Origin of the sequence: Nonomuraea sp. NPDC005692, from assembly GCF_040631115.1 — a bacterium.
In the GTDB taxonomy this organism is placed as follows: Bacteria; Actinomycetota; Actinomycetes; order Streptosporangiales; family Streptosporangiaceae; genus Nonomuraea.
This window is the reverse complement of record NZ_JBEXYU010000016.1, coordinates 114,667-170,155: the sequence shown is the minus strand read 5'-3', so window position 1 is coordinate 170,155 and position 55,489 is coordinate 114,667. Positions and strand designations below refer to the sequence as shown.

54 protein-coding genes and 1 pseudogene (2 of these 55 running past the window's edge) are annotated in these 55,489 nt (G+C 73.6%); 29 read left to right on the top strand and 26 right to left on the bottom strand.

The window, feature by feature from the left end; translation table 11 throughout:
- The 4 genes and pseudogenes from ABZ459_RS29650 to ABZ459_RS29635 all read right to left on the bottom strand — a co-directional run.
- On the bottom strand, positions 1-804 hold the 5' portion of the coding sequence (locus tag ABZ459_RS29650; RefSeq protein ID WP_357977013.1) for a carbohydrate kinase. 129 nt of this gene lie to the left of the window's left edge; only the first 804 of its 933 coding nucleotides appear in the window; it begins with the start codon at positions 802-804; the stop codon falls past the left edge of the window.
- A 134-nt stretch (positions 805-938) separates the two neighbouring features.
- Complete coding sequence (locus tag ABZ459_RS29645) at positions 939-1,280, bottom strand: SRPBCC domain-containing protein (protein ID WP_357977110.1); 342 nt, start codon at positions 1,278-1,280, stop codon at positions 939-941.
- Positions 1,281-1,290: 10 nt separating this feature from the next.
- Positions 1,291-1,515 (bottom strand): annotated as a pseudogene (locus tag ABZ459_RS29640) (SRPBCC domain-containing protein); the annotation flags it as partial.
- Positions 1,512-1,826, bottom strand: coding sequence for a metalloregulator ArsR/SmtB family transcription factor (locus tag ABZ459_RS29635; RefSeq protein WP_357977010.1), 315 nt, complete (start codon positions 1,824-1,826; stop codon positions 1,512-1,514). The gene ABZ459_RS29635 and the pseudogene ABZ459_RS29640, both read right to left, overlap by 4 nt.
- A 310-nt stretch (positions 1,827-2,136) precedes the next feature.
- Between ABZ459_RS29635 and ABZ459_RS29630 the strand changes: the two genes are divergently transcribed.
- From ABZ459_RS29630 to ABZ459_RS29620, 3 genes are all read left to right on the top strand, one after another.
- Positions 2,137-2,814: a hypothetical protein gene (locus tag ABZ459_RS29630; protein ID WP_357977007.1), complete on the top strand. Its 678-nt coding sequence runs from the start codon at positions 2,137-2,139 to the stop codon at positions 2,812-2,814.
- A gap of 127 nt (positions 2,815-2,941) precedes the next feature.
- A complete protein-coding gene (locus ABZ459_RS29625) occupies positions 2,942-3,706 on the top strand; it encodes a GNAT family N-acetyltransferase (RefSeq protein ID WP_357977004.1) in 765 nt (254 codons plus the stop codon).
- A gap of 54 nt (positions 3,707-3,760) precedes the next feature.
- Entirely contained in the window at positions 3,761-3,964 is a 204-nt protein-coding gene (locus ABZ459_RS29620; protein WP_357977107.1) for an agmatine deiminase family protein, read from the top strand.
- Positions 3,965-4,037: 73 nt separating this feature from the next.
- Here the strand turns inward: ABZ459_RS29620 and ABZ459_RS29615 are convergent, their stop codons facing one another.
- Both ABZ459_RS29615 and ABZ459_RS29610 read right to left on the bottom strand, forming a co-directional pair.
- Complete coding sequence (locus ABZ459_RS29615) at positions 4,038-4,862, bottom strand: PIG-L family deacetylase (protein ID WP_357977001.1); 825 nt, start codon at positions 4,860-4,862, stop codon at positions 4,038-4,040.
- Between the two features lie 126 nt (positions 4,863-4,988).
- Complete coding sequence (locus tag ABZ459_RS29610) at positions 4,989-6,380, bottom strand: tetratricopeptide repeat protein (protein ID WP_357976998.1); 1,392 nt, start codon at positions 6,378-6,380, stop codon at positions 4,989-4,991.
- A 165-nt stretch (positions 6,381-6,545) separates the two neighbouring features.
- Here ABZ459_RS29610 and ABZ459_RS29605 point away from each other — a divergent pair, with 165 nt between their 5' ends.
- Positions 6,546-7,775, top strand: coding sequence for a cytochrome P450 (locus ABZ459_RS29605; protein WP_357976995.1), 1,230 nt, complete (start codon positions 6,546-6,548; stop codon positions 7,773-7,775).
- Here the strand turns inward: ABZ459_RS29605 and ABZ459_RS29600 are convergent.
- From ABZ459_RS29600 to ABZ459_RS29575, 6 genes are read right to left on the bottom strand one after another with little or no spacing between them, the layout of a single operon-like run.
- Complete coding sequence (locus tag ABZ459_RS29600) at positions 7,750-8,247, bottom strand: MarR family winged helix-turn-helix transcriptional regulator (protein WP_357976992.1); 498 nt, start codon at positions 8,245-8,247, stop codon at positions 7,750-7,752. The genes ABZ459_RS29605 and ABZ459_RS29600 overlap by 26 nt on opposite strands.
- Positions 8,248-8,292: 45 nt before the next feature.
- Complete coding sequence (locus ABZ459_RS29595; RefSeq protein ID WP_357976989.1) at positions 8,293-9,873, bottom strand: amidohydrolase family protein; 1,581 nt, start codon at positions 9,871-9,873, stop codon at positions 8,293-8,295.
- Entirely contained in the window at positions 9,870-10,580 is a 711-nt protein-coding gene (locus ABZ459_RS29590; protein WP_357976986.1) for an ABC transporter ATP-binding protein, read from the bottom strand. Before ABZ459_RS29590 ends, ABZ459_RS29595 begins: the two co-directional genes overlap by 4 nt.
- Positions 10,577-12,334: an ATP-binding cassette domain-containing protein gene (locus ABZ459_RS29585; RefSeq protein WP_357976983.1), complete on the bottom strand. Its 1,758-nt coding sequence runs from the start codon at positions 12,332-12,334 to the stop codon at positions 10,577-10,579. Before ABZ459_RS29585 ends, ABZ459_RS29590 begins: the two co-directional genes overlap by 4 nt.
- Positions 12,321-13,178 (bottom strand): branched-chain amino acid ABC transporter permease, encoded by an 858-nt coding sequence (locus ABZ459_RS29580; RefSeq protein WP_357976980.1) that lies wholly within the window; start codon positions 13,176-13,178, stop codon positions 12,321-12,323. Before ABZ459_RS29580 ends, ABZ459_RS29585 begins: the two co-directional genes overlap by 14 nt.
- A complete protein-coding gene (locus ABZ459_RS29575) occupies positions 13,178-14,371 on the bottom strand; it encodes an ABC transporter substrate-binding protein (RefSeq protein ID WP_357976977.1) in 1,194 nt (397 codons plus the stop codon). The genes ABZ459_RS29580 and ABZ459_RS29575 overlap by 1 nt, the downstream gene beginning before the upstream one ends.
- Before the next feature lie 96 nt (positions 14,372-14,467).
- Here ABZ459_RS29575 and ABZ459_RS29570 point away from each other — a divergent pair, with 96 nt between their 5' ends.
- Entirely contained in the window at positions 14,468-15,403 is a 936-nt protein-coding gene (locus ABZ459_RS29570; protein WP_357976974.1) for a TIGR03619 family F420-dependent LLM class oxidoreductase, read from the top strand.
- A gap of 41 nt (positions 15,404-15,444) precedes the next feature.
- On the opposite strand, the gene ABZ459_RS29565 is transcribed toward ABZ459_RS29570, so the two are convergent.
- Positions 15,445-15,837 (bottom strand): nuclear transport factor 2 family protein, encoded by a 393-nt coding sequence (locus ABZ459_RS29565; RefSeq protein ID WP_357976971.1) that lies wholly within the window; start codon positions 15,835-15,837, stop codon positions 15,445-15,447.
- A 12-nt stretch (positions 15,838-15,849) separates the two neighbouring features.
- Positions 15,850-16,620, bottom strand: a complete 771-nt coding sequence (locus ABZ459_RS29560; RefSeq protein ID WP_357976968.1) for a MoaF C-terminal domain-containing protein — start codon at positions 16,618-16,620, stop codon at positions 15,850-15,852.
- 66 nt (positions 16,621-16,686) lie between these two features.
- Here ABZ459_RS29560 and ABZ459_RS29555 point away from each other — a divergent pair, with 66 nt between their 5' ends.
- Together ABZ459_RS29555 and ABZ459_RS29550 are read left to right on the top strand one after the other, a co-directional pair.
- Positions 16,687-17,475, top strand: coding sequence for an SDR family NAD(P)-dependent oxidoreductase (locus tag ABZ459_RS29555; RefSeq protein WP_357976965.1), 789 nt, complete (start codon positions 16,687-16,689; stop codon positions 17,473-17,475).
- A gap of 67 nt (positions 17,476-17,542) precedes the next feature.
- Entirely contained in the window at positions 17,543-18,382 is an 840-nt protein-coding gene (locus ABZ459_RS29550; protein ID WP_357976962.1) for a DUF1206 domain-containing protein, read from the top strand.
- A gap of 103 nt (positions 18,383-18,485) precedes the next feature.
- Here the strand turns inward: ABZ459_RS29550 and ABZ459_RS29545 are convergent, their stop codons facing one another.
- Positions 18,486-19,580, bottom strand: coding sequence for a glycerophosphodiester phosphodiesterase (locus ABZ459_RS29545; protein WP_357976959.1), 1,095 nt, complete (start codon positions 19,578-19,580; stop codon positions 18,486-18,488).
- A 74-nt stretch (positions 19,581-19,654) separates the two neighbouring features.
- Entirely contained in the window at positions 19,655-21,121 is a 1,467-nt protein-coding gene (gene hpaE, locus ABZ459_RS29540) for a 5-carboxymethyl-2-hydroxymuconate semialdehyde dehydrogenase (RefSeq protein ID WP_357976956.1), read from the bottom strand.
- A gap of 275 nt (positions 21,122-21,396) precedes the next feature.
- On the opposite strand from hpaE, the gene ABZ459_RS29535 reads away from it, so the two are divergent.
- From ABZ459_RS29535 to ABZ459_RS29500, 8 genes are all read left to right on the top strand, one after another.
- Complete coding sequence (locus tag ABZ459_RS29535; protein WP_357976953.1) at positions 21,397-22,656, top strand: ABC transporter substrate-binding protein; 1,260 nt, start codon at positions 21,397-21,399, stop codon at positions 22,654-22,656.
- A complete protein-coding gene (locus ABZ459_RS29530; protein WP_357976950.1) occupies positions 22,656-24,542 on the top strand; it encodes an ABC transporter permease in 1,887 nt (628 codons plus the stop codon). Before ABZ459_RS29535 ends, ABZ459_RS29530 begins: the two co-directional genes overlap by 1 nt.
- Complete coding sequence (locus ABZ459_RS29525) at positions 24,539-25,228, top strand: ATP-binding cassette domain-containing protein (RefSeq protein ID WP_357976946.1); 690 nt, start codon at positions 24,539-24,541, stop codon at positions 25,226-25,228. Before ABZ459_RS29530 ends, ABZ459_RS29525 begins: the two co-directional genes overlap by 4 nt.
- Entirely contained in the window at positions 25,225-25,911 is a 687-nt protein-coding gene (locus ABZ459_RS29520) for an ATP-binding cassette domain-containing protein (RefSeq protein ID WP_357976943.1), read from the top strand. The genes ABZ459_RS29525 and ABZ459_RS29520 overlap by 4 nt, the downstream gene beginning before the upstream one ends.
- On the top strand, positions 25,898-27,385 hold the full coding sequence (locus ABZ459_RS29515; RefSeq protein WP_357976940.1) for a GMC family oxidoreductase N-terminal domain-containing protein: 1,488 nt from the start codon (positions 25,898-25,900) through the stop codon (positions 27,383-27,385). Before ABZ459_RS29520 ends, ABZ459_RS29515 begins: the two co-directional genes overlap by 14 nt.
- Positions 27,382-28,818, top strand: a complete 1,437-nt coding sequence (locus ABZ459_RS29510) for an aldehyde dehydrogenase family protein (protein WP_357976937.1) — start codon at positions 27,382-27,384, stop codon at positions 28,816-28,818. Before ABZ459_RS29515 ends, ABZ459_RS29510 begins: the two co-directional genes overlap by 4 nt.
- A complete protein-coding gene (gene hpaD, locus ABZ459_RS29505; RefSeq protein ID WP_357976934.1) occupies positions 28,818-29,678 on the top strand; it encodes a 3,4-dihydroxyphenylacetate 2,3-dioxygenase in 861 nt (286 codons plus the stop codon). Before ABZ459_RS29510 ends, hpaD begins: the two co-directional genes overlap by 1 nt.
- Before the next feature lie 283 nt (positions 29,679-29,961).
- Positions 29,962-30,654: a GntR family transcriptional regulator gene (locus ABZ459_RS29500; RefSeq protein ID WP_357976931.1), complete on the top strand. Its 693-nt coding sequence runs from the start codon at positions 29,962-29,964 to the stop codon at positions 30,652-30,654.
- Positions 30,655-30,721: 67 nt separating this feature from the next.
- On the opposite strand, the gene ABZ459_RS29495 is transcribed toward ABZ459_RS29500, so the two are convergent.
- The gene (locus ABZ459_RS29495) at positions 30,722-31,888 is read right to left on the bottom strand and encodes an acyl-CoA dehydrogenase family protein (protein ID WP_357976928.1); all 1,167 of its coding nucleotides are present in this window, start codon (positions 31,886-31,888) and stop codon (positions 30,722-30,724) included.
- A gap of 153 nt (positions 31,889-32,041) precedes the next feature.
- On the opposite strand from ABZ459_RS29495, the gene argG reads away from it, so the two are divergent.
- Together argG and ABZ459_RS29485 are read left to right on the top strand one after the other, a co-directional pair.
- Entirely contained in the window at positions 32,042-33,490 is a 1,449-nt protein-coding gene (gene argG / locus ABZ459_RS29490) for an argininosuccinate synthase (RefSeq protein WP_357976925.1), read from the top strand.
- Between the two features lie 88 nt (positions 33,491-33,578).
- Positions 33,579-34,694, top strand: coding sequence for a cupin domain-containing protein (locus tag ABZ459_RS29485; RefSeq protein WP_357976922.1), 1,116 nt, complete (start codon positions 33,579-33,581; stop codon positions 34,692-34,694).
- Between the two features lie 16 nt (positions 34,695-34,710).
- Here the strand turns inward: ABZ459_RS29485 and ABZ459_RS29480 are convergent, their stop codons facing one another.
- From ABZ459_RS29480 to ABZ459_RS29470, 3 genes are all read right to left on the bottom strand, one after another.
- Positions 34,711-35,184: a class I SAM-dependent methyltransferase gene (locus ABZ459_RS29480; RefSeq protein WP_357976919.1), complete on the bottom strand. Its 474-nt coding sequence runs from the start codon at positions 35,182-35,184 to the stop codon at positions 34,711-34,713.
- A 7-nt stretch (positions 35,185-35,191) separates the two neighbouring features.
- Positions 35,192-35,608, bottom strand: coding sequence for a hypothetical protein (locus ABZ459_RS29475; RefSeq protein ID WP_357976917.1), 417 nt, complete (start codon positions 35,606-35,608; stop codon positions 35,192-35,194).
- Between the two features lie 100 nt (positions 35,609-35,708).
- Positions 35,709-35,885, bottom strand: coding sequence for a hypothetical protein (locus ABZ459_RS29470; RefSeq protein WP_357976914.1), 177 nt, complete (start codon positions 35,883-35,885; stop codon positions 35,709-35,711).
- A 174-nt stretch (positions 35,886-36,059) separates the two neighbouring features.
- Here ABZ459_RS29470 and ABZ459_RS29465 point away from each other — a divergent pair, with 174 nt between their 5' ends.
- From ABZ459_RS29465 to ABZ459_RS29450, 4 genes are read left to right on the top strand one after another with little or no spacing between them, the layout of a single operon-like run.
- Entirely contained in the window at positions 36,060-36,974 is a 915-nt protein-coding gene (locus ABZ459_RS29465) for an ATP-binding cassette domain-containing protein (RefSeq protein WP_357976911.1), read from the top strand.
- On the top strand, positions 36,971-37,765 hold the full coding sequence (locus tag ABZ459_RS29460; RefSeq protein ID WP_357976908.1) for an ABC transporter permease subunit: 795 nt from the start codon (positions 36,971-36,973) through the stop codon (positions 37,763-37,765). The genes ABZ459_RS29465 and ABZ459_RS29460 overlap by 4 nt, the downstream gene beginning before the upstream one ends.
- Before the next feature lie 11 nt (positions 37,766-37,776).
- Positions 37,777-38,958 (top strand): histidine kinase, encoded by a 1,182-nt coding sequence (locus tag ABZ459_RS29455; RefSeq protein ID WP_357976905.1) that lies wholly within the window; start codon positions 37,777-37,779, stop codon positions 38,956-38,958.
- Positions 38,949-39,593, top strand: coding sequence for a response regulator transcription factor (locus ABZ459_RS29450; protein WP_357976902.1), 645 nt, complete (start codon positions 38,949-38,951; stop codon positions 39,591-39,593). Before ABZ459_RS29455 ends, ABZ459_RS29450 begins: the two co-directional genes overlap by 10 nt.
- 20 nt (positions 39,594-39,613) lie before the next feature.
- Here the strand turns inward: ABZ459_RS29450 and ABZ459_RS29445 are convergent, their stop codons facing one another.
- The gene (locus ABZ459_RS29445; RefSeq protein WP_357977104.1) at positions 39,614-40,441 is read right to left on the bottom strand and encodes a metallophosphoesterase; all 828 of its coding nucleotides are present in this window, start codon (positions 40,439-40,441) and stop codon (positions 39,614-39,616) included.
- A gap of 127 nt (positions 40,442-40,568) precedes the next feature.
- On the opposite strand from ABZ459_RS29445, the gene ABZ459_RS29440 reads away from it, so the two are divergent.
- Positions 40,569-41,405 (top strand): aldo/keto reductase, encoded by an 837-nt coding sequence (locus ABZ459_RS29440; protein ID WP_357976899.1) that lies wholly within the window; start codon positions 40,569-40,571, stop codon positions 41,403-41,405.
- A 20-nt stretch (positions 41,406-41,425) separates the two neighbouring features.
- On the opposite strand, the gene ABZ459_RS29435 is transcribed toward ABZ459_RS29440, so the two are convergent.
- Entirely contained in the window at positions 41,426-42,775 is a 1,350-nt protein-coding gene (locus tag ABZ459_RS29435) for an amidohydrolase family protein (RefSeq protein WP_357976896.1), read from the bottom strand.
- A 185-nt stretch (positions 42,776-42,960) separates the two neighbouring features.
- Here ABZ459_RS29435 and ABZ459_RS29430 point away from each other — a divergent pair, with 185 nt between their 5' ends.
- From ABZ459_RS29430 to ABZ459_RS29410, 5 genes are read left to right on the top strand one after another with little or no spacing between them, the layout of a single operon-like run.
- Positions 42,961-43,710 (top strand): ABC transporter ATP-binding protein, encoded by a 750-nt coding sequence (locus ABZ459_RS29430; protein ID WP_357976893.1) that lies wholly within the window; start codon positions 42,961-42,963, stop codon positions 43,708-43,710.
- On the top strand, positions 43,710-45,428 hold the full coding sequence (locus ABZ459_RS29425; RefSeq protein ID WP_357976890.1) for an ATP-binding cassette domain-containing protein: 1,719 nt from the start codon (positions 43,710-43,712) through the stop codon (positions 45,426-45,428). The genes ABZ459_RS29430 and ABZ459_RS29425 overlap by 1 nt, the downstream gene beginning before the upstream one ends.
- Positions 45,425-46,576, top strand: coding sequence for an ABC transporter substrate-binding protein (locus tag ABZ459_RS29420; RefSeq protein ID WP_357976886.1), 1,152 nt, complete (start codon positions 45,425-45,427; stop codon positions 46,574-46,576). The genes ABZ459_RS29425 and ABZ459_RS29420 overlap by 4 nt, the downstream gene beginning before the upstream one ends.
- A complete protein-coding gene (locus ABZ459_RS29415; RefSeq protein ID WP_357707625.1) occupies positions 46,576-47,448 on the top strand; it encodes a branched-chain amino acid ABC transporter permease in 873 nt (290 codons plus the stop codon). The genes ABZ459_RS29420 and ABZ459_RS29415 overlap by 1 nt, the downstream gene beginning before the upstream one ends.
- Positions 47,445-48,404, top strand: a complete 960-nt coding sequence (locus tag ABZ459_RS29410) for an aldo/keto reductase (RefSeq protein WP_357976883.1) — start codon at positions 47,445-47,447, stop codon at positions 48,402-48,404. The genes ABZ459_RS29415 and ABZ459_RS29410 overlap by 4 nt, the downstream gene beginning before the upstream one ends.
- Before the next feature lie 38 nt (positions 48,405-48,442).
- Here ABZ459_RS29410 and ABZ459_RS29405 read toward each other — a convergent pair whose 3' ends face one another.
- The gene (locus tag ABZ459_RS29405) at positions 48,443-49,636 is read right to left on the bottom strand and encodes a S8 family serine peptidase (RefSeq protein ID WP_357976881.1); all 1,194 of its coding nucleotides are present in this window, start codon (positions 49,634-49,636) and stop codon (positions 48,443-48,445) included.
- Positions 49,637-49,673: 37 nt separating this feature from the next.
- Positions 49,674-50,870 carry an MFS transporter gene (locus tag ABZ459_RS29400; protein ID WP_357976879.1) on the bottom strand — a complete coding sequence of 399 codons (1,197 nt, stop codon included), beginning with the start codon at positions 50,868-50,870 and terminating at the stop codon, positions 49,674-49,676.
- Positions 50,871-50,937: 67 nt separating this feature from the next.
- Here ABZ459_RS29400 and ABZ459_RS29395 point away from each other — a divergent pair, with 67 nt between their 5' ends.
- Complete coding sequence (locus ABZ459_RS29395) at positions 50,938-51,894, top strand: LysR substrate-binding domain-containing protein (RefSeq protein WP_357976876.1); 957 nt, start codon at positions 50,938-50,940, stop codon at positions 51,892-51,894.
- A gap of 66 nt (positions 51,895-51,960) precedes the next feature.
- Entirely contained in the window at positions 51,961-53,577 is a 1,617-nt protein-coding gene (locus ABZ459_RS29390) for a benzoate-CoA ligase family protein (protein WP_357976873.1), read from the top strand.
- Between the two features lie 13 nt (positions 53,578-53,590).
- Here the strand turns inward: ABZ459_RS29390 and ABZ459_RS29385 are convergent, their stop codons facing one another.
- Both ABZ459_RS29385 and ABZ459_RS29380 read right to left on the bottom strand, forming a co-directional pair.
- Entirely contained in the window at positions 53,591-55,102 is a 1,512-nt protein-coding gene (locus ABZ459_RS29385; RefSeq protein ID WP_357976870.1) for an acyl-CoA synthetase, read from the bottom strand.
- A gap of 87 nt (positions 55,103-55,189) precedes the next feature.
- Positions 55,190-55,489 carry the 3' portion of a choice-of-anchor J domain-containing protein gene (locus ABZ459_RS29380; RefSeq protein ID WP_357976867.1) on the bottom strand. 1,857 nt of this gene lie beyond the right edge of the window, so 300 of the gene's 2,157 nt are visible here — the last part of the coding sequence; its start codon lies beyond the right edge, outside the window; the stop codon is at positions 55,190-55,192.

Genomic DNA, 55,489 nt, shown 5'->3' with positions numbered 1-55,489 from the left:
GCCGAGCAGGCCGCGCGCGCCCAGGTCGTGCAGGAGCCCGGCGGTGAAGGAGTCGCCGGCGCCGACCGTGTCGACGACGTCGACCTCCGGCGCCCGCACCTCCGCCCGTTCGCCGTCGAGGGACACCAGCGCGCCCGCCGCCCCGCGGGTCACCACGACGAGCCGGGCCCCGGCGGCGTGCCAGGTGTCGCAGGCCCGTTCCGCCGACGCGCCGGGCATCAGGAAGCGCAGGTCGTCCTCGCTGAGCTTGAGCAGGTCGGCCCACCGGCACCAGCGCTCGACCCGGTAGTCCTCGCGGGCGGCGAGGGTGGGGCGCACGTTGGGGTCGACCGAGACCGTGGCCCGCGCGGCGGCCTCGCGCGCGAACTCCTCGACCGCCGCCCGGCCCGGCTCCCTGACCAGCGCCAGCGACCCGGTGTGCAGGCAGGCGGCCGGTCCGAGCCGGGCCGGGGCCAGCTCGTCCGGGCGCCACTGCCAGTCGGCGGTGCCACCCGCGTAGAAGGTGTAGGCGGCCTGACCGCCGCCGTCGAGCGCGGCGACCGAGAGCGTGCTCGGCTCCGCGGCCTCGACGGCCGCCGACAGGTCCACGCCCGAGGACGCCAGGCGTTCACGGAACAGCGCCCCGAACACGTCGCCGGAGATGCGGCCGAGGAAACGGGCCGGTGTGCCGAGCCTGGCCAGCGCCACCGCCGTGTTGGCCGGCCCGCCGCCCGGCAGCACCCGCAACCCGAGCTCGCCCTGCCCCGCGCCACCTGCCGCGGTGGTGAAGCCGTCGGCGACGCACTCGCCCAGAACAGCGATCATCGAGCCTGCCTTCCTGGCGCGCGCCGCCGATGCCGTACGCCCCGGGCGGCATCGACGTCTCCGGATGGGAGCTCATCATCGCAGCCCCTCCGCCTTCCCTGCCCATATCGGCGCCGGGTGTGGTGCGCGGCTCGTCAGGAGGTCCGGTTCCCGTCCTTCAGGTGGCCGGGCAGGCCGGTGTTCGGGACGTCGAGTTCCCGGGCGTACCGGTCGTTCAGCTCCGGCCAGCCGAAGTCGACCGCCGCCGCACCCCGGATCGGCGGGATCGGCCGCCCTTCGAGCAGCCGCTCGGCCACGTCGAGGCAGATGTGCCAGCCGGCCGCCGCCTGCGGCAGCAGGTCGCGGTCCAGGACGGTGTGCCGCAGCGTCAGACGGGTGCCGCCACCGGTCGCCGCCAGCTCCCACCGCAGCAGGTCGGTGCCGAACGTGTGCTCCAGCAGCTCCGGCGGCCGGACGCGGACGACCTCGGCCGCCAGGTCCTGAGGATTCTCGTCGTCGATCTATCGTGAGGGGCGCGCCACCGGCCGCGGAAAGGTCACGGTCGGCGGTGTACGGCGCCCACGCCGCGAGCTGTCCGGGCTCGGTCAGCGCCCGCCACACCTTCTCCGGCGGATGCCGCAGGTCACGGACGAAGACGAGGGTCCAGCGGCCTTCCGTCACCTCGCTGCCGACCTGGGCCGGCGGGCTCGGGCGGTACGCGTCTGAGGTCATGACTGCTCCAGGTTGTCGAGATGGCGCTCAAGGGCGTCGAGATGCGTGTCCCACAGGGCCCGGTACGGCTGGAGCCAGTCGTCCAGCGCCTGGAAGGGGCCGGCGTGGAGGCGGTAGATCCGCCGCTGCGCCTCGGTGCGGCAGGTGACGAACCCGGCCTCCCTGAGCACCTTCAGCTGCTTGGACACCGTGGGCTGGCTGACATCGAGCGCCTCGACCAGCTCGTTCACACTGCTCTCGGCCATCCGGAGCCGATCGAGGATCCGACGCCGGGTCGGCTCGGAGAGCACGGAGAATGCGTCGACGGACATGCCTTCATATTCCGTGTCGGGTATATGCCTGTCAAGGAATACACCCCGCACTCCCTTCCGGCGGCCCCCTCGGTGAGCCGCCCTGGACGGGGGCTGGCGGCGGGGCGGGCCGTTCAGGGTGGCCCTGCCTCGGGGATTGCGGGGGCCGGGATTCCGGTCGGGCGTGTGGTTTTTTCGTGTCCGTCCGAGGGCTCGCTAATGTTACCTCTTCGTGATGTGCGGCGCTGGGGAACGATTTGTCCCGAGAGGGGGCATGTGGAGGAGATTGGTTGCCCGATATTTCGTCTTTATTGGGAAAATTGGGGCGGCGGTGTCCGAACTTTCTTGTGGTTACGATTCCTTCGTCCAGTCGTTCTGCGGAGCGGAGGGGAAGAAGGGCGCCATCGATTCCCACGATTTGGCCGAACTCGAAAAGCGCCGAAACGACCCCGCCTTCGCCGTGGCGTTCGCCGCCGTGATGCCGCCGCGCCAGCTCAAGAGCCTTCTGGCTGGTCTGCGCCGCGCGCATGCCATCCAGTCCACCAGCCTCGACAGGCTGGCCAGGGCGCTGAGCACGCTGCTCGGCACCGCTTCGCGCGCGCCCGGCGCCGCCAGGATCTCGACCCCTTACGTCCACCGCCTGCTCGAGAACCTCGACGACCCGGAAACCGGTTTCGCGCTCGGGCAATTGTTGCGATATGGCTGTTTCGCCGACGTGTTTCTGCGCGACCTCGCCTTCAAGGTCTACGACTACGAACGCAGCCAGCCTCCCGCGTCCCCGTACTGGCGCAACCTCCGCCCGGACTCGCGGCCGATGTGCGCCATTCCCCTGGACGAACGGGACCCCATGGCGGCCGTCATGGCCGCCCTGTCCAACCATCCCCGTGCCGCCCGGGAATTCCTGACGGACGAGCGGCGGGACCCGCTGGAGTATCTCCTCTACGAGCGCTTCTGGCCCGGAGGCACCGAGATGTACCTCGACCGGGCGATGGACATCGCGGGCCTTTAGCCCCCGGCCCGTACGTCGAATCCGCCACCGACGGACGACTCGACATCCAGGCAATCCTCACCCGGTCATGCTGGAATCGATCCCTATGAATGATCATTTCCTCGTTGCGGCCGACTTGCTGGACCGGATGGAAAGAAACCTGGCCGAACACGCCTGTCACCTGCACCGGAGCATGGACGGCGCGACCGTCACGGAGACCGGTGACCTCCTGGTCGCCGACAGCGGCCTGGACGACGACACCTTCAACATCGTCGCCGCGGCCCGCTTCACCGCCGCCGACGCCACGGCACGGATCAGCGAGGCCGCTCGGACGCTGGCGCGCACCGGCCGCCGTTTCTCCTGGTGGGTGGGGCCCGCCTCGACCCCGCCGGACCTCGGTGCCCGCCTGACGGCGGCCGGTCTGCCGGCGTCCGAACGCGAGACGGCGATGTGGGCCGAGCTGGACGGCACCCCGCCGCCGCCCGCCGTCCGAGGGCTGGACATCAAGAGGGTCGCCACGCCCGGACAGCTCGCCGATTACGCCACGGTTCTCGCCGCGAACTGGGACCCGCCCGCTGACACCGTCCGCAGCTTCTTCGCCCGGGCCGCCCCGTGGGCACTGGCCGCGCACTGTCCGGCCCGGTATCTGGTCGGCTACGTGGACAGCCGTCCGGTCTGTTCCGCTGAAGTGTTCCGGCACGCGGGGGTCGCCGGCATCTACAACATCTCCACCCTGGCCGCCCACCGCCGACGGGGCTACGGCGGTGCCATCACGCTCGCGGCACTCCGCACGGCCCACGACCGGGACCAGCGCATCGCGGTCCTGCAGGCGTCAGCCGACGGAGAGCCCGTCTACCGCCGCCTGGGCTTCCGCCCCTGCGGCCACTTCACCGAACACCCCGTCACCCCCTGAACCCGGAGCACTGATCACAACCATTCGTCGTGGTCCCCTGGCCCGGCACGCTTCCTGGCCACGTACGTGAACTACTACGTGGTCAACGACGGCGTGATCCTGCCCCGCTTCGGCGACAAGAAGGCCGACAAGGACGCCGCCGCCGTCGTCGGCGACCTCTATCCGGGCCGCGAGATCGTCCAGGTGTCCGTCGACACCCTGGGCGAGGGCGGCGGCGGCATCCACTGCGCCACCCAGCAGATGCCCAAGAGGAACTGAACCTCCGCTCCGGCCCGGTCGGGCCGGCTGCCGCGCCAGGCTGAGGAGGGAGGCGGGGTGTGGCGGGGGAGGGTCAGGGGCGGAGGCCGGTGAAGAGGTCTTCCTCGTGGTCGGGGGCGTTGACCTTGTTCAGCTTCCGTTCGAAGGCCTCGTGGGAGAACGCCTGGTGCTGGGCCTCGTCGGGCATGCGGAGGAGGAAGATGTTCTCGCCCTGGCTCTCGTGGGCCTTGAGGGCCTTGAGCTTGCGCTCGACGTAGGGGGTGACGTCGACGACGGCGGTGACCCGCTCGTCGGGGGTGCCGAAGTCGTCGGACGGCTCGAAGCCGCCCAGGTCGACGCCGCTGTCGCGCATCAGCTCGAACATGCGCTTGATCGCCGCCCGGGGGATCGCCGTGTAGTAGAACTTGTCGGGGATGCCGGTCGCCTCGACGGCGGCCACCGTGATGCGGTGGGCCTGCACGTGGTCGGGGTGGCCGTAACCGCCGCCGCCGGTCTCGTCGTAGGTGATGACCACCTGCGGGCGGTAGCGCTCCATCAGCTCGCCCAGCCTGGCGGCGGCCACCTCGACCGGCACGTTGGCGAACGCGTCGGGGTGATGGTTGGTGTCCCAGCCGTCCATGCCGGAGTCGCGGTAGCCGAGCAGCTCCAGGTGGTCGAGGCCCAGGTGCGCGACGGACTCGCGCAGCTCGGCCAGCCGCCGCTCGGCCACCCTGGCGGCGTCGTGACCCTCCTCGCCCGGTTTGACGCCGCCCGTGTCGTCACCCTGCTCGCCGTTGGTGCAGGTGACCAGCACGGTGCGGATGCCCTCGTCGGTGTAGCGGGCGAGGACGCCGCCGGTGCTCAGGCACTCGTCGTCGGGGTGGGCGTGGACGACCATCAAGGTGAGTTCCCGATCCATGAAGGGAACCCTACTCGGCGCGTGCGACACTTCCGCCCGCGCGTTCGCGGCGACCGCGGAGGAGCGGCGACCGCGGAGGAGCGGCGACCGCGGAGGAGCGGCCGGGTGGGCGGAACGACCGGCGGGTCAGGCGCCGGCGATCAACGTCGTGGCCTTCCCGCGGGCGACGGCGGCGGCCGCGCGGTCGCCCAGCCCGTCGGCCACCGCCGCCTGCTTGAGCCAGTTGAACGGGCTGCACGGCCGCACGCTGATCCGCTCGCTCACCAGCGTCCGCGCCAGCTCGTGCCGCCCGTCCCGCAGCGCCGCCTCCAGCAGCGTCTTCTGCACGGCGTCCCGCTGGGCGTGGCTGCCGCCGAGCTCGTTGACCCGGTGCCTGATCGGGTGCAGCAGGTCGACCACCGCCGCGAAGTCGCCCCGCCCGTACGCCACCAGGGCCCGGCACACCGGCAACCCCACCCGCAGCGTCATCGCGACGTTGGTGACCCCCGGACGGGACTCCCGCGTGTACGCCTCCCGCGAGGCCACCAGCCGCTCCGCCTCCTCGAACCGGCCGGCCCCCACGTACGACATCACCGCGTGCACGTCGTTGAAGGCGTAGAACGGCTCGGCCACCAGCGGCGGCCACGCGTCGGCCAGGGCCTGCCAGCGTTCGTGCCGGCCGGAGCCCTCCAGCAGGAGCCGCCAGAGCAGCGCGGCGGCGTCCAGCAGCTCCATGGACGTGCGCCCGCCGGCCAGCACCGCGTCGTGCACCTCCAGCGCCCGGCGCGTGTCGCCGCTCTCCAGGGCGTAGAGGGCGTAGTGCCACCAGGTGTGGACGTTGAAGAACGTGCCGGTGGACCAGTCGTCCAGGCGGGCGTCGAGGTAGCGCACGCCCTCGCCGAAGCGGCCCTGCATCTCGTAGGTGTGCACGACCGCGTGGATGCCCCACACGTCGCGCGGGTTCAGCTCGACTGCGCGCAGGCCGACCTGCTCCGAGCGGTCGTAGTGGCCGGCCTCCTCCAGGCCGAAGGCGTACATGCCGAGCAGGTGGCCGAAGTGCCGGTCGTCCTCGTGCCAGGCGGTGAGCGCGCCGCCGATCCGGTCGCGCAGCGAGCGGGCGTCGCCGGTGAAGAAGTCGAGCTGGTGCCCGACGGCCAGGGCCAGCGCGTCACGCGGGTGGGCGACGGAGATCTCGGCGAGCAGCGCGCCGCAGGTGGTCAGGTCGCCGTCGAGCAGCGCCCGGACGGCCGCGACGTGGGCGCGCTCGCGCGGCAGCAGCGACGACTCGTCGGCCTGGCGGCGGAAGGACTCGAACCGGGCCCGCGCGGCACGGGCGCCGGCCGCCTCGGTGGTCAGCAGGTCGAGGTAGGCGGCCAGCACGTGGCCCATCGGGAAGCCGGGGGAGTCGGCCAGCGCGGCGGCCGCCTCGGCGTCGACCTCGGCCCGGAAGTGCAGCAGCTCGTCGATCGCCTGGTCGTAGTGGCGCGCGGCGGCGCCGCTCGCGCCGGACATGGCCAGGCCGTGCTGGTCGGTGGTCACCCGGTCACTGTAACCGCGCGACCGGTCGCGGCTCAGGGCGACGGCGCGCCCCGAGCGCCGACGTCGAGGTTCATTCGGTCCCGTACGACCCAAGAAGAACCTTGTCCGGATACGTCATCAGACGTAATGTTTGTGACCAAATAAGCTTCCCGGTGAAGGAGAGCCATGCGCCTGGCAGACGTCGACCTCGCCGACCCCGGCAGGTTCACCGACGGAGTGACCCCGTGGCGCATGTTCGACGTGCTGCGCACGCAGTCACCCGTCCACTGGCAGGACGAGCACGGGCACGGCAGGGGCTTCTGGGCGGTCACGAGGCACGCCGACATCGTGGCCGTCGGCCGCGACCCGGAGACGTTCACCTCGGAAGGCTTCACCAACCTGGAGGAGGTGGACGAGCGGCAGGCCGCGATCCGGCGCTCCCTGCTGGAGACCGACGGCCCCCGCCACCACGCGCTGCGGCGGCTGCTGCTGCGCGACTTCTCGGCCAGGGCGGTGGCCGGCTACGAGGTGTTCCTGCGCGGCCTGACCGCCACTACCCTGGACGCCGCACTGCCCAAGGGCGAGTTCGACTTCGTCAAGGAGGTCGCCGCCGACTTCCCGATCAACGTGCTGGCCCGCATGCTCGACGTGCCCGACACCCAGCGGCTCATCGACTGGGGCAACCAGATCATCGAGAACACCGATCCGGCACGGCTGCGCGACAGCGAGGAGTTCAAGGACCTGCCCTTCCGCAGCCCGGCCTCCCTGGAGGTCTTCGAGTACGGCCGCGAGCTGGCCGCCCGCCGCCGCGGCGGCGACGGCACGGACCTGGTCAGCAGGCTGGTCAACCAGGAGCCCGTGGACGGCCTGCCGCTGTCGGAGCGTGACTTCGACAACTACTTCCTGCTGCTGGTCGTGGCCGGGAACGAGACCACCAGGCACGCCGTCTCGCACGCCATGCTGGCCCTCATGGAGCACCCCGCCCAGCTCGACCGGCTGCGCGCCGACCCGGCGCTGATGCCGCGAGCCGTGGACGAGTTCCTGCGCTGGGCCTCACCCGTCTACCACTTCCGCCGCACCGCCACCCGCGACGTCACCCTGCACGGCCGCCGCGTCGCCGCCGGCGACAAGGTCGTCATGTGGTACGCCTCCGGCAACAGGGACGAGCGCGTCTTCCCCGACCCGTACCGGTTCGACGTGGGCAGGGACGCCGACGAGCACCTGACGTTCGGCAGGGGAGGCCCGCACTACTGCCTCGGCGGCGCGCTGGCCAGGCTGGAGATCCGGGTGCTGTTCGAGGAGCTGCTGCCGCGGCTGTCGTCGATCGAGCTCGCCGGCGAGGTGCGCAGGATCCGCTCCAACTTCGTCAACGGCATCAAGGAGCTGCCGGTCAGATGCTCTCCAGGTGCTCCATGACGCGCTTGAGCGAGCCGGCCAGCTCGCGCCGCTGATCGCTGTCGAGCTCCTTGACCACGAACGCCTCCTGCCGGTTGAACTCCGGGAACAGCTCGCGCATCAGCCGCTCGCCGGTCGCGGTGAGCGCCAGCATGACCCGGCGGCCGTCCGTGGGATGCGGGAAGCGCCGCAGGTGACGGTAGGACTCCAGCGTCTTGACCACGCCCGTGAGCGTGCCCTTGGAGATGCCCGCCTCGGCGGCGACGTGGCGGGTCTCGCTCTCGCCCCAGATCCACACCACCCACATCACCACGAACCCCGTCCAGGTCAGGCCGGTGTCGCGCAGGACGGTCTGCTCCAGATGGTTGCGGATGGCCGAGGAGGCGCGGTAGACGTTCGACACCGCCCACATGGCCTCGAAGTCGATGTTGAGGTCGCCCAGCCGCTGGCCGATGGCCTCCTCGGTCTGGCGCAGGGTGTGGTGTCCCGTCATGGCACGAAAGTATATTCGGTACCTAACAATCTTCACGTTCGCCGCTCACGAACGGGACCAAACGACCCGGCCGCCGAACACCGTCAGGTCCACCGGCGCGGTCACGACGTCCTCGTCCGCCGTCGCCGCGCTGACGCACAGGTCGGCGACCTTGCCCGGGGTGAGCGTGCCCTTCCAGCCCTCGGCGAAGTCCTGCCGCGCTCCGGCGATCGTATAGGTGGCCAGCGCCTCGGTGAGCGAGACCCCCTCGCCGTCGCGGGCGACCAGCGCCGCCACGCCCGCCCGCCAGTCCGGCGCGGTCACCGGCGCGTCTGAGCTGCACGCGGTCAGCACGCCCGCGTCGATCGCCGAGCGGGCCGGCCACTCCTGCTCGGCCGCCCGCGCGCCGAACAGCTCGCGCGTGGTGCCCGACTCGACGCGCTGCAGCACCGGCTGGAGGTTGATCCCGTAGCCCAGCTCGCCGAGCGTGGCCAGCGCCTGCTTCGAGGCGAACTGGCCGTGGATCACGTAGTGGCGGGGATCGGCCCTCGGGTGCTCGCGGGAGATGGCGGCCAGCGCGTCCACGACGGCGTCCACGCCCCGGCTGCCCACCACGTGCACGCCCGCCTGCAGGCCGGCCACGTGCACCAGGCGCAGGATCTCGTCCAGCTCGGCGACCCGCTCGGCGTCCGTGCCGCCGTGCGTGCACAACGAGCCGTGCCCGCCCGACGGGTACGCCTCCCGCATCCAGGCCGTCTCCGACGGCGGGATCCCGTCGGCGAACACCTTCACGCCCAGCAGCCGGACCAGCCGCTCGTCCACGCCGTCCAGGTCGTCCGGCAGGCGGTCGAGGTAGGCGGCGGTGTCGGCGACCGAGGCGCCCGACATCGGGCTCGGCAGGCCCAGCACGCTCACCCGCGCGGTCAGCTCACCGGCCCGCGCCAGCTCCGCGTACGCGCCCAGCACCCCCGGCCCCATGCCGCCCGCGAACGCCTCCCCGCCGCCCGGCCCGAGGCCCGGCTCGGTGAAGCTGGTGATCCCGGCCCGGTTCAGCTCGGCCACCACCTCGCGCAGCACCCGCCTCAGCCCGCCGGGCGGCGGCGGCACCAGGCGCTGGACCAGGCCCTGGTCCCCGTGGTGCAGCAGGCCGTCGCCGTCGTCATCGCCGCCACCGGGCAACCCGGCCAGCCGCAGCGCGGCGGAGTTCGCCCACGTCGTGTGGCCGGAGAAGTCCTGGAGGAGGACGGGATGGTGGGGGGCGACGTCGTCCAGGTCCGTCCTCGACGGCGAGCGGCCCTCGGCCAGCCGGCCGGGGTTCCAGCCGATCCCGCGCACCCACTCGCCGGGCCCGGCGGCGCGTACCGCGGCGGCGACCCGCTCCCGCACCTCGGCGATCGACCCCACCGCCACGTCCACGCAGAACGGCGGGCGGGTCAGGCCGTAGCCGCAGGCGTGCAGGTGGGAGTCGTTGATCCCGGGCAGCAGGACGCGGCCCCGCAGGTCCACCACCTCGGCCGCGCTCCAGCCGGCGGCGTCGCCGACGTGCGCGATCACGCCGTCGCGTACCGCCACGCCCGTCGCGTAAGGCCGCGCCGGGTCCATGGTGAGCACCCGCCCGTTGACCAGCAGAAGATCCGCGTTCGTCATGAATCAGCTCCCAAATAGGCGCGCCTGAGCGCGGCATCCGACTCGCGCAGCGGCGCGGGGTCGCCGCCGTAGGTGATCGCGCCGTGGGCCAGCACGTACGCGCTGTCGGCCAGGGCCAGGGCCGCGTGCGCGAACTGCTCGACCAGCAGCACCGCGCAGCCCTCGTCGGCCAGCCGCCGGATCACCGGCAGCAGCCGGCGCACGACGCCCGGGGCCAGGCCGAGCGACATCTCGTCGAGCAGCAGGGCCACGGGGCCGGTCCCGATGGCCCTGGCCAGGACCAGCATCTGCTGCTCGCCGCCGGACAGCAGCCCGGCCCGAACGTCCAGCCGCCGTTCCAGCTCGGGGAACAGCTCCAGCGCGCGCCGGGGGTCGCCGGCCAGGGCCAGGTTCTCCCGGGTGGTGAGCGTGGCGAACACGGCCCGGCCCTGCTCCACGTGCGCCAGGCCGTGCCGGGCCCGGTGGGTGCGCGGCCGCCCGGTCAGCGTGGTCCCGCCGAGGACGATCTCGCCCCCGGCGGCGGGCAGCACGCCCGAGACCGCTTCGAGCAGCGTGGTCTTGCCCGCGCCGTTCGGGCCGAGCAGGACGGTGACCTGCCCGCGCGCGGCGGTCAGCGTCACGTCCCTGACCACCGGCTGGCCGCCCCTGGCCACGGTCACGTCCCGCAGCACGAGGTCCATGGGGTCGCCTCCCGTCCGCCCGCTCACGCGGCGGGCTCCTGGCCCAGGTAGGCCCGCAGGACGCCGGGCTCGGCGAACACCTCGGCGGGCGGGCCCTGGGCGATGACGCGGCCGAAGTCCAGCACGGTCACGCCCGTGCACGCCGCCCTGACCAGGTCCAGGTCGTGCTCGATGAGCAGGACGGCGGCGCCGTACCGGGCGGGGACCCGCCGCAGCCAGGCGCCCAGCCGTTCGCTCTCGGCGTGGCCGAGGCCGGCGGCGGGCTCGTCCAGCACCGCGACCGCGGGACGGGCCAGCAGCGTCCCGGCCACCTCCAGCAGCCGCCTGCTGCCCACGTCGAGCGCGGCGATCGGGTCGCCGGGCGCCGCGGCCACCAGCCCGGCCAGGCCCTCCGTCAGCTCGGTGTCGCTGAGGGAGCGGCGCGCGGCGAAGCGCAGGTACTCGCGCACCGACAGGCCCACCGGCACCCGGTCCTGCTGGAACGTGCGGCGCAACCCGGCCCTGGCGCGCCGGTGGACCGCCGTGCCGCCCCGGGCGCCGGCGACGGTCACGCCGCCGACCTCGACCAGGCCGCCGCCGGCGGGCACGAACCCGCTGATCGCGTCGACCAGGGACGACTTGCCCGCGCCGTTCGGGCCGACCAGCCCGTGCACCTCGCCGGCGCGCACGGTGAGGCCGACGCCGTCCACGGCCACGACCTGGCCGTACCGCACGCTGACGCCCTCGATCCGCAACGCCGGCGGCCGTCCGGCCGGACCGGGCGCGGGAAGCTCGGGCGCGGGCGCCGCGGCGGGCACGCCGAGCCCGGCGCCGGACCGGCCGGACCGGCGGGCGCGGCGGGCGCGGCGGGCGCGCAGGGCGGCGCGCAGGCCGTCGCTCATGCCCGAGCCCTGCGTCATCGCCTGCACCGCGCCCACCGCGAACACGACGTTCGCCCACTGCTGCGGCACGCCGAACCGCCGCAGCAGCTCGCTCACCAGCACGCCCAGCGCCCCGCCGATCAGGGCGCCCTCCGCGTGGTGGGCGCCCGCCATCACGGCCACCGCGTAGGCGACCAGCGACTGTCCCGGGTCGAAGTTGCGCGAGACCACCATGGCGAGCTGCCCGGCCAGCAGCGCCCCCGACAGGCCCGCGATGAAGGCGCTCACCGCGAAGGCGCTCAGCTTGGCCCCCGGCACGCTGGTCCCGGCCGCCGCCGTGGCCCGTTCGGACTCCTTGAGCGCCCGCCACGACGCCCCGAGCCGGGTCCGCCGCACCACCGCCAGCGCCACCGCCACCAGCGCGAAGACGCCGCAGCAGAACAGGAAGAACTGGCGGTCGGAGGTCAGCCCCGCCGGACGGCCCACCACCACGCCCTGGCTCACGCCGGGGAAGGAGTTGGCGGCCATCACGACGTCCACGGTCGCGGCGAAGCCCAGCGTGACGATCGCCAGGTGCACGCCGCGCAGCCGCAGCGCAGGCAGGCCGATGAGCAGCCCGAACGGCACGGCGGCCAGGCCCGCGAGGGGCAGCCAGACGTACAGGCCGCCGGGGACGCCCCAGACGTTGAGCTGGGCGGTGGTCCAGGCGCCGATGGCGGCGAAGGCCATCTGGCACAGCGACACCATCCCGGCCTGCCCGGCCACCACGCCGAGGCTCTGCAGCAGCACCCCGGAGATGACCGCCGACATCGCCAGGAACACCCAGTACGCCGGCAGTCCGGCGGCCAGTCCGTAGGCCGCCGCCGCCATCAGGACGCCCGCGACCGCCCACCGCACCACCGGCCGGTCAGCGGGACGCATCCCACACCTCCCGGCGCCGGCTCCACACGAGGATCAGCAGGATGGCCGCGAACGGCACCACGTCCCGGTACTGCTGCACCACCGCAGACCCCGCGAGCACCCCTTCGAGCAGCCCGAGCGCCAGGCCGCCGGCCAGCGCCCCGGCCAGCCGCCGCAGCCCGCCGAGCAGCGCCGCCGCGCAGGCGGGCACGATGAGCATGCTCAACGACAGGATGTCGCTCGACCGCACGGGCGCCACCACCAGCAGCACCAGCGACGACAGCGCGCCGGCCAGGGCCCACACGGTCACGGTGAGCGCCCGGGTGCCGATGCCCAGCAGCTCCGTGGTCACCGGCCGCTCGGCCATGGCGCGCAGGCGCAGGCCCAGCGGCGTCCGGGTGAGCAGCAGCCAGGTGCCCGCGCCGATCACCACGGCCAGGGCGAGCAGCACGGCCGCGCCCTGCGTCACCACGACGCCGGCCAGCGTGGCGACGCGGCCCGCGGCCGGGTTCGGCAGCACCCGCGGCTCGTCGCCGAAGGCGATGTAGGCCAGCGCGATGATCCCGATGAGCTGCGCGATCGACACCGCGGTACGGGTCTGCGGCCCGCTCTCGGCGAACCAGCGCGTCATCACGAATCCGCACCCGGCCGACACCAGCGCCCCCGCCGCCACCCCGGCCAGGGCCGCCGCCCAGTACGGCCATCCCGTCCCGGTGAGCGCGGCCATCACGTACACCCCGGCCACGCCGGTCGCCGCGACGGCCAGGTTCACCGTCGCGGTCAGCCGGTACATGGCGGTGAGCAGGAGGCCGAGGGCGGCGAACGTGCCGCCCGCGGCCAGCCCCGAGACCAGGCCCTGGAACATCAGCCGAGCGTCCCCGGGTAGCGCACCCACTCGCGGGTGACCACGTGCCACGCGCCGCCCCTGAGCTGGACGATCTTGCCGGCCCGGTTGGAGAAGTGCCTGGCGGCCCGCCCGAACTCGTACGGGGTGCCGGTCAGCGGGGTCTGGACGGGCTTGAGCGCCTGGAACGCCGCCGTCACCGACTCCCGGGTGATCGGCCCCTTGATCGTCTTCAGCGTGTCCACGAAGTACGTGGCGGCCAGGTAGCCGCCCTGCCCGAAGGAGGTCAGCGGCACGTTCTTCGAGGTCATGAGCGTGCGCCAGTCCTTCAGTGCGGGCGAGTCGGCCTCGGTGAACGGCTCGAACTCGGCGTTGGCGTACATGCCGTCCCCGTCGGCGCCCAGGGCCTTGGCGACGGCCTCGGTGTAGGGGGCGGTGGTCATCAGCCAGTCGATGCCGCTGACGCCCTGCTGCTTGACGACCTTCATCCAGGAGATCGCCATCGGCTCGGTGCCGTTGTACAGGACCGCCTGGCAGCCCTCCCGCCGGGCCCGCAGCACGAACGGCGTCGGGTCGGAGTCCGGCTTGACCGTGCGGTCGTCCAGGGTGAGCTTCTTGCCGGTGAGCGCGGTCCAGCTCTTCACGGCCCCGCCGTAGGCGTCGTTGGTGTTGCCGAGGATCGCCAGGAACATGCAGACCTTGTCCCGTTTGAGCACCTCGGAGGCGTAGTAGAGGTTGATCGCCATGTTGAGGTACGGGCCGGTGTTCACCGGGGAGATCGCCGGTGACTCGAAGCAGGTCGGGTCCACCCCGGTGCCCTGGACGGAGACGATCCGCGACTGCTGGTAGAAGGGGGCGTTCACGGCGCAGTCGAGCAGGCTGGCCGAGCCGACCAGCGCCACCACGCCCTGGTTGGTGACGACGTCCCGGGCGGCCTGGGCGGCGGCGGCCGGGTCGCCCTTGTCGTCGGCGCTGACGTACTCGATCTTGTGGCCGTTGACGCCGCCCTGCTCGTTGACCCGGTCGAAGACGGCCTTGGCGGCGGCCGAGGAGTCGGGGAAGGTGACCGCGCCGCTCAGCGAGCTGACGCCGCCCACCTTGATGACGTCGCCGGCGGCGCCGGACGAGGCGGCCGGCGGGTCGTCGGACAGGCCGCACCCGGCGACCAGGAGCAGGGCGGCGAGCGGGACGGCGAGTGCCCTCATGGGGATCATGGGCGACCTCTCTGCGGATTTTGGAGGGATCGTAAGGGGCCAAACGAGTTGGTTCAAGAGCTAGCTTGCTGAAGATCGTTCGGGTATGAATGCAAGATGAAGCAACCGCGCATGCAACTCGTGCTGTCCGAGAACTGGACGATGACCTCGGCCCGCGACCTGCCGGTGCTGGTCCGGTGGGCGCGTGAGGCCGAGGACGCCGGGTTCGACTCGGTCATGATCAGCGAACACATGGTGCTCGGCCCCGACGCCGGCGCCCGGGGCCGCATGGCCAACCCCCGCGAGTACGCGCTGCCCGGCAACCAGGACCCGTTCACGCCGTGGCCGTACTCGCTGGGCCTGCTGGCGGCCGTCGCCTCGGTCACCACCCGGCTGCGCCTGGCCGCCGCCGCGGTGCTCGCCCCGCTGCGCCACCCGCTGGCGCTGGCCCGCGAGCTCGGCACGCTCGACCTGCTGTCGCAGGGCCGGCTCGTCGTGCTGCCCACCGTGAGCTGGAGCCGCGACGAGTACGCCGCGCTCGGCGTGCCCTTCGAACGGCGCGGTGAGCTCCTCGACGAGCACCTGGAGATCTGGGAGCTGCTCTGGCGGGACTCGCCGGTCACCTACCACGGCCGGCACTACCGGTTCGACGAGGTGTACTTCGAGCCGAAGGCCTACCGGGAGAGCGGGCCGGCGCTCTGGTTCGGCGGCGCGCGGACGAGCGGCCACCTGCTGCGCCGGATGGCCCGCTGGGGCAGCGGGTTCAACCCGCTCGGCTACCCGCCCGCCGAGGACATGAAGGCGCTGGCCGACGGCATGAAGGCGGCCGGTCGTGACATCGGCGAGCTGGAGCTGGCCGGCGGCACGCGGGCCGTCTTCCCCGACGCCGTCTCCTGCGCGCCGCTCGGCCCCGCCCTGGAGCACATCCCGGCCCGGATGGCCGAGGGCTACACCACGTTCTGCATCAAGCCGTCGCAGTTCATCGACGACCCGGACGGCGTGGGCGCCTTCTGCCGCGAGGTCATGCGGCGCGTGGGCGAGCTGACCGGCTGAGGACGTCGCGCGGCCGGCCCTCATCCGGCCGCGCGACGGGATCATGGGACGAGCGCCTCCCGGACCAGGGCCGTGTCGGTGAACTGCTCGAACCTGGTGGCCACGCCGTCCGCCAGGTGCCAGACGTGGGTGAAGCGCACCTTCATCGACTTGCCGGTGGCGCGGTAGGTGCCGCTGTAGTGGCCGATCACGACGACCACGTCGCCGCCGTCCACGAACTCCTCCGGCTCGGCCTGGTAGCCGTCCCACTCGCTGCCCAGCTTGGCGAACACCTCCGACAGCACCTGCTGCGGCCCCACGTACGTGCCCGCGTACGGGAAGCCGGCCATCTCCGTCCACCGGGCCTGCGGGCCCAGCAGGGACACGATGCCGTTCACGTCGCCGGCCGCCGAGGCCGCGTAGGAGGCGCGTACGGCGTCGAGATTGTCGCTCATCTGTGTTTCTCCTCAGACCGGTTCCTCACCGGCCGGATAGGTGACCTGACCCAGCGGCTCGATGTGCGCGCCGCCGGGGGAGTGGTGGATCTCGCCCTCGCCCGACAGACCGAAGAAGGTGCCGACCGTGCGCAGGGCGGTCCAGTCGTAGAGCCAGGTGGCCGCGACCGGGATGCGGAACTCGCGGAAGGTGAACACGTACAGGCCGTCGGCGATCTTCCAGGCGGCGGCGAGATCGACGTCGCCGTGGCCGCGCTGCGCGCCGGCCAGGCACTGCCAGGCGTAGCGCTCGGAGCTGAGGTAGACGTGCTCGTAGAGGTGCTCCGGGCTGTAGCGGTACAGGGCCCGGCGGCCGATCAGCTCGCGGGTCGGCGCGGGCGGCTCGCCGGTGACCTCCCGGCCCTCGATCACGCCGGGCGTGAACGTCTGCGACACCCGCGGCTGCCCCGGCACCGGCTCGGGCGCGATGACCGAGACCACGCGCAGCGCCCGGCCCGTGCTGGTGTGCAGGACGGTGACCGTGTACTCGCGGGGCCGCTCGGCGTGCGCGCGGCCGACGTAGAACAGGTCCTCGCGCATGGCCACGGCCTCGTACGGCTCGGCGGGGCCGCCGTCGGCGTGCACCTTGTAACGACCGGCGAAGGCCAGGGACGTCTTGCTGCCGTCGTCGAAGGTCAGGTCCACCTCGGTGCCCGCGAGCGCGTAGGTGGCCGGAAGGCGGTTCGTGGCGATCCCGGGCGCGAAATCATCCATGTTCTTCCAACCGGCAGGGCGATCGGTCATGGCCGCTCCTTCCTCCACGAATTCGTCTATGAAATCATATAGCTTCCCGTTGTAAAGGAGTAGGCGATGAGGCTCAAGGGAAAGGTCGCGCTGATCACCGGGGCGGGCACCGGCATCGGCGCGGCGACCGCCCGCAGGTTCGCCGCCGAGGGCGCCTCGGTCATGCTGACCGGCCGCCGTCCCGGGCCGCTGGCCGAGGTGGCCGCGGACCTCGGCGACGCGGCGGCCGTGGCCTGCGCGGACATGTCCGACACCGTCCAGGCGCGGGCGGCGGTCGAGGCGTGCCTGGGCCGCTTCGGCGGGCTCGACGTGGTGGTGGCCAACGCGGGCGGCCACGGGGGCGGGCCGGTCGGCGAGACCGACGACGCGTCCTGGCGGCTCAGCCTCGACGCCAACCTCAACACCTGCTTCGTGACCTGCCGGGAGGCGCTGCCGGCGCTGGTGCGGTCGAAGGGGGCGATCGTGGTCGTGTCGTCGATCGCGGGCCTGGCCGCCGGTCCGGCTGTGTCCGGATATGTCACTACGAAACACGCGCTCATCGGCCTGACCCGCTCGATCGCCCGCGACTACGGGCCCCAGGGCGTCCGGGCCAACTGCCTGTGCCCCGGCTGGGTGCGCACGCCGATGGCCGACGAGGAGATGGACGTGCTGGTCGGCCGGGACGGCATCACCCGCGACGCGGCGTACGAGCTGGTCACCAAGGACGTGCCGCTGCGCCGCCCGGCCACCGCCGACGAGATCGCCGCGATCTGCCTGTTCCTCGCCTCGCCGGACAGCGCCGTCATGACCGGCAGCGTGGTCGTGGCCGACGGCGGCGCCACCGCCGTTGACCTGCCCACCCTCGCCTTCGACTGATCGGCGACGCCTAGAACGCCGTTTCCCGGGCAAAGGGGAGTTCTTCCGCAAACCCCCAGGAGGAACGGTGAGCACCGCACAGAGCGCGGGCCGCGAAGCCATGGACGCGGGCCGCGAGGCCAAGAACGCGGCCCGCAGAGCAGCTGACAGCCCGGCGATGACCACGCTGGCCCGCATCGGGCTGGCCTGCCGCGGCGTGCTGTACGCGCTGATCGGCGTGCTGGCGTTGCAGATCGCCTTCGGCGACGGCTCGCGCCAGGCCGACAAGTCGGGAGCCATCACCACCATCGCCGGACTGCCCTTCGGCCAGGTGCTGCTGTGGATCATGACGGTCGGCTTCGCCGGGCTGGCGCTGTGGCAGGCGTCGGAGGCGCTGTTCAGTCACCGCAAGGCGAGTGACCGCGTGCAGTCGGCCTTCCGCACCGGCGTGTACGTCCTGATCTGCGTGACCCTGCTGAGCGTGCTGCTGGCCGGTCAGGCCAAGTCCGACGACAAGCAGTCGCAGAACCTGACGAGCAAGCTGCTCGACCTGCCCGGCGGCCAGGTCATCGTCGGCCTGATCGGGCTCGGCATCGTCGCCCTCGGCATCTACTGGATCCACGAGGGCATCACCAAGAAGTTCGAGCGCGAGCTCGACCTCGGCCGCATGTCGCCCAAGGCCCGCAAGGTGATGGAACGGCTCGGCCAGGCCGGCTACATCGCCCGCGGCGTGATCACCGGCGGCGCCGGCGTCTTCGTCGGCTACGCGGCGGTCACCTTCGACCCCGACAAGGCGGGCGGCATCGACGCCACCCTGCGGCGCTTCGCCGACACGCCGGTGGGGCCGTGGCTGCTCGCGCTGGTGGCCCTCGGGCTGCTGCTGTTCGCGGGCTACTGCTTCGGCGAGTCCCGCTGGCGCCGTACCTGAGGCGTCCCCAGCGGCGCACACGCGGCGGGTCCCCGGCACGGGGGCCCGCCGTTTCGTGTGCGCCCCGGTCAGGAGGGGCCTGCCGTTTCGGGTGCGCGCCCGGTCAGGAGGGGCGCCCGGTGACCACCGCGCGGCCCATCGCCGGGTCGTCGCAGAACGCGCCGTCGATGCCCAGCTCGATGAGCCTGCTCAGCCAGCCGGCCACGTCGCCGGTGGCCCGCCCGTAGACCGGGCTGGCCGGGTCGCCCCTGCGGTGGTCGGCGGGCAGCTGGGAGTTCTCGTTGCGGATCGTCCACACGTGCACCTCCAGCCGCCTGCGGTGGGCGTCCTGGACCAGCGTGGTCGGGGGCAGCGTCGCGCCCGAGGCGTCCACCGGGACCACGCGGCGGGTGTCCACGCCGATCCCGGCGGCGTACCGGGCCACCTCGCGCAGCCCGTCGGGGGTCACCATGTCGTCGTAGGTGCGCGTGCTGCCGGAGGCGACCCAGTCGTAGGGCGCGCCGCCCGAGGTGATGAGCTGGATGAGCGGCAGCCGCGTCCGTCCGCGCAGCTCGCGCAGGTTCGCCGTCTCGAAGGACTGGATGTACGCCTTGCGCACGTGGTACCGGTTCAGCACCTCCAGCAGCGGCTCCTCCAGCGACAGGCCGATCGAGTCGAAGTACGTCGGATGCTTGGTCTCGGGATAGACCCCGACGCCGTGCCGCTGCGCGAGCCGGACGACCTCCTCGAACGTGGGGATCTCGGCCAGCCCGTCGAAGGCGGTGTTGTCCGGCCGCAGGTCGGGCACGCGTTCCTTGGCCCGCAGCGTCTTGAGCTCGGCCAGCGTGAAGTCCTCGGTGAACCAGCCGGTGACCGGCCGGCCGTCCACGGTCCTGGTGGCGCGCCGATCGGCAAATTGGGGGTGGGCGGCCACGTCGGTCGTGCCGGAGATCTCGTTCTCGTGCCGGGCGACCAGCACGTGGTCCTTGGTGGAGACGAGGTCGGGCTCGATGTAGTCGGCGCCCATGGCGATGGCCGCCTCGTAGGACAGCAGCGTGTGCTCGGGCCGGTGGGCGCTGGCGCCCCGGTGACCGATCACGACGGGGGCCTGGCCGCGGCGCTCGGCCGTGGCGGATGGCGTCTGGGTCAGCACGACAGCGACCGTACCGCCGGCCAGGAGGGCGGCCAGCACGCTCGCGAACAACCTGCGCGTCGTCATGCGGGCACGGTAGACCGCCGAGGTGGCCCGGACGTTACGCCTGGGCGCACAGTGCAGGACGCGGCGGAACGGGTTCAGCCGAGGCCGAAGCGGGGGATCGGCAGGTCCTCGGTGGCGACGTGCACGATGTGCGCCTCGGTGTAGACGTCGATGCTGTATCGGCCGCCCTCCCTGCCCAGGCCGCTGGCCTTCACGCCGCCGAAGGGCGTGCGCAGGTCGCGGATGTTGTGGGAGTTGATCCAGAGCATGCCGGCCTCGACGGACTGGGCCAGGCGGTGGGCGCGGCGCAGGTCGCTGGTCCACACGTAGGCGGCCAGGCCGTACCGGGTGGCGTTGGCCAGCTCCAGGGCCTCCTTCTCGGTGGCGAAGGGGGTGACGCAGACGACCGGGCCGAAGATCTCCTCCTGGAAGATGCGCATCGCGGGCGTCACGTCGGCGAAGACCGTGGCGGCCAGGAAGTTGCCCTCGGGCAGGCCGTCCGGGCGGCCGCCGCCGGCCACCAGGCGGGCGCCCTCCGCGACGCCGGCCCGCACGTACGACAGGACCCGCTCGTAGTGCTCGGGGTGGATGAGCGCGCCCAGCTCGGTCGCCAGGTCGTGCGGCGGCCCGACGCGCACCCGCGCGGCGCGCTCGGCGAGCCGGGCCACGAACTCCTCGTAGACGGTGTCCTGGACGAGCACCCGCGAGCTGGCCGTGCAGCGCTCGCCGTTGAGCGAGAAGACGCCGAACACGGCTGCGTCGAGCGCCCGGTCCAGGTCGGCGTCGTCGAAGACGAGCAGCGGGGACTTGCCGCCCAGCTCCATCGACAACGTCTTGAGTCCGGTGGCGGCGTCGCGCATGATCGTCTGGCCGGTCGTGGTCTCGCCGGTGAAGGAGATCACCGGCACGTCGGGGTGGGCCACCAGCGCCGCCCCGGCCCGCTCGCCGATGCCGTGGACGAGGTTGAACACGCCGGTCGGCAGCCCGCCCTCCTCCATGATCTCCGGCAGCAGGCTGGCCGAGAGCGGCGACCACTCGGCCGGCTTGAGCACCACCGGGCAGCCGGCCGCCAGGGCGGGCGCGAGCTTCCAGGTCTCCAGCATGAACGGCGTGTTCCACGGCGTGATCAGCCCGGCCACGCCGACCGGCTTGCGCACGACGTAGTTGAGCTGGGCCGAGCCGACGCGGAAGACGTCCTCGCCCAGGCTGCTGATGACGTCGGCGAAGAAGCGGAAGTTGTGCGCCGCCCGCCGGGCCTGGCCCCTGGCCTGGGTGATCGGCAGCCCGGTGTCGCCGCACTCCAGCTCGGCGATGCGCTCGTCGCGCGCCTCGATGGCCGCCGCGATCCCGCGCAGCACCGCCGCCCGCTCCTCGCCCGGCAGCCGCGGCCACGGCCCGTCGGTGAACGCCCTGTGCGCTGCGCGCACGGCCAGGTCGACGTCCTCGGCGTCCCCGGAGGCGACGGTCAGCGCGGGGCGGTTGGTCGCGGGTTCCAGCGAGGTGAACGTCTGGCCGGACACGCTGGGCACGTGGGCCCCGTCGATGTAGTGCTCCAGGTTCAACGGGCGATCTCCTTGCACTGGAACGGCGGCCCCGGCCACGGGTGCGATCGATCCCCTGTCGGACGTGCGGCCGGACCGCCGTCTCATGGCACTCCTCCTCCGCCCCGCCACGATGATTTCCCAGGTGGAAGGCCCAGCGGTAGGCCCCTCGCAACCCCGTCAAATCGTATAGGACATCGTCGATGATACATGGGGAACCTATGGACAGAAATATCTGATGTCGTACATGATTTGTCCATCGGGGCAGGACGCACGGCGCTTCGAGGAGGATGCGTATGCGATGTCCACGACGCCTGGTGTGGTGGGCCGCGATAGCTCTGGTGGTCTCCGCCTGCGGGACCGGCCAGGACGGCAGCGCCGCCAGGACGGCCTGCGGCACGGGGAAGCCCGCCACCGGGACCCCGATCACCGTGGGCGCGATCGTCACCGCCAGCGGCGGCATCGACTTCAGCTCGGCCACCAAGGCGGCCAAGGCGTACTTCGACTGCGTCAACGCCGGCGGCGGCATCGGCGGCCGTCCGGTCGAGTACCTGGTCGAGGACGACGGCCTCAACCCGCAGAAGGCCTCGGCCCTGGCCACCAAGCTCGCCGGCAACCGGGACCTGGTCGCCCTGGTCGGCGGCTCCAGCTTCGTCGCCTGCGGCGTCTCCGGCCCGATCTGGGAGCAGAACGGGCTGTTCGACGTGCTCGCGGTCGGCGTGCCGAGGGCGTGCTTCGAGTCGCCGCGCATCGCCCCGGTCAACGCCGGCCCCAGGGTCAGCGCCGTGGCCGCCGCCCAGTACGCCGTCGAGGTCAAGGGCGCCAGAAGGGTCGCCCAGATCAGCAACCGGGTGCCCGGCGTCGGCGACTGGACCCAGGACGGCGTGCGCGCCTACCTCAGGACCAAGGGCCTGACCTCGGCCGGCGACGTGCTGCACGACCCCGGCGTCAAGGACGCCACCGCCGTGCTGCTGGAGGCCATGCGGGGCCGCCCGGACGCGATCATCCTCCAGGACCCCGCCCCCGACGACGCCGCCATCCTCAAGGCCGCCCAGGCGCAGGGACTCAAGGACAAGGTCACCTTCGTCTGCCTGACGCCCTGCTACGACACCACCTTCCCCGGCCAGGTCGGCAGCTACTGGGAGGGCTTCGTGTCCAACTCCGAGTTCACCATGCTCGACGCCGGCACCCCGGACAACAAGCTCTGGCGCCGCGTCATGGACGAGTACGCCGACGACAAGGCCCCCCGCGACTCCTTCTCCCAGGGCGGCTTCCTGGCCGCCAAGATCTTCGTCGACACCCTGGCCAGGACCGGCGGGACGATCGACCGCGCCTCGGTGAGCCGGGCCCTGTCGCAGGTCAAGGGCTTCCGCAGCGACCTGCTCTGCGCCCCCTGGTACTTCGGCCGCGCCGCCCGCCACAACGCCAACCACGACACCCGCTACGTCACGATGAAGGGCGGCGGCTGGTCGAAGATCAAGGACTGCACGCCGACCCAGGACCCCGACCTCGCGCCGATCCTGCGGGAGGAGAAGCAGTTGGGGCTGACCGGCTGATGCTGCCGTTCGTCATCAGCGGGCTCGCCCTCGGCGCCGTCTACGCGCTGTCGGGCGTGGGCATCGTCGTGCTCTACCGCGCCACGGGCGTGCTCAACCTGGCCTACGGCGCGATCGGCGCGATCGGCGCGCTGCTGTCCTGGCAGCTCCTGCAGGACGGCTGGCCGGTCGCCCTCGCGCTGGCGGCCGCGCCGCTGCTGTCGGCGCTGCTGTCCGGCCTGTACGGCGGACTGGTCGGCCCGCTCGTCGCCGCCCGCGACCCGCTGGTCAAGGCGGTGTGCACGCTCGGCCTCGCGCTCGTGCTGCTCGGCCTGTGCTACTGGACGTGGAGCGACGACCCGCGCACGCTCACCCTGCCGACCGACACGGCCGGGTTCGACGTGGGCGGCGCGCGGGTCACGCTCACCCAGGCGCTCGCGCTGGCGCTGGCCGTGGCGCTGACCGCCGGGACCGCCGTGCTGCTGCGCCGGACCGGCTTCGGCACCGCCATGCGCGCGCTGGCCGACGACCGCGAGATCAGCGCGCTGCTCGGCGTGCCCATCCGGCGGGTCGAGACCGTCACCTGGGCCGCGGGCGGCGCGGTGGCCGGGCTGACCGGGCTGGTGCTCGGCTCGCTGACCCGGCTGGAGGCGGGCACCCTGACCTTCCTGGTGATCGCCTCGCTGGCGGCGGGCGTGGTCGGCCGCTTCCGGTCGCTGCCGGTCACGCTGGCGGCCGGGCTGGCGATCGGGCTGGCCGAGGCCCTGGGCGGGGCGTGGGAGCAGACCGCGCCGTACCGGTCGGTGGCGCCGTTCGCGGTGGCCGTCGCGGCGATCCTGTGGCTGCAGCGCACAGGGGCGCGGGCCAGGCGCGGCGGCACGGTCGAGGTGCGTCCCGCCGAGCCCGCGCCGTCGGCGCGGACCCGGCCGCTGCCGCCCGGCGACGCGCGCTCGGTGCTGCGCGTGGTGCTCGGGCTGGCCGCCGGGGCGGCGGCGCTGGCGGTGCTCGTGCCCCTGGCCGTGGACGGCTACTGGGTGCGGGTGCTCACCTCCGCGGTCATCTTCGTCATCCCCGCCGCGGGCATCGCCCTGCTGTACGCCCGGCTCGGGCTGGTCTCGCTCGGCCAGGTGGCGCTGCTCGGCGTCGGCGGCTGGGTGGCGCTGCGGCTGGCGTTCGCCACCGGGTGGCCGTTCCCGCTGGTCGTGCTGGCGGCCGGGGCGGTCACCTGCCTGGTCGGCATCGTGTACGGGCTGCCCGCGCTGCGCCTGTCCGGCGTGGACCTGGCCCTGGTGACGCTCATGGCCGGCGGGGCGTTCCAGGTGGCGTTCTCGGCGACCGGGTTCCCCGACGGCGGGCCCGGGTTCCTCGGCCGGGTGGCGGGCAGCGGGACGCAGCAGGCCATGCCACGCCCCTCGATGGCGTCCTCCGACGCCGGGTTCTTCCGGTTCGCCGTCCTGTGCGCGGTGCTCGCGCTCGTCCTCGTCGTGCTGCACCAGCGCGGGCGGCCGGGCCGGGCGTGGGCGGCGATCAGGAGCGGCGAGGCCGGCGCGCTGGCTGTCGGCGTGGCCCTGACCAGGTACAAGGTGTGGGCGTTCGCGCTGGCGGCGTTCGTCACCGGGACCGCCGGGGCGCTGCTGGCCGCCAACACCGGGCGGCTGGACCCGATCTCGTTCCGGGCCTCGGACTCGGTGCTGCTGTTCGCCGTCGTCCTGGTCGGCGGCGCGTACGGGCTGACCGGTGTGGTGCTGTCCGGCGTGGTCGGCCAGGTCGTGCCGGCCGCGCTCGACGCCGCCGGGCTCGACGGCAACCTCATGCTCGTCGTCTTCGGCGCGGGCACCGTGCACGCCCTGGTCACCGCGCCGCGCGGCATCGGCGGGCAGCTAGAGGACCTGCGGCGGCCCGCATGAGGCTGGAGATCGAGGACCTGCGGGTGCGCTTCGGCGGCGTGCGCCCATTGGACGGCGTCACCCTGACCTTCGACTCCGGCCTGTGCGGGCTCATCGGGCCCAACGGCGCGGGCAAGACCACCCTGTTCAACGTGCTGTCCGGCTTCGTGCGGCCGGTCTCCGGGCGGGTCACGGCCGGCGGCGCCGACCTGCTGGCGCTCGCGCCGCACCGGCGGGCCAGGTGGGGGCTGCGCCGCACGTTCCAGCAGGAGCAGGTGGTCGCCGAGCTGAGCGCGGCCGGCAACCTGCGCCTGGCCGCCGACCACCTGGGCGGCCCGGACGAGGGCCTGCTCGCCTTCTGCGGCCTGAGCGACCCCGGACGCCCGGCGGGCGAGCTGACGCTGCCGGAACGGCGGCGGCTCGAACTGGCCCGCGCCCTGGTCGGCACGCCCAGGATCGTGCTGCTCGACGAGCCGGCCGCCGGGCTGTCGGAGGCGGAGTCGCGGTCGCTGGCCGAGGTGGTGACGGCCGTGCCGGACAAGTTCGGGGCGCTCGTGGTGCTCATCGAGCACGACGTGGCCCTGGTCGGCGAGGTCTGCGCGACCACGGCCGTGCTGGACTTCGGCCGCCTGGTCGCCGCCGGACCGACCGCGGCGGTGCTGGCCGACGAGCGGGTGCGCGCCGCCTACCTGGGGGAGGCGCCGTGAGCCTGGAGGTGCGCGACCTGCGCGTGCGCAGGGGCGGGCGCGAGGTGCTGCACGACGTGACGCTCGACGTGCCGCCCGGCGAGATCACCGCGCTCCTCGGCGCGAACGGCGCGGGCAAGAGCACGCTCGTGCTCGCCGTGGCCGGGCTGCTGCCGGTCGAGGCGGGCGCGGTCACCGCCGACGGCGACGCGCTGACCGGGCTGCGCCCCGAACGCGTCCGGGCGCTGGGCGTGGCCGCCGTCCCCGAGGGCCACCGGGTGCTGCGCTCGCTGAGCGTGGCCGACAACCTGCGGGTGGCCGGGCCCGACCCCGGACCGGCCCTGGCCGCCTTCCCGGAGCTGGCCGCGCTGCGCGACCGGCGGGCCGGCACGCTGTCCGGCGGCCAGCAGCAGATGCTCGCCCTGGCCCAGGCCGTCACCGGCGGGCCGCGCTACCTGCTGGTGGACGAGCTGTCCTTCGGCCTGGCCCCCGCCGTGGTGTCCAGGCTCGTCCCCGCCCTGGCCGCGCTGGCCGAGGCCGGCGCCGGGGTGCTGCTCATCGAGCAGTACACCCGGCTCGCCCTGGAGCTGGCCACCCGCGTGCACGTGCTGGACCGGGGCCGGGTCGTCCTGCGCGGCACGCCGGACGAGCTGCGCGGCCGGCTGCGTTCGGCCTATCTGGGAGCGGGCGATGGAGACCTTTGACGTCGTCGTGGTCGGCGCGGGCTCGGCGGGCGCCGCGGTGGCCCGCCGGCTGGCCGACGACGAGGCGCTGCGCGTGCTGCTGCTGGAGGCGGGCGGCCCCGACGTCAACCCCGACATCCACGACCCCGGCGGGGTGTTCCGGCTGTGGGGCGGCCCCGAGGACTACGACTACCGGGTGGCGCCGCAGCGACGGCTGGGCGGGCGGCGTCCGCACTGGCCGCGCGGGAAGGTGCTGGGCGGCTCGTCCTCGCTCAACGGCATGATCTTCGTCAGGGGCGCGCCGGCCGACTACGACGCCTGGGGGCCCGGCTGGTCGTACCCCGAGGTGTTGCCGTACTTCAAGCGGCTGGAGGACTTCGACCGCGGGCCCGGCGACTACCACGGCGTCGGCGGGCCCGTACGGGTGATCGCGGACTACGCGCCGCACCAGGTCAACGCGGCGATCGTGGCCGCCGCCGTGGAGCAGGGCATGCCGTTCAACGCCGACTGCAACGGCGAGCGTCCCGACGGCGCCGGGTTCTGCCAGCTCACGATCCGGCACGGCCGCAGGCACAGCACGGCCGACGCCTACCTGCGCCCGCGCTGCGACCGCCCCGTCCTGGAGATCCGCACCGGGGCCCGCGCCCGCCGGCTGCTCCTGCGCGGGCGGCGGTGCGTGGGCGTGGAGTACCGCCAGGACGGCCGCCTGCACCAGGTCGGGGCCGCCCGCCAGGTCGTGCTCAGCGCCGGGACCGTTGAGTCGCCGCGCCTGCTCCTGCTGAGCGGCCTCGGCGACGCGGCCGAGCTGCGCCGGCACGGCATCAAGGCGGTGGAGGACCTGCCCGGCGTCGGGCGCAACCTGCACGACCACGCGCTCGTCCCGGTGATCGTGGCCGCCCGCCGGCCCGTGCCGCCCGCGATGCCCGGCCTGCAGCCGATGCACAGCCAGCTCTTCTGGCGCAGCCGCCCCGGCCTGCCCGGCCCCGACGTGCAGCCGCTGTTCTTCCACGTCCCCCTGTACGACGAGGGCATGACCGGCCCGCCGGACGCCTTCACGCTCATGGCCGGGATCGTCCGGCCGGAGAGCAGGGGCCACCTGGCGCTGACCTCGGCCGACCCCGACGCCCCGCTGCACATCGACCCCGCCTACCTGGAGGCGGCCGCCGACCGCGCGTGCATGCGCGCGGCCGTCGAGCTGTGCCGGGAGCTGGCCCACGCCGCCGCCCTGCGGGAATGGGCGGGCGCGGAGCTCTACCCCGGTGACCGTGAACTGTCCGAGCACATAGAGAGGACCTTGGTGACCTACCACCATCAGGTCGGGACCTGCGCCATGGGAACCGTCGTGGACCAGCGGCTCAGAGTCCACGGCATCGACGGGCTGCGCGTCGCCGACGCCTCGGTGATGCCCGCCGTCACGTCAGGGAACACGAACGCGCCCGCCATCATGATCGGCGAGCGGTGCGCGGACATGGTGCGAGAGGAGATCGGCTCATGACCGGCCTGTACATCGGCGGCGCCTGGGGCCCGGCCGCGGACGGCGCGACGTTCGCCACGCTGGACCCGGCCGAGGCCACCGTGATCACCGAGTGCGCCGAGGCGGGCCCCGCCGACGTGGACCGCGCGGTGGCGGCGGCCCGGGCCGCGCTGGACGACCCGGCCTGGGCCGAGATGCCCGCCGCCGCCCGCGCGAGGCTGCTGTGGAAAGTGGCCGACCTGGTGGAGGAGCACGCCGACGAGCTGGCCGAGCTGGAGACCAGGGACAACGGCCAGCCGCTGGCGGTGGCGCGGAACGTGACCGTGCCCGGCACCGCCGAACATTTCCGATATTTCGCAGGATGGTGTACGAAAATTGAGGGCTCGGTGTTGCCCGTCTCGTACCCCGACACCCTGCACTACACCCGGCGCGAGCCGGTCGGCGTGTGCGCGCTCATCACCCCGTGGAACTTCCCGCTGATGATCGCCGCCTGGAAGCTCGCCCCCGCCCTGGCCTGCGGCAACACGGTGATCGTCAAGCCCGCCGAGCAGACCCCGCTGACCACGGTCCGGCTGGTGGAGCTGATGGCGCTGGCCGGTTTCCCGCCCGGCGTGGTGAACCTGCTGACCGGCGGCCCGGAGACCGGCGCGGCGCTGGCCGGGCACGCGGGCGTGGACAAGATCTCCTTCACCGGCTCGACGTCGGTCGGCCGCTCGCTCGTGCACGCCGGCGCGGACAACCTCAAGCGTCTGACGCTGGAGCTCGGCGGCAAGACGCCGAGCATCATCGCGGCCGACGCCGACATCGACGCCGCGGTGGCGGGCAACGTCCAGGGCGCGCTGTTCAACAGCGGCCAGGTCTGCGCCGCGTACTCGCGCTTCTACGTCGACCGCAAGCGCGTCGACGAGTTCGCCTCGAAGATGGCCGCCGCGGCCGACGCGCTCAAGGTCGGACCCGGCCTCGACCCGGCCACCGACCTCGGCCCGCTGATCAGCGAGGACCACCTGATGGCCGTGGACGCCCACGTCCGCAGCGCGCTGTACGATGGCGCGCAACTCGTCACCGGCGGCAGGCGCGCCGACGGCCCCGGCTTCTTCTACCGCCCGACCGTGTTCGCCGAGGTGACCGACACCATGGCCGTGGCCCGCGAGGAGGTGTTCGGGCCCGTCATCCCGGTGCTGGCCTACGACGACCCCGACGAGATCATCGGCCGCGCCAACGGACTGGAGTACGGCCTGGCCGCCTCCATCTGGACCAACGACCTGTCGACCGCCCACCGCCTGGCCGCCCGGATCCGGGCGGGAGCCGTGTTCATCAACATGATCCATGTGCCCGACGCCGCCACCACGTGGGGCGGCTACAAGGCCAGCGGGTGGGGGAGGGAGATGGGCCCGTACGCCATCGACGCCTACACCGAGGTCAAGGGCGTCTGGACGCACCTGGGGAGGGTGTGATGGGAGAGCTCGTCCTGGCAGCCAAGATCACGCATGTGCCGTCGATCTGGCTGTCGATCCAGCCGGGCCGGCACTTCGGCATCCGCCGGCCCGCCGAGCTGGCTCTCACCGAGGTCGGCAGGCGGGCGCGGGAGCTGGGGGTGGACACGTACCTGATCGCCGACACCCACTGGATGAACAGCATCGGCTTCCACCTCAACGGCAAGGAGCGCCACCGCGACTCCTACGCCAGCCACGAGCTGCCGCACTTCATCCACGACCTGGACTACGACTACCCGGGCGACCCCGAGCTGGCCGAGCTGATCCGCGCCGAGATCGCCGCCGGCGGGCAGAAGGCGCTCGTGCACACCTACCGCGACCTGGGCCTGGAGTACGCGACGCTGGTGCCGATGCACTTCATGAACGAGGACTCCGCCGTGCGGGTGTTGCCGATCGGCTGCAACATCTACTCCTCGATCGACGAGAACCGGCGCATCGGCGAGGCGCTGCTGCGCGGCATCCAGCAGAGCGACCGCCGGGTCGCCTTCCTGGCCAGCGGCTCGCTCTCGCACGCCTTCCCCTCGAACGAGACCGCCGAGTCGCTGCTCAACGAGGTCAGCAGCCCGCTCAACCGGAAGATCGACATGGCCGTGCTGGACATGTGGGCCGAAGGGCGCATCGGCGAGTTCCTGGACATGTTGCCCGACTACAACGTGCGCTGCGCGGGGGAGGGCGCGATGGCGGACACGGCGATGTTGTTCGGGCTGCTGGGGTGGCGGTCGTACAAGGGGCGGGGTGAGCAGTTGTGCCCGTACTTCGGCTCGACGGGAACTGGGCAGGTGGTCGTGGACTTCCCCGTGCCCGCGTACGATAAGATCTGAAATCATATGTGAAATAGGACAGACGGAGGTTCTGGATGGCGGGGCTGTTCTCCCGGTGGCCCGGCCCTCGCCCCTCCGGCCCCCTGCGCGGACCGGCCGCCCGCGCGGGGGACCAGGCGCCGTCCGTGCTCGTGGTCGGGCAAGATGAGGGGATGACAGCGGGCGTCCAGCGTATCGTCGAGGTGACCTCGGGGGCGGAGCCGGTGAGGGCTCCGGGCGGTCGCGTCGAAGCGCCGGCGGGCGCGGGCTTCCGCGACGCCATCATGAAGGTCCTGCAGAGGTGATGGTGAGCAGCACGAGAAAACCGGCCCAGGCCAAGCGGCCCAAGGGCTCCAAGGCCGAGATCAGCTACGACCTGCTGCGGGCCCGCATCCTCGACGGCACGTACGGCCCCGGCTACCGGCTGGTCATGGACCAGCTCGCCCGGGAGACCGGCGTCAGCACGATCCCGCTGCGCGAGGCCGTGCGCAGGCTGCAGTCCGACGGGCTGGTCGAGGTCGTGCGCAACATCGGCGCCCGGGTAGCCGTCTTCGACTCGGTGCAGGTCGAGCACACCCTCAACGTGCTGGCCCGGCTGGAGGGCTACGCCACGGCCATCTGCGCGCCGCACATGGACGCGGCCAAGATCCAGGAGTCGCGCGAGATCAACGAGCGGATGAAGGAGGCGCTGGAGGAGTTCGACCCCACCTCCTTCACCGCGCTCAACCGCGAGTTCCACTTCTCGCTCTACCGCCACTGCCCCGACGAGCACCTCAACGCCCTGCTGGAGTCGGAGTGGGCGCGGCTCGACCACATGCGCCGCTCCAGCTTCACGTACGTGCCGGGGCGGGCGCGCAAGTCGGTGGAGGAGCACGACCACCTGCTGAGCCTGATCGAGGGCGACGCCGAGGCCGAGGTGATCGAGCGGGCGGCCCGCAACCACAAGATCGCCACCGCGGACGCCCTGCACACCGCCCAGGTCTCCCGGCAGCACTGACCTCCGGGAGGCGGCCCCGACGTCCCGCGGCGGGGCTCGGGGCTTCGGGGCAGGGCGGGGCTTCGGGTCAGGGCTCCAGGCTGAAGAGCGTCCATTCCTCGCCCCGGGCCAGCCCCGCCAGCTCGCGTCCGCACTCCCGCAGCGCCTGCGGGCCCGAGGTGATGTGCTGGGCGCCGGCGTGCGCGTCCCGGAACAGGCGCTGGAGCAGGCCGTCGCGCAGCGCCGTCGTGCCGCCCGAGGCGTAGGCGAACCCGGCCACCTCGGTGAGCGTCGAGGTGGCGTGGTTGAGCGCGAGCCGCACCATCGTCTCCTGGCGGGTGGACAGCGGGCCGCCCGCGTCCAGGGTGCGTTCGGCGTCGTCCCACGTCTCGCGGACCAGGGCGCGCGCCGCCCGCAGGGCCGCCTCGGCGCGGGCGAAGCCGGTGTGGAAGGCGTCGCTGACGGCGAGCTGCCCCGGACGTCCGGCGCGGGCCGCGACGTGCCGGCCCAGCTCGTCCAGCAGGCGGCGGCCGAGGCCGAGCGCCCAGCCGGAGTGGGCGATCAGCGCCTGGTCCAGCAGGCCGAGCCGGTAGATCGCGCCGCCGCGCAGCGGCTCCCGCTGGGCGAACAGGTGCGTGCGCGACTCCGGCACGAAGGCGCCGTCGATGGCGTAGTCGAGGCTGCCGGTCGCACGCAGGCCCAGGACGTCCCAGTTGCCGAGCAGCTTGGCGTCCTCGACCGGGGTGATGAAGATGCGCTCCTCGCCGGTGCCCTCCACGACGCCCAGGCTGTGCACGTACTGGGCGTGCGGCATGGCCGAGGCGAAGCTCCATCGGCCGGTCAGCCGGAAGCCGCCGTCCTCGCGCACGGCGGTGCCCGGCCGGGTGCCCTGGCCCGCGAACAGCGGCGTGCGGGGGCCGCCGAAGATCTGCTCGACGGCGTCGTCGCCCAGGTAGGCGCCCGCCGTGCCGTTCTCCAGGGTGGTGGCCATGATCACCCAGCCGGTCGAGGCGTCGGCGTAGGTCAGCTCCTCGAACAGGGCGAGCAGCTCCGACGGTGACAGCTCCGAGCCGCCCAGCGGGGCGGGCAGCCAGATGCCGAACAGCCCGGCCTCGTGCAGGGCGGCCACGACGGGCTCGGTCAGCCTGCCCAGCGCCTCGGCCTCGGCCGCCTCGCTCTCGATCAGCGGGCGCAGGTCGCGGGCGCGGTCCAGGTGGGTGGGGCCGGCTGAGTGCAGTCGCGGCTTGTCGCTCATGTCCCGGTGCTCCTGTTCGTGATCGTCGGCGGTCCTCACTCCGTCAGATCACGTCCTCGCCCGGTTGTCCACCCTCCGCCGGGAATCCCGGCCCGCACCCGGATGAGGGGGTGGCTTTGCATGTTCATGCGTTGCAATGCATAATCTTCTTCTATGTCCAAGGTTCTCACCTCCCTGCCCACCGGCGAGCGGGTCGGCATCGCCTTCTCCGGCGGTCTCGACACCTCGGTGGCCGTCGCGTGGATGCGCGACAAGGGCGCCGTCCCGTGCACCTACACCGCTGACATCGGCCAGTACGACGAGCCCGACATCGCCTCGGTGCCCAGCCGCGCGCTGGCCTACGGGGCCGAGCTCGCGCGCCTGGTCGACTGCCGCGCCGCGCTGGTCGAGGAGGGCCTGGCTGCGCTCACCTGCGGCGCGTTCCACATCCGCTCGGGCGGCCGGGCCTACTTCAACACCACGCCGCTCGGCCGCGCCGTCACCGGGACCCTGCTGGTGCGGGCCATGCTCGAGGACGAGGTGCAGATCTGGGGCGACGGCTCCACGTTCAAGGGCAACGACATCGAGCGGTTCTACCGCTACGGCCTGCTGGCCAACCCCCACCTGCGCATCTACAAGCCCTGGCTCGACGCCGACTTCGTCTCCGAGCTCGGCGGGCGCAAGGAGATGTCGGAGTGGCTGCTCGCCCACGGGCTGCCCTACCGCGACAGCACCGAGAAGGCGTACTCGACCGACGCCAACATCTGGGGCGCCACCCACGAGGCCAAGACCCTCGAACACCTCGACACCGGCATCGAGACCGTCGAGCCGATCATGGGTGTGCGCTTCTGGGACCCCGAGGTCGAGATCATCACCGAGGACGTCGCCATCGGCTTCGACCAGGGCCGCCCGGTCACGATCAACGGCAAGGAGTTCGGCTCCCCGGTCGACCTGGTCATGGAGGCCAACGCGATCGGCGGCCGGCACGGCCTGGGCATGTCCGACCAGATCGAGAACCGCATCATCGAGGCCAAGAGCCGCGGCATCTACGAGGCCCCCGGCATGGCGCTGCTGCACGCCGCCTACGAGCGCCTGGTCAACGCCATCCACAACGAGGACACCCTGGCCACGTACCACAACGAGGGCCGGCGGCTCGGCCGGCTCATGTACGAGGGCCGCTGGCTCGACCCGCAGGCGCTGATGCTGCGCGAGTCGCTGCAGCGCTGGGTCGGCACGGCGATCACCGGCGAGGTCACCCTGAGGCTGCGCCGCGGCGAGGACTACTCGATCCTCGACACCACCGGCCCGGCCTTCAGCTACCACCCCGACAAGCTGTCGATGGAGCGCACGGAGGACTCCGCGTTCGGTCCGGTCGACCGCATCGGCCAGCTCACCATGCGCAACCTGGACATCGCCGACTCGCGCGCCAAGCTGGAGCAGTACGCCACGCTCGGCATGGTCGGCACCACCCACCCGGCGCTCATCGGCGCCGCCCAGGCGGCCTCGACCGGCCTCATCGGCGCGATGCCGCAGGGCGGCGCGGAGGCCATCGCCTCGCGCGGCGAGGTCTCCGAGGACGACGAGCTGCTCGACCGCGCCGCGATGGAGCTCGGCACCGACTGACCGCGCCCCTGGGCCTCCCGGGCCGCCCCCGGGCCGCCTCTGTGCGGCCCGGGGCGTGGCGCGCGGACGCCACGGGTACGGACCGGAGATGATGATCGACGAGCGGGACGGCGCGGACGTCACGCCCGCCACCGACTGGCTGCTCGGCCCGGTCTCCCGCGAGCAGTTCCTGCGGGACCACCAGGGGCGGCGGCATCTCCTGCTGCGCAGGCGGTCGCCCGGCCACTACCGCGAGCTGTTCTCGCTGGCCCGCTTCGACGAGCTGCTGTCCGGCTCCGGCCGGCACGCCGGGGCCGTGCGCGTGGTCCGCGACGGCCACGCCGACGGCGGCGCGGCCGGGCTGGAGGACCTCTACGCCCGCTACCGCGACGGCTCGACCCTGATCATGCCCTCGGTGCACGAACGGTGGCCGCCGCTGCGGGAGCTGTGCCGGCGTCTGGCGGGCGAGTTCAGCGCGGAGTGCCGGGTCAACGCCTACCTCACACCGCCGCGGGCGCGCGGCTTCGGCGTCCACCACGACTCCCACGACGTGTTCGTGCTGCAGGTGGCCGGGGCCAAACGCTGGCGGATCCACGAGGGCGCCTGCCACGAGTTCGACCTGTGCGAAGGTGACCTGCTCTACCTGCCGCGCGGCCTGCCGCACGAGGCCGCCTCGGCGCAGGGCGCGTCCCTGCACCTGAGCGTCGGCGTCCATCCCCTGACCTGGGCCGACGTGCTGCTGGCCGGGTGCGAGGCGGCCGTCTCCGCCGACCCCGCCTGCCAGGAGCCGCTGCCCTTCGGCTTCGCCCGGACGACCGGCGGCCGGGCCGCCGCACGGGAGCGCATCCGGGAGCTGACCGCCCGCCTGGGAACCGCCCTCACCCCCGAGAGGCTGGCCGACGACGCGGTGGACATGGCGTTGCTCGCCGAGGGCGACCGGCTGGGCGGCCACCTGCTCGACCTCGCGGGCCTGGCCCGCCTCGACGCCGGCACCGCCGTCCGGCGCCGCCCCGGCCTGCGCTGGGAGAGCAGACGGGACGCCGGCACGCTGGTCCTCGCCTTCCACGGCAAACGGCTCAGCCTCCCGGCCCGGCACGAGGCGGCCTTCCAGCGCACGGCGGACGGCGAGCCCTTCACGGCGGCCGGTCTGCCGGGGGAGGACGGCCTTGCCCTGGTACGCCGCCTGGTCGAGGAGGGTTTCCTGACCCTCGCGACGTCAGGCTGACCCGGCGGGCCTGACGTCAGGCTGACCCGGCTGGCCTGCGGAAGACGCAGCGCACCACGTGCCAGTGTTTGGGCTGGTCCCTGGCGTCGGTGCCGTCGTAGCGGTCCTCGCGCAGGACGACCGGCTCCAGCCCGGGGAACAGCGCGCCGGCCTCGGGGGCACGCAGGAACGTGCGCCCCGGCCGCCCCGCCCAGGCGTCCTCCGGACCGAAGAACGTGCAGCACAGCACGCCGCCCGCGACCGGCACGTCACGGACGTCGGCGTGCACGACCCGCAGCCGCGGGTGCCGCCATGCCGCCGCCAGCGCGAGGGTGCAGGGGTCGGTGTCCACGGCCTCGACCGAGAAGCCCAGCTCCAGCAGGAAACGGGTGTCGTTGAGCGGGCCCGCGCCGATGTCCAGCGCACGCCCGCGCATGCCGCCGAGCACGCCCAGCGCCTCGACGACGAGCGCGTTGGGCCCCCGCCCCGCCCGCAGGGAGGCGTAGGTCACGCCGCCGCTAGCCGCTCAGCTTGAGGATCCGCTGCTCGACCAGCACCTCGGCCAGGGCGACCCGCTCCTCCCCGGTCAGGCCGCCGGGCAGCTCCCGCACGTAGATGGCGCCGGTGCGGGCCACGAACTCCAGCGCGGGCGAGGCGATCATGTTGGCGCCCACCAGCGGTTCGCCCGACGGGGAGAGCAGCTCGACCTGGTTCCCGTCGCGGCGGGTGGTGAGCAGCCCGGCGCGCTCGCTCACCACGCGGCGGGTCAGCGTGACGGTGCGGTGGTCGTACCAGACGTCGGGGAGCGGGCAGCCGAAGAGCTCCTCGTAGCGGTCGCGGAACTCGGCGAACAGCTCCCCGGCCTCCTCCTCCGTCGCGGCGACGCGCTCCTTGACGAGAGGATGCGCCTCGGGCCCTTGTGCGGCTTCGCTCATGGCGGTACTCCTCGTTCCCGGCGAGCGTGACATCCCGGACCCGGGAGCGGCGGCGCGGCGCGCCGCCGCTTTGTCGAACCCGGGGCCGCGCCGGGCGGGATCAGCCGAGGTCGGCCTGTGTCGCGCCCTGGGCGTTCGCCTCGGCGAAGACGCCCACCTGCTCGGACGCCGGTGACGGCGGCTGCTCCATGAGCGCCTGGATCGCGGACCTGCGCTTCTCCAGGCCCGCTTCGTCGATGCTGATCCGCCGCCGGTTCCGGCTCTTGTCTTCGGTCATGCTCGGCAACCGTAGTGAGCCGCACGTCAACGCGGGGCAACGGCACCGTCTTGTTTGGGCGCGGCCGCCCCGCCCGGCCGGCGCCGCGACCTGCTCTGTTCCGGTTTTCCGCCATCGAGGTCGGTGGCCGGGCCCCATGGTGGCCCGCCTCCCGGCTGCCTAGCGTTGACCCTCGTGATCAGTCTGAAGGGTTTGACCAAGCGGTACGGCGACCGGACGGCGGTGGACGACCTGTCGCTGGAGCTGAGACCCGGCGCGGTGACCGGGTTCCTCGGGCCCAACGGCGCCGGGAAGTCCACCACGATGCGGCTCGTCCTCGGGCTCGACCGGCCCTCGGCGGGCACGGCGCTCGTCGGCGGCGTGCCGTACCACCGGATCAGGAACCCGCTGCGGACGGTCGGCGCGCTGCTCGACGCGCGGGCGCTGCACCCCGGGCGCAGCGGGCGGGCGCACCTGACCGCGCTGGCCCGCAGCAACGGCATCCCCGTGCGGCGGGTGGCCGAGGTGCTGGAGAGCGTCGGCATGGCCGGCGCGGCGAACCGCCGGGCCGGGGCGCTCTCGCTCGGCATGAGCCAGCGGCTCGGCATCGCCGCCGCGCTGCTCGGCGACCCGCAGGTGCTGCTGTTCGACGAGCCCGTCAACGGGCTCGACCCCGACGGCGTGCGGTGGGTGCGCCGGCTCATGCGGTCGCTGGCCGCCGAGGGCCGCACGGTGTTCGTCTCCAGCCATCTGATGAGCGAGATGCAGCTCACGGCCGACCACCTGGTGGTGATCGGCAAGGGCCGGCTGATCGCCGACGCGCCCCTGGCCGAGGTCATCGGGCGCAGCTCGCTGACGGCCGTGCTGGCCCGCACCCCGTACGCAGGGGAGCTGGCCGGACGCCTGCGTGCCGCCGGGATCGCCGCCGAGCGCGTCGCCGAGAACGAGGTCGTCGCCACCGGCGCGCCCGTCGAGCGGGTGGGCGACCTGGCCTACGAGGCCGGGATCAGGCTGCACGGGCTGCGCACCCGGGAGGCGTCCCTGGAGCAGGCCTATCAGGAGCTGACGGAGAGCAGCGTGGAGTACGGGACGACGGAGGCGGGCGCGTGACGGCGGCGTTGTGGCAGGCGGCACGGGCCGAGTGGGGCAAGTTGTGGTCGGTCCGGTCCACGTGGTGGTGCCTGGCCGGCGCGGCGGCGCTCATGGTGCTGACCGCCGTGGCCCTGGCCGCGGCGGCGGCCACCGACGCGGTGCGCGAGCGGGTGCCCGGCGTGCGGGTGACGGCGAGCGAGTCCGTGGTGTCGGCCACGTCGTTCGTGCAGTTCGCGCTCGTCGCCCTGGCCATGCTGGCGATCACGTCGGAGTACTCCTCGGGCGGCATCAGGGTCACGCTGCAGGCCACGCCGGTGCGCGGGCTCGTGCTGGCCGCCAAGGCGCTGGTGCTGGCGCCGGTGATGTTCGCCGCCGGGGTGCTGTCGGGGGCGCTGGCGACGGCGGCGGTCTACGTGGTGCTGCAGGCCGACGCGTTCGGGGGGCTCGTCGTGCTGCCGTTCGGGGCGGCCGTGCGGGACGTCGCGGGCGCGGGCGCGTTCTTCGCCCTGGTGGCGGTGATGACGCTGGGCGCCGGGGCCGCGATGCGCAGCGCGGCGGGCACGCTGACCGTGGTGTTCATGCTGCTCCTGGGCCTGCCCCTGGTGCTGCTGATGACCGGGAGCCAGGCGGCGCTGGACGCCTCGCTGCGCATGCCGACGTTCGCCGGGCTGGCGTTCATGGACAGCGTGGACAACCTGACCGGCGGGCCCATCCCGTACTCGGCGGGGGAGGGCCTGGCCTGGCTGCTGGCCTGGGCGGCGGCGGCGCTGGCGGCGGGCTACGCCGTGCTGCGCCGCCGCGACGCCTAGACTTCGGGCCCGTGTCAGACAACTTCGGGCCCATGCCGGACAACCGGGAGAACACCGGCAGGCGGGCGGTGAAGGCGCTGGCCGGGGTGCTGGCGGGCATGGCGCTCGGCGCGGTCGAGCTGGCCTTCCTCTGCGTGGCCTGGCCCGCCGCCCTGGTCCCGGCCGCGCGCCCCCTGGCCCGGCGCGGCGCGGCGCGGCTCCTGGCGCTCGAACGCGCCCGGCTGACCCGGTGGTTCGGCCACCCCGCCCCCACCCGCGACGGCGGCTACGCCTACCTCGCCGCCCGCGCCGCCCTGGGCGTGCTCGGCGGGTACGCCTGCGCCACCGCCCTGTTCGTCGGCGGCCTGCTGCTGGGCGGCGGGGCGTGGGACCTGATCACCGGCGGCTCGGACCCCGTCCCCGTCGAGCTGCCGGGCGTCAGGCTCGTCACCACCGGCGGCATGCTCGGCCTGACCGGCGGCGTGGCCCTGCTGACGGTGACCGCGCTGCTCGCCCTGGCCGCCGGCGTGCTCGAACGCCGCCTGGCCGCCCACTTCCTCGGCCCCGGCGGCCGGGAGCTCATGCGCCGCCGCATCGCCGAGCTGACCGCGAGCCGCTCGGGCATCGTCCGGGCCGTGGACGACGAGCGCCGCCGGATCGAACGCGACCTGCACGACGGCGTCCAGCAGCGCGGCGTGGCCCTGGCCATGCTGCTCGGCCGGGCCCGGCACGGCCACGAACGGACCGCCGAGCTGGTCGACCAGGCCTACGCCGAGTCCCGCCGCCTCCTGGACGAGCTGCGCAGCGTCGCCTGGCGCATCTACCCCACCGCCCTGGACGAGCTGGGGCTCAAGGTCGCGCTGGCCGGCGTCGCCGACCGCGCAGCCGTGCCGGTCACCGTCCACTACGGGCTGTCGGCCCGGCCCGCCACGGAGATCGAGACCGCCCTGTACTTCGTGACCAGGGAGGCGATCACCAACGCGGTCAAGCACGCCCGCGCCCATGACATCCTGGTCGTGGTGGGCGAGGACGAACGGACGGTGAGCGTGGCGATCTCCGACGACGGCGGGGGCGGCGCCGACCCCGCGGGCGGCGGCCTGTCCGGGCTGGCCCGCCGGGTCCTGGCGCTCGACGGCGCGTTCACCGTGGACAGCCCGCGCGGCGGGCCCACGAAGATCGTCGCCACGCTGCCCAAGGAGCCGCCGTGCGGCTGATCCTGGCCGACGACTCCGTGCTGCTACGCGAGGGGCTGACCCGGCTGCTCGCCGAGGCCGGGCACGAGGTCGTCGCGGCCGTGGGCGACGCGCCCGCGCTGCTGGCCGCCGTCGCCGACCACCGGCCCGACGTGGCGGTGATCGACGTGCGCATGCCGCCCGGCCACAAGGACGAGGGGCTGCGGGCGGCCCTGGAGATCCGCGCGCGCTGGCCCGAGGTGGGCGTGCTCGTCCTGTCCCAGTACGTCGAGCCCCACTACGCCGCCACCCTGCTGGCCGGGCCCGCCGAAGGGCTCGGCTACCTGCTGAAGGACCGGGTCTCGGAGGTGGCCGACTTCCTCGACTCGCTCGACCGCGTACGCGCCGGCGGCACGGCCTTCGACCCCGAGGTCGTGCGGCGGCTGCTGGCCCGCACCAGCCACGCCGACCCGCTGAGCCGGCTCAGCCCGCGCGAGTCCGAGGTGCTGGCCCACCTGGCCCAGGGGCTGGTCAACGCGGCCATCGCCGAGCGCCTGCACGTCTCGGCGTCCACCGTGGAGAAGCACGTCAACGCCATCATGGACAAGCTCGACCTGCCGCGCGACACCGGCTACAGCAGGCGGGTGCTGGCGATCCTGCGCTACCTGGAGGGCTGACCCGCAGACCGGACCGGCCGTCACACGTCGATCACGCGGGGCAGCGCCGGCGGGTTCGGCCGCGGCCGCCACTCGCGGGGATAGCCGAGCGAGACCTCCATGAACGGCACGCCGTCGTGGTGGGTCAGGCGCGGGATGTGCAGGTGGCCGTACACGACGGCGGCGGCGTCGTAGTCGAGGTGCCAGCGGGCGGTGCGCTCGGTGCCGCACCACTGCGCGAACTCCGGATGGGTGAGCACCCACGTCGGCTCGCGGACCAGCGGATAGTGGTTGACCAGCACGGTCGGCAGCCCCGGCGGCCGGGCGGCCAGCCGCGCCTCGGTGAACTCGACCCTGGCCGCGCACCAGGCGTCCCTGCCGGGGTGGGGGTCGGGGTGGAGCATGACCTCGTCGGTGCAGACGATCCCCGCGTCGTAGGCCGTGCGCAGGGCCTCCTCCTTGGTCGTCGCGCCCTCCGGCCGCCAGGTGTAGTCGTACAGGACGAACAGCGGCGCCACCGTGACCGGGCCGCGCGCCCCCTCCCACACCGGGTACGGGTCCTCCGGCGTGAGCACGCCGAGATCGCGGCAGAGCTCCACCAGGTACCGGTAGCGCTCCTCGCCGCGCAGCCGCACCGGGTCGCGGGCCGGCGTCCACAGCTCGTGGTTGCCGGGCGCCCAGACCACCCTCGCGAACCGGTCGGCCAGCAGCTGCAGCGCCCAGGCGATGTCCGTCGTCAGCTCGCCGACGTCGCCCGCGACGAGCAGCCAGTCGCCGTCCGACCCGGGGCGCAGCTCCTCCACGAGCTTGCGGTTGTCGGGATGGTGCACGTGCAGGTCGCTGACGGCGAGCAGGCGGGGAGCGGTGATCACGTCTCGGATCGTACGCCGCCCGCGCCGCGACGTGGTGCGGGGCCGGCCGCCGGGCCGGCCGCCGGGTTGGTCATCACGGCGGCGGGTAGGTACGTCACCTGCCCGCACCCGGAAGAGGACCGCCATGACGACCGCGCCGACCCTCGTGCTCTCCGACGGCCGCTCCATGCCGTGCCTGGGCCTCGGCACCTGGCCGATGGACGACCGCCAGGCCCACCAGGCCGTCGGCCACGCGCTCTCGCTCGGCTACCGGCTGATCGACACCGCCGCCAGCTACGGCAACGAGCGCGGCGTGGGCGCGGCGGTCGCCGAGTCGGGCGTGCCGCGCGAGGAGCTGTTCGTCACCACGAAGCTGCGCGGCGCCCAGCACGGCTACAACCTGGCGCTGCGCGGGTTCGAGGAGAGCCGGTCCCGCCTCGGCCTCGACTACGTCGACCTCTACCTCATCCACTGGCCGCTGCCCGGCCACGGCCTGTTCGTCGACACCTGGAAGGCGTTCGTCCGGCTGCGCGAGGAGGGGCTGGCCCGCTCGATCGGCGTCTCCAACTTCACCCCGGAGCAGATCGAGCGGGTGGTCGACGCGAGCGGCGTGTGGCCCGCGGTCAACCAGGTCGAGCTGCACCCCGGCTTCCCCCAGCCGGGCCTGCTCGCCTGGCTCACCGGGCACGGCGTGACGACCGAGTCGTGGAGCCCGCTCGGCGCCGGCGGCAAGCTGCTCGACGACCCGGCCGTCACCGAGGTCGCCGCCGCGCACGACCGCACCCCCGCGCAGGTCGTGCTCCGCTGGCACGTGCAGCTCGGCGCCGTGCCGATCCCCAAGTCGGCCGACCCGGGGCGGATGCGCCACAACCTGGAGGTCTTCGACTTCGAGCTGTCGCCCGAGGAGATGGCGCGGATCTCGGCCCTGGGCGGCGGCGGCAGCCGCCTCGGCGGCGATCCCGACCACCACGTGGAGCTGTAGGCCCCGGCGGGCGGCCCCCGTCAGCGTTCGTAGACGATCCTGCCGTCCACCATCGTCATCGCGACCGGCACCTCGGGCAGGTCGGCCGGGTGCGCGTCCAGCAGGCTGTCGTCGAGCACGCACAGGTCGGCGACCTTGCCCGGCTCCAGCGAGCCCTTCCACGACTCCGCGCCCTCCTGCCAGGCCGGGGTGATCGTGTAGGCGCGCAGCGCCTGGTCCAGCGCGAGCCGCTGGTCGCGCGCGCCCTCCACGGCCCACCGGGTGGCGGCCGCGGCCACGCCGTGCCGCCAGTCGGGGGTGAGCATGGGGGCGTCGGAGCTGAGGCTGAGCCGTACGCCGGCGGCCAGCGCGTCCCGCACCGGCCAGGCGTGCCCGAGCGCGGCCTGGCCCAGGGCGTCGCGCAGCATGGGGGAGGCGGCGGCGGCGATGCCCGGCTGGGTGGTCAGGCCGATGCCGGCCGCGGCCATCGTCTTGAGTGTGTCCGGATGCAGGACGTCGCCGTGGACGAGGTAGTGGCGCCGCCCCGGGGCCCCGGCCAGGGCGCGGGTGACCGTCCTGGTCGCGCGGCTGCCGGTGGCGTGCACCGCGACCTGGTGCCCGGCCGCGGCGGCGGTCTTGATCATGGTCGTCAGAGCGGTCTCGCGTTCGTCCTCGGAGCCGCCCTCGACCAGCGGGGCGCCGTGCGTGCCGTCCTCGTACGGCTCGTCGCTCCAGGCCGTGCGCATCGGCGGGATGCCGTCGGCGAAGATCTTCACCCCGGCCACCCTGAACCAGCCAGGCACCTCGGCGGGCGGCGTCAGGTCGCGCAGCCCGGCGACCAGGTCGGGCAGTGAGCTGCGCCCGTCCACCTCGGCGAACAGCAGCAACGCGCTCACCCGCGCCTTCAGCTCGCCCCGCGCGGCCATCCCGGCGTACTCGCGCAGGACCTCGATGCCGAAGCGCCCGCCGCCGTCGTGCTCGCAGGGGCCGAGACCGGGCTCGGTGTAGCTCGTGATGCCCAGGGAGGCCAGCAGGTCGCCGGCGCGCAGGATCGCCGCCCGCCGCTCCTCCTGCTTGCCCAGCCGGGAGTCGGGGACGAGGTCGCCGGTGCCGGTCAGGCGGTCCAGCAGCAGGTCGGGCCAGCGCAGGCCGAGCCACGCGCCGTGCAGGTGGCTGTCGTTGATGCCGGGCAGCACCGATCTGCCGCGCAGGCGCACGACCCGCGTACCCGGGCCGACCATGGCCTGGACCTGCAGTGGAGTGCCGACCCTGACGATGCGTCCGTCCTTGATCGCGATGCCGGACGCGAGATGGCCGGCCGGGTTCATCGTGTGGACGACGCCGCCGGTCATGACCAGATCCGCCGACCTGTTGTCAGCCGCAGATTTCATATCCGCTCCGCTCTGGACACTCTCATTTCCATCCGCATAACGTACATGGAATCAGATACGATTTCGTGCCGGGAGGTGACGATGCCTCTACCCTTCGAGGCACGGCGCATCATCGATCGGGCCCCTCGCGGACCGGCGCACGCGCCGCCGGCCGCCGCGGCCGACGACCGCCGCCGGAGCCGCTGATGGGCGCTCCCGCTGACGACGTCCTCGACGTACGGGGCCTCAGCGTCTCCAGGGGAGAGGTGCCCGTCGTGCACGAGGTGAGCCTCGGCGTCGCGCCCGGCACGGTCACCGTGCTGCTCGGCGCGAACGGCGCGGGCAAGACCACCCTGCTCGACGGCATCGCGGGCCTGGCCCCCGCCGCCGCAGGCACGGTCACCCTCGCCGGCGCGCCGCTGACCGGTCTGCCCACCTACCGCCGCGCCCAGGCCGGACTCGGGTACGCCGAGCAGGCCCGCACGGTCTTCCGCACGCTCACGCTGGAGCAGAACCTGCTGGTCTCCGGCGACGGCGACCCGGCCATGGTCTACGACATCTTCCCCGAGCTGGACCGCAGGCGCACCCTGCCGGCCGCCAACCTGTCCGGCGGCGAGCAGCAGATGCTCGTCATCGGCCGGGCGCTGATCGCCGGGCCCAAGGTCGTCCTCATCGACGAGATGTCGCTCGGGCTCGCGCCGGTCGTGGTCCGCCGTCTGATGGGCTCGGTGCGGGAGCTGGCCGAGCGGGGCATCGGGGTGCTGCTCGTCGAGCAGTTCGCCAACCTGGCGCTGGAGATCGGCGCCCGCGCGTACGTGCTGCGCAAGGGCCGGGTGGTCTTCGAGGGCCCGTGCGAGGAGCTGCGCGGGGCGCAGGACCGGCTGCACGAGTTCTACTTCGGCGCCGTCACCGACGACGGCCTCGCCCGGGCGGCCGGCACGGAAGGCGGGAGCTGATGAACGCGCTGCTGAAAACCTGGGGTCCCGGGCTGGGGCTGGCCGTCGCGGCGTGCGCGGTGCTGCCCTGGGTGCTGCCGCCGTACTGGATCTACCTGGCGATCGCGGCCGTGGTCAGCGGTGTGCTCATGCAGAGCTACGGCGTGATCGTCGGGCGGGCCGGGGTCATGTCGTTGTGCCAGATGTCGTTCGCGGCGATCGGGGCCTGGGTGGTGCTGCGGCTGAACCTGGCCGACGCGCCCGGCGGCTTCCTGCTGTGGCTGGTGCTCGGCGGCCTGGCGGCCGTGCCGGTGGGCGTCGCGATCGGGCTGCCCGCGCTGCGCATCCGGGGCGTCAACCTCGCCGTCGTCACGCTCGGCTTCGCCGTCTCCACCGACATCGTGCTGAACGCCAACCAGTTCCCCGGCACGACGGAGCTGAAGACCCTCGTCCGGCCGGAGCCCTTCTCCTCCGACGCGGCGTACTTCGTGCTGGCCATGGCCGTGTTCGTGCTGATCGCGATCGGCCTGGCGCTGGTCAACCGGACCAGGATCGGGCGGTCCTGGCTGGAGCTGCGGCACTCCGAGCGGGCGGCGGCGGCGCACGGCATCTCCGTGGCGCGCAGCAAGCTCACGGCCTTCGCCATCAGCGCGTTCATCGCCGGCATCGGGGGCGGGCTGATGGCGGGGCAGCTCGGCCTCGTCGTATCCGGAAATTTCGCGATGATGCAGTCGCTGGCGCTGTTCGCGGTCGCCGTGCTCATCGGGCCGCACAACACCGAGGGCGCCGTCCTGGGCGGCATCTTCGGCGCGGTCATGGCCACGGTCCTGGAGAAGCTGCGCCTGCCGCAGGACCTCGGCGGCATCCTGTTCGGCGTCATGGCGATCTTCGCCCTGCGCAGCGGCGTCAGCCAGACCGACTTCACCCGCGCCCGCCGGCGCGAACGGGCCGCGCGCCCCCTGCTGGAGGCCGTGACCGCCGTGCCCGCCGAGGAGCCCGCCCCGGTCCCTCCGGCGGCGGGCGAGGGGAACGTGCTGGAGATCCGCGGGCTGAGCGTGCGGTTCGGCCAGGTCGTCGCCCTGGACGGTGTGGACCTGACCGTGCCCGCCCTCGGCGTCTCCGGCCTGATCGGCCCGAACGGCGCCGGCAAGTCCACGCTGATCTCGGCGGTCACCGGCTTCGCCGCCCGCTACGAGGGCTCGGTCGTGCTCGCCGGGCAGCCCCTCGACCGGCTCAGCCCGAGCGTCAGGGCCCGGCGCGGGCTGCGCCGCACGTTCCAGACCACCGCCATCGCCCCGGAGCTGACGCAGGAGGAGTACCTGGCGATCGTCGCCGGGCGGCGCCTGCCCAGCCAGGAGGCGGAGGAGGTGCTGCGCTTCTTCGGCTGCCCGCCCGGCGAGGTGCCGGTGTCGATCCTCGACGCGGGCACCAGGAGACTGCTCGACGTCGCCGCCGCGATCGCCGCCAGGCCGAAGGTCGCGCTGCTCGACGAGCCGGCCGCCGGCCAGTCCGCCGCCGAGTCGCTGCGGCTCGGCCGCCGCCTGGCCCAGGTCCCGGCCCGCTTCGGCGTGTCGATCCTGCTGGTGGAGCACGACATGGATCTCGTACGAGCCGCCTGCGGCCAGGTCACGGTGCTGGACTTCGGGCACGTGATCGCCTCGGGGCCGACGCTCGACGTGTTGGACGCACCGGCCGTCAGGGCCGCCTACCTCGGCACCGTCTTGGAGGAGACATCGTGAAACGCGTACTCATGGCCCTGCCCGTCCTGGGCCTGCTGACCGCTCTGACGGCCTGCTCCGGCGGCTCGGGCACCGACGGGCCCATCAAGGTCGGCGCCGTCAACGGCGTCACCGGCCTGTTCCAGACCCCCGAGGTGCCGCAGGCGGTCAAGGCCGTCTTCGAGGAGGTCAACAAGGCCGGCGGGATCAACGGCCGCAAGATCGAGCTGATCAGCAAGGACGACGCGATGAACCCGCAGCGCTCCACGGAGGCGGCGCGCGAGCTGATCGACTCCGAGGAGGTCGTCGCGTTCGTCGGCTCCTCCAGCGCCGTGGACTGCGGGCTCAACCGGGCCACCTACAGCAAGGCGCAGATCGTCTCGATCCCGGCCGTGGGCGTGGACCCGGCCTGCTTCACCAGCCCGAACATCGCCCCGGTCAACCCCGGCCCGTTCAAGCTGCTGACCGCGATGCTCTACTACGCCTCCGAGACGCTCAAGCACGACAAGGTGTGCCTGGCCTTCACCGTGCTGCCCGGCAGCGGCGGCGGCATCGACGCGGCCATCAAGGAGTGGAGCGACATCACCGGCAAGACGCTGGCGGTCAAGGACACCTCGGTCGGGCAGGGCGACCCGACGCCGTACCTGGTCAAGCTCAAGAGCGGCGGCTGCCAGGCGGTCGTCTACAACGCCCAGGTCGGGCCGTGGTTCGCCCAGGCCAAGACCCAGGGCATGCAGGACGTCGACTTCATCCTCATGGCCAACGCCTACACCGACGCCAACGCCGCCCTCATCCCGGCCGGCATGAAGGCCCAGGCGGGCACCGAGTGGCAGCCGTACACCGACGAGACGCTGCCGGGCAACGAACGGTGGGCGAAGATCGTCAACGACAACAAGATCCAGAAGACCGCGTTCAGCCAGGGCGGGGTGATGGCGGCTGACGTGTTCGTCCAGGTCCTCAAGACGATCAAGGGGGACATCACCCGGGAGTCGGTGACCAAGGCGTTCAAGTCGATGCAGCCCATCACCTACCCCATGGTCGGCACGCCCTGGGTGTTCGGCCCCGGCCAGACGCACAACCCCATCGAGGGCAGCCGCTTCGTCAAGGCCGAGAACGGCAAGTGGACGGTGCTGCCCGAGGGCTTCATCGTCCCGAAGCGGAACGGCTGATGCTCGACTCCGTGGTCGCGGGCCTGACCAGCGGCGGCGTGTACGCGCTGCTCGGGCTCTGCGTCGTCCTGACCTACCGGCTCGTCGCGGTGGTGAACTTCGCGATGGCGGCCGTGGGCGCCATGGGCGCCTTCGTCATGGTCACCCTCACCGACGCCGGCCTGAACGTCTGGCTCGCGCTCCCGCTCGGGGCGCTGGCCGGCGGGCTGGTCTCGGCGCTGCTCGGCCTCGGCCTGGTGCGCTGGTTCGGCGAGCACGACCTGCGCACGAAGGCGGCCGTCACCGTGGCGGTGTTCGTCGCGCTGATGTCGGTCGGGCTGCGGCTGTTCGGCAACAACACCAGCGGCGCGCGGCGCTTCCCGCAGCCGTTCGACGCGCCCGCCTTCACCGTGGGCGAGGTGGTCGTGCCGCAGGCGGTGCTGGTGTCGCTGTCGTTCGCGGTGCTCATCACGGTCGGCGTGGGGCTGCTGCTCGGGCGCACCCGGGTGGGGCTGCGGCTCCAGGCTCTGTCGGAACGACCGGCCACCGCGCAGGTCGTCGGCATCCCCGCGCCCCGGCTCGCGCTGGCCGTCTGGGTGGCGATCGGCGCGGTCAGCACGCTCGTCATCGTCCTGGTCGCGCCCCGGCTCGGCGGCGACTTCTCCACGCTGGGCAACCTGGTCACGACCGCGCTGGCGGTGGCCATGGTGGGGGCGTTCAGCAGCCTGTGGCTGACGCTGGCGGGCGGGCTGCTGCTGGGCTGCCTGGAGGGGGTGACGGCCTCGCTGGAGGCGGTCCAGCAGTACCGCGGGGTGCTGCCGTTCCTGGTGATGGTGGCGTTGTTGTGGTGGCGCAGCCGCCACCAGGTCTGGGACTCGGAGGCGAACGTATGACGGTCAAGGTCCCCCAGCGCCAGATCGGCGCGCACGGCCCCGAGGCGTCGGTGCTGTCGCTGGGGTCCTGGCACACCTACGACCGGATGGACTTCGGCGCGGCCGTCGCGCTGCTGCGGCACGCCGTGGAGATCGGCGTCAACCTGTTCGACGTGGGCGTCTACGGCCTGCCCGGCCAGCGGCCGGTCTTCACCGACGTGCTCTTCTCGGCCATGGTCAGGGCCGCCGGCCTGGCCCGCGAGGACTACCTGCTGTCGGTCAAGCTCTGGCTCGACGACCACCCCGGGCGTCCGCTGCGCGACCAGCTCGAACGCGCGCTGCTGCGGGCCGGCACCGACCACGCCGACCTGGCCGTGGTCGGCGACGTCCACCGGGACGACCTCGACCTGCGCCGCCTGGCCCGCGAGCTGGCCGCGCTGGAGGCGGAGGGGCTGCTCGGCTGCTGGGGCGTCAACAACTGGTCGGCCACCTCCATCCTGACCATCCGCAACCACGCCCGCGACCTCGGCTCGCCGGGCCCGCAACTGGCCCAGCTCAAGTACAACCCGTGCCGCCGCTCGATCCCGGAAGGGGTGCCGTTCTCCGAGGTGTTCGACGCCGGCGTGTCGCTGCAGGCCAGCGACGTGCTCGAAGGCGGGCTGCTGGCCGGTAAGGAGAGGCCCGCCCGGCCGGTCTTCCCCGACCCCGGCGGCGTGCGCGCGCGGGCCGCGGCGGCCGCCGCCGGGCTGGCCGAGGTGGCGGCCGGGCTGGAGGCGACGCCCGCGCAGGTGTGCGTGGCGTTCTGCCTCACCCATCCGGCGGTGGCCAGCGTGCTGTTCGGCGTCACGAGCACGGCCCAGCTCGCCGACAACGCGGGCGCGCTCGCCCTGCTCGACCGGGTCGGCGCGGCGCGGCTGCGCGAGCTGGCCGCGCCGTTCTGGGCCGACGCCGACACGGTGGACCCCGAAGGTCCCTGACGGTCTCCCGGCCACCCCGGCCGGGAGACCGCGCCGGCTCAGCGGGGCGCCTGGACCAGCCCCGCCCCCAGGTCCTCGACGTCGGCGTCCGGGACGAACACGTCCGTCGCGGCGGTCAGCAGCAACCGGCCGGTGACCGCCGCGGCCCGCGCGCCGTCGCTGCTCGCCCGCAGCTCCTGCCACCACAGCGCCGCCGCCCCGGCCACGTGCGGCGCGGCCATGCTGGTGCCGCTCTTGCTGGTCAGCCCGCCTCCGGTACGGGCCGAGACCACCTCCACGCCCGGCGCGCACACCTGCGGGAAGGTGTTGGAGAACCGCGCGACCGCCAGCCGCCCGGACGGCAGCCGCTGCACCGCGCCCACGGCCATCATGCCCTCGGCGGCCGACGGCAGCTCCGGCCCGACCTCGAAGTCCGGCCGCAGCTCCCGGTGGCTGGCGTTCCCCGTGGCCGCGACGACGATCGTGCCGGCGCCGAACGCCGCCCTGGCCGCGATCATCCGCATCAGCGAGTCGTAGAGCCGCAACGTGGCCCGGTACGACTCCAGCGCGATCGACGTGGCCAGGAACTGCGGCAGCCCGCGCTCCTCGAGCTGGCGCATGGCGGCCGGGAAGTCGATGCCGAGCGACATGGTGATGACGTCGGCGTCGTTCCCGAGCGCCCAGAGCAGGCCCTTGACCGTCTCGGCGGTCGAGCCCTTGCCGTCGTCGCCGAGCACCTTGCCGATCAGCGCCCGTTCGACGCCGGGCGCGACGCCGATGCGCATGCCGTCGACCGGGCGGCCGAAGACGGTGCCGGCGCAGTGGGTGCCGTGGCCGACCTTGTCGCCGCGGCCCGACCCGGTGAAGTCCTCCTCCACCAGCGTCATCCCGGTGAAGGCCGGGTGCGTGGCGTCGATGCCGGTGTCGAGGACGGCGACCACCGTCCCCGCCCCCGTACGGGTGGAGGCGTCGGCGCCCAGCGCCCGCACCCCCCACGTGACCTGCGCGCCCGCCTCCGCCTCCGGCGGCGGCGCCTCGACGTCCTCGGGGGCGCCCGGGACGGTGGTCGGCATCGGCCGGGCGACCGCGGCCACCGACGGGTCCCGCGCGAGGTCGGCCACCTCGCGCTTGCCGAGCCCGGTGACCTCGACGTGCGGCTCGCTCGGCGTCTCGGCCACGGCGGCGCCCCGCTCGAACGGCGCGGCCATGCGGGTCCTGCTCAGATCGCGCAACACGATGAACTGGTCGGCCATCGTCTTCCCCTCCTGGAAGTAGCCCACCCCTGTGATGTCAGGCGTACTCCTGCCGGGGCCGCCTGGCAACAGCCCGCGAGGGCCGGCCCGCGATGAGCACGGCCACGATCGCCAGCAGCAGCCAGGCGGAGGTCAGGACGATCAGCCAGGCCCATCCGGCGTGGCCGTAGACGGCGCTGCCGGCCGTGCCGCCGGCGCCGCTGCCCAGGTAGTAGCACAGGGTGTAGATCCCGGCGGCGCGCCCGCGGGCGGCCGGTGGGGCCTGCGCGGCGACCCACGCGTTGGCCACGGCGTGCGCGGCGAAGAACCCGGCGGTCAGCACGGCGAACCCGGTCACGACCGCGGCCAGTGGGCCGAGCGCGGTCAGTGCCGAGCCGGCGGCCGTCACGGCCAGGGCGGCGACCAGGGCCGCCCGGCGTCCCAGGCGGTCCGCCAGCCGGCCGGCGGCGGCCGAGGAGGCGGTGCCGAGGGCGTAGGAGAGGAAGACCAGGGAGGCCACGGCGGGGGAGAGCGACAGCGGCGGCGCGGACAGGCGGAAGGAGGCGGCGTTGTACAGGGCGACGAACGCGCCGACGCCCAGCGCCCCCACCGTGTACGGCGCCAGCAGGGCCGTCCCGATCCGGCCGCCGTCCCTGGTGTGTGCGGCACGTACGACGGGCGGCGGGGCGGGCAGCGTGCGGGCCGCGTACGCCGAGCAGAGCAGCGACACGCCGGCCACCACCAGCATCGCGCCGCGCCACCCCCACGGCCCGGCGGCGAACCCGGCGCCCAGCCGGCCCAGCATCCCGCCCACCGAGTTCCCGGCGATCATCACGCCCACCGCCCCGGCCAGCCTCGTCGCCCCCACCAGATCGGCCAGGTACGCCGCCCCGACCCCGGCGAACCCGGCGACCGCCACCCCTTGCGCCGCCCGCATCGCCACCAGCACGGGGAACGTCGGCGCCAGCGGCAGCGCCAGCCCGATCAGCGCAGAGGCCAGCACGGACCACACGATCATCCGCCGCCGCCCGACGACCTCCGCCAGCGCGGCCAGCGGCAGCACCGCCACCGCCAGCGCCGCCGTGGCCACGCCGACGGCCAGCGACGCGCCGCCGGGGTCGAGCCGGAAGTCGGTGGCGAGCTGCGGCAGGACGGGCTGCGGCGCGTACAGCAGGGCGAAGGAGGAGACGCCGGCCGCCGCCACGGCGGGGCCGGCCCGCCGGGTGCCGACTTGTCGAGCTTCGATGACCGCCACGCCAGGAAACGCTAAGCAAGGCTAATAAATACGTCCAATGCGGAAATAGGCGATAATTCATGCTGTGGTGGATGAATACGATCTCGTGGACGAGCGGCTGGCCGCCGGGCTGGCTCCCACGCTCGCCCTGCTGGCCGCCGTGGGGGAGACCGGGCACGTCACGCGGGCGGCCGAACTGCTCGGCATGCCGCAGCCCACCGCCAGCCGCCGCCTGGCCGCGCTGGCCGACCTGGTCGGAGCGCCCCTCGTGGTCCCGTACGGGCGGGGCATCCGCCTGACCAGGGCCGGGCGCGTCCTGGCCGCCGCCTCCGGCCGGGCGCTGGCCACCATGGAGTCGGCCGCCCGCGAGGTGCGCGAGGAGATCGACCCCGGCAGCGGCCGGATCGTGCTCGGGTTCCTGCACCTGCTGGGCCGCACGCTCGTCCCCTCGCTCATCCGGGGCTTCCGCGAGCGCCACCCGGGCGTGCGGTTCAGCCTGGCGCAGGGCTCGCGCCAGGACATGCTGCGCGCGCTCGCCGAGGGCGAGATCGACCTGGTGTTCGTCGCGCCCCTGCCCGACGGCGACCCGGGCCTGGCCGGGCACCCGCTCGCCGACCAGGAGCTGGTGCTGTCCGTGCCGCCCGGCCACCGGTTCGCCGGACGCGCCCGGGTGCGCCCCGCCGAGCTGGCCGGGGAGGAGCTGGTGACGCTCGAACACGGCTACGGCGTCCGCCAGATCACCGACGACCTGTGCGCGGCGGCCGGGTTCACGCCCAGGATCGCCTTCGAGGGGCAGGAGTCGGAGACCGTGCGCGGCCTGGTGGCGGCCGGGCTCGGCGTGGCCGTGCTGCCCCGTCTGGCGCCCGCCGAGGGCGTCGTGCAGATCCCGCTGTCGCCCCCGGTGTTCCGGACGATCGGGGCGTGCTGGCCCGCCGGGGCCCGGCTCACGCCCGCCGTGCGCGCCTTCCTGGACCACGTGCGCTCCGGCGCCGCCGACGTCGGCCCGGGGTTGCGGCCCTGCCGACACCCGTCCTCGCAGAAGTAGTTGACGGCTCATCGATTCTGTATGGAGGATTCAGCTGCACACGCCCTCCTGCGGATGGGGACGACCATGCCTGCCGAGTCGTTCAACGCCGGCGTCCATCTCACCGACCGCCTGGTCGAGGCCGGGCACGGCGACCGCGTCGCCGTCACCGGGCCGATGGGCGCCATGACGTACGCCGAGCTCGCCACGCACGTCGCCGAGCTGGCCGGCGGGCTGCGGGTGATGGGCGTACGGCCGGAGGAGCGGGTGCTGCTCGTCCTGCCCGACCGGCCCGAGACGCTGATCACGATCCTGGCCGTGCTGCGGATGGGCGCGGTCGCCGTCCCGGTGCCGGCCCTGTACGACGGGGCCGAGCTGGGCGCGCTGATCCGGGACTCCAGGGCGCGGGTCGTGGTCTCCGCGCCCGAGTTCGAGCCGGCCGTGCAGGAGGCGCTGCTGTCGGCGCCCGAGGTCGTCGCGCTCGTGCTCACCGACGCGAGCCGCCAGGCCCCCGGCCACGTCTCGCGCATCGCCACCGCGACCGGAGCTGGCCCGTCGGCGGCGATCGAGCCCGGCGTGCCGGTCTGCCTGTGGTCGGACGTGCTGGAGGCCGGCCGCGGCGCGACCGGCTGGTACGACACCTGGCCCGACTCTCCCGCGCTGTGGCTCTACACCGCCGGCACCACCGGCGCGCCCAAGGCGGCCATGCACCGCCACGGCGCGCTGCGTGACGTCCACGAGGCGTACGGGCGGCAGGTGCTCGGCGTACGCCCCGAGGACCGGTGCTTCTCTGCGGCCCGGCTGTTCTCCGCCTACGGGCTCGGCAACTCGCTGATCTTCCCGCTCGCCGCGGGCGCGACCACGATCCTCGACCCCGCCGGGCCCACCCCGGGCGGCGTCGTCGAACGCCTGCTGGCCGAGCGCCCGACCCTGTTCTTCGCCGGCCCGTCGTTCTACGCCGCGCTGCTGGCCGCCGAGGCCCCCGAGGACGCCTTCGCGTCGGTACGCCTGGCCGTCTCGGCGGGCGAGGCGCTGCCCGCCGAGCTCCACCGCCGCTTCACCGGCCGCTTCGGCGTGGACGTCATCGACGGCCTGGGCTCCGCCGAGGCGCTGCACATCTTCCTCTCCGGCCGTCCGGGCCAGGCGGGCCCCGCCGGCCGCGGCACCGTGGTGCCCGGCTACGAGGTGCGCCTGCTGGACGACTCCGGCGCGCCCGTCCCCGACGGGCAGCCCGGCCACCTGTACGTGCGCGGCGACTCGATCGCCACCGGCTACTGGTGCCGCACCGCCGGCACCCGCCAGGCGTTCCAGGGCGAGTGGCTGCGCACCGGCGACACCTGCGCCCGCGCCGCCGACGGCTCCTACCGCTTCCTGGGCCGCTCCGACGACCTGATCAGGGCGGGCGGCGCCTGGGTGTCGCCCATGGAGGTCGAGGCCCGGCTGCTGGAGCACCCCTCGGTCGCCGAGTGCGCGGTGGTCGCCCACGCCGGCGCCGACGGGCCGGCCCGGCCGGTCGCCTGCGTGGTGCCCAGGCCGGGCCGCCCGATCGACGCCGGCGAGCTCATCGCGTTCTGCCGCGAGGGCCTGGCCGCCGGCCGGCGCCCGCACGAGGTGCTGGTCCTGGACGAGCTGCCGAGGACGGCGACGGGGACGACCCAGCGCGCGGTGCTCCGGCAACTGGCCGCCGACCTGCTCGGCAAGTGACCGGCGCCGGGGTTCAGAAGGCGTCGCGCAGTTCGCGCTTGAGCACCTTGCCGGAGGCGTTCTTCGGCAGCGCGTCCACGAACACCACGTTCTTGGGCGTCTTGAAGGAGGCCAGCCGCTCGCGCAGGAACGCGTTCAGCTCGGCGGCGGTCAGCCCCGCGCCCTCGCGCAGCACCACGGCGGCCGTCACCGCCTCGATCCACCGCTCGTCCGGGACGCCGAACACGGCCGCCTCGGCGACCGCCGGATGCTGGTAGATGGCCTCCTCCACCTCGCGGCTCGCCACGTTCTCGCCGCCGGACTTGATCATGTCCTTCTTCCGGTCGACCACCGACAGGTAGCCGTCGGCGTCCATGACGCCGAGGTCGCCGCTGTGGAACCAGCCGCCGCGGAACGCCTCGGCGGTCTTGTCGGGGTCGTTCCAGTAGCCGAGCATGGCGTGCGGGCTGCGGTGGACGATCTCGCCGACCACGCCCGGCGCCACCGGCCGGTCCTCGTCGTCGACGATCCTGGTCTCGACGTTGAGCGCGGGCCGCCCCGCCGAGCCCAGCCGGGTCAGCTGCTCCTCGGGGCGCAGGATGGTGGCCAGCGGCGCCATCTCGGTCTGGCCGTAGAAGTTGAACAGGCGCACGTCCGGCAGCCGGGCCGCGATCTCCTTCAGCACCTCGACCGGCATGATCGAGGCGCCGTAGTAGCCCTTGCGCAGCGAGGACAGGTCACGGCGGTCGAAGTCGGGGTGGCGCAGCAGGGCGATCCACACGGTGGGCGGGCAGAACAGCTTGGTCGCGCGCTCGCCCTCGATGGTGGCCAGGATCGAGGCCGGGTCGGCGCCCGGCAGGACGAGGTTGGTGGCGCCCAGGTAGATGCCGGGGGTCAGGAAGCAGTGGAGCTGGGCGCAATGGTAGAGGGGCAGCGCGTGCACCTCGACGTCGTCGGAGCTCATCTCGCCGTCGACGACGCAGCTCACGTACTGGGCCAGCAGGCTCCCGCTGGACAGCGTGGCGCCCTTGGGCCGGGACTCGGTGCCGCTGGTGTACATCAGCTGGATCGGGTCGTCGGCGGCGATCTCCACCTGCGGCTCGGCGTCGTCGCCGCGCCAGGTGGAGAAGGACTCCCAGCCCTCGGCCGCGCCGATCACACCGCGCACCCGCACGGCGGGCCCGGCCGCGGCCTCGGCCACCGGCAGCAGCGCCTCCTCCGCCAGCATCCCCGTCGCGCCGGAGTGCTCCAGGATGTAGGCCACCTCGCGCGGCCCGAGCATGAAGTTGATCGGCACGGAGATCGCGCCCAGCCGGGCCAGCGCGAAGTAGGCCACGACGAACGCGTGGTTGTTATGGCTGAACAGGGCGAACCGGTCGCCCTTGGCCACGCCGCGCGCCGCCAGCGCGTTGGCCGTGCGGTTGACCTCCAGGTCGAGATCGGCGTAGCTCTGGCGGACGTTGCCGTAGATCACGGCGGTCTTGGCGGGGAACCTGGCGGCCGAGCGCCGCAGGAGGTCGCCGATCGTGTGCTGGCGCGTGGTCATGCTGGGCACCCCCATGCCGAATGATGTTCGGCGATCGTACCCGACGAAGGAGGCGCCCGCCGACCCCCGGCGGACGCCTCCTCGGGCTCACCCTGGCTGGGTGACGCCGTTGACCTTCAGCGTGTACGGCGCGTACTGCTGCACCTGCTCGGTCGGCTCGTCATAGGCCACGATCGCGACCACCGACGGGAAGACCGCGAACGGCGCGAGCTGCAGCCGGTTGAGGCTGATCGAGCCCTTGCCGTCGAACTGGGCCTGCAGCACCACCGAGTGCCGCTCGTCCAGGCCGACCAGACGCACGTTCCAGTTGCTGACCGGCGTCGGGGAGACCTCGGTCGGGGAGTCGAACGGCTCCAGGCTGGCCCCGTCGCTCACCGCCGTCGCGCC

What these genes read in the sequence shown, in the direction of transcription:
- ABZ459_RS29430 (WP_357976893.1), top strand. Translation starts at nt 42,961, where the DNA reads ATGGGCGCTCCCGCTGACGACGTCCTCGACGTACGGGGCCTCAGCGTC.
- ABZ459_RS29625 (WP_357977004.1), top strand. Translation starts at nt 2,942, where the DNA reads ATGGAAAGAAACCTGGCCGAACACGCCTGTCACCTGCACCGGAGCATG.
- ABZ459_RS29530 (WP_357976950.1), top strand. Translation starts at nt 22,656, where the DNA reads ATGCTGCCGTTCGTCATCAGCGGGCTCGCCCTCGGCGCCGTCTACGCG.
- ABZ459_RS29635 (WP_357977010.1), bottom strand. Translation starts at nt 1,826, where the DNA reads ATGTCCGTCGACGCATTCTCCGTGCTCTCCGAGCCGACCCGGCGTCGG.
- ABZ459_RS29595 (WP_357976989.1), bottom strand. Translation starts at nt 9,873, where the DNA reads ATGACGAACGCGGATCTTCTGCTGGTCAACGGGCGGGTGCTCACCATG.
- ABZ459_RS29545 (WP_357976959.1), bottom strand. Translation starts at nt 19,580, where the DNA reads ATGACGACGCGCAGGTTGTTCGCGAGCGTGCTGGCCGCCCTCCTGGCC.
- ABZ459_RS29500 (WP_357976931.1), top strand. Translation starts at nt 29,962, where the DNA reads ATGGTGAGCAGCACGAGAAAACCGGCCCAGGCCAAGCGGCCCAAGGGC.
- ABZ459_RS29565 (WP_357976971.1), bottom strand. Translation starts at nt 15,837, where the DNA reads ATGAGCGACAATCTCGACGCCGTACGCGCCTCCTACGCGGCCTCGGCG.
- ABZ459_RS29570 (WP_357976974.1), top strand. Translation starts at nt 14,468, where the DNA reads ATGAAGCAACCGCGCATGCAACTCGTGCTGTCCGAGAACTGGACGATG.
- ABZ459_RS29435 (WP_357976896.1), bottom strand. Translation starts at nt 42,775, where the DNA reads ATGAAATCTGCGGCTGACAACAGGTCGGCGGATCTGGTCATGACCGGC.
- hpaD (WP_357976934.1), top strand. Translation starts at nt 28,818, where the DNA reads ATGGGAGAGCTCGTCCTGGCAGCCAAGATCACGCATGTGCCGTCGATC.
- ABZ459_RS29605 (WP_357976995.1), top strand. Translation starts at nt 6,546, where the DNA reads ATGCGCCTGGCAGACGTCGACCTCGCCGACCCCGGCAGGTTCACCGAC.
- ABZ459_RS29525 (WP_357976946.1), top strand. Translation starts at nt 24,539, where the DNA reads ATGAGGCTGGAGATCGAGGACCTGCGGGTGCGCTTCGGCGGCGTGCGC.
- ABZ459_RS29410 (WP_357976883.1), top strand. Translation starts at nt 47,445, where the DNA reads ATGACGGTCAAGGTCCCCCAGCGCCAGATCGGCGCGCACGGCCCCGAG.
- ABZ459_RS29495 (WP_357976928.1), bottom strand. Translation starts at nt 31,888, where the DNA reads ATGAGCGACAAGCCGCGACTGCACTCAGCCGGCCCCACCCACCTGGAC.
- ABZ459_RS29555 (WP_357976965.1), top strand. Translation starts at nt 16,687, where the DNA reads ATGAGGCTCAAGGGAAAGGTCGCGCTGATCACCGGGGCGGGCACCGGC.
- ABZ459_RS29585 (WP_357976983.1), bottom strand. Translation starts at nt 12,334, where the DNA reads ATGCGTCCCGCTGACCGGCCGGTGGTGCGGTGGGCGGTCGCGGGCGTC.
- ABZ459_RS29615 (WP_357977001.1), bottom strand. Translation starts at nt 4,862, where the DNA reads ATGGATCGGGAACTCACCTTGATGGTCGTCCACGCCCACCCCGACGAC.
- ABZ459_RS29390 (WP_357976873.1), top strand. Translation starts at nt 51,961, where the DNA reads ATGCCTGCCGAGTCGTTCAACGCCGGCGTCCATCTCACCGACCGCCTG.
- ABZ459_RS29470 (WP_357976914.1), bottom strand. Translation starts at nt 35,885, where the DNA reads ATGACCGAAGACAAGAGCCGGAACCGGCGGCGGATCAGCATCGACGAA.
- ABZ459_RS29510 (WP_357976937.1), top strand. Translation starts at nt 27,382, where the DNA reads ATGACCGGCCTGTACATCGGCGGCGCCTGGGGCCCGGCCGCGGACGGC.
- ABZ459_RS29515 (WP_357976940.1), top strand. Translation starts at nt 25,898, where the DNA reads ATGGAGACCTTTGACGTCGTCGTGGTCGGCGCGGGCTCGGCGGGCGCC.
- ABZ459_RS29580 (WP_357976980.1), bottom strand. Translation starts at nt 13,178, where the DNA reads ATGTTCCAGGGCCTGGTCTCGGGGCTGGCCGCGGGCGGCACGTTCGCC.
- ABZ459_RS29475 (WP_357976917.1), bottom strand. Translation starts at nt 35,608, where the DNA reads ATGAGCGAAGCCGCACAAGGGCCCGAGGCGCATCCTCTCGTCAAGGAG.
- ABZ459_RS29405 (WP_357976881.1), bottom strand. Translation starts at nt 49,636, where the DNA reads ATGGCCGACCAGTTCATCGTGTTGCGCGATCTGAGCAGGACCCGCATG.
- ABZ459_RS29385 (WP_357976870.1), bottom strand. Translation starts at nt 55,102, where the DNA reads ATGACCACGCGCCAGCACACGATCGGCGACCTCCTGCGGCGCTCGGCC.
- ABZ459_RS29575 (WP_357976977.1), bottom strand. Translation starts at nt 14,371, where the DNA reads ATGATCCCCATGAGGGCACTCGCCGTCCCGCTCGCCGCCCTGCTCCTG.
- ABZ459_RS29425 (WP_357976890.1), top strand. Translation starts at nt 43,710, where the DNA reads ATGAACGCGCTGCTGAAAACCTGGGGTCCCGGGCTGGGGCTGGCCGTC.
- ABZ459_RS29485 (WP_357976922.1), top strand. Translation starts at nt 33,579, where the DNA reads ATGATGATCGACGAGCGGGACGGCGCGGACGTCACGCCCGCCACCGAC.
- ABZ459_RS29600 (WP_357976992.1), bottom strand. Translation starts at nt 8,247, where the DNA reads ATGACGGGACACCACACCCTGCGCCAGACCGAGGAGGCCATCGGCCAG.
- argG (WP_357976925.1), top strand. Translation starts at nt 32,042, where the DNA reads ATGTCCAAGGTTCTCACCTCCCTGCCCACCGGCGAGCGGGTCGGCATC.
- ABZ459_RS29415 (WP_357707625.1), top strand. Translation starts at nt 46,576, where the DNA reads ATGCTCGACTCCGTGGTCGCGGGCCTGACCAGCGGCGGCGTGTACGCG.
- ABZ459_RS29535 (WP_357976953.1), top strand. Translation starts at nt 21,397, where the DNA reads ATGCGATGTCCACGACGCCTGGTGTGGTGGGCCGCGATAGCTCTGGTG.
- ABZ459_RS29440 (WP_357976899.1), top strand. Translation starts at nt 40,569, where the DNA reads ATGACGACCGCGCCGACCCTCGTGCTCTCCGACGGCCGCTCCATGCCG.
- ABZ459_RS29560 (WP_357976968.1), bottom strand. Translation starts at nt 16,620, where the DNA reads ATGACCGATCGCCCTGCCGGTTGGAAGAACATGGATGATTTCGCGCCC.